Consider the following 47,971-nt stretch of genomic DNA (forward strand, 5'->3'; position numbering starts at 1 on the left):
CGTCCGACGTCTGGCCCGCCTCCTGCGCGACCGCGGGCGGCGCCAGCGCCAGGCCGGCCGGCACGATCAGAAGCGCGCGGCGCCATTGTATGCTCATCGTCGAAAATTCCCTCCTGCAACGCTAGCGCGGGGAGGCCGAACGGGTCGCGGCGGCAAGCCGCCATGCGATGAGCCGCGCCGCGAGGGCGACCAGATGAACGTCCGCATCGCGAACTGCTGGCCTTCAGATCACGCGGACGTGCGCGAAGCTCCCCGCCGCCATCGGCCGGCCCCAGTAGAAGCCCTGCGCACAGCGAGCGCCCAGGTCGCGTGCGATCGCGAGATGCTCTTCGGTCTCGACCCCCTCGACGACCGTGCTCAGCCCCCGCGCGTGGCAGGACCGGACGACCTCGCGCAGGATGCCGAGTTCGTGCACGTGCCGTGCGCAATGGCCGAAAAAGTCTTTGTCGATCTTCAGCTCGGCGATCGGCAGCGTGAAGACGCGATCGAAATTCGTCGCCCCCTTGCCGAAATCGTCGAGCGAGAACACCACGCCCAGATCGCGCAACCCGTTCATGTCGCGGACCAGCCGCTGGGTATCGACCGGCCGGGCATCCTCGGTGATCTCGATGATCAGGACGCCCCGTCCCGGCCCGTTCGACGCGACGCCCCGCCGCCGCAGTTCATCGCCCAGCGCCGCCTGGAACAGCGGATCGGCCAGCACCGCCTGGCTGCAGTTGATCGCGACCGGCGCGGACCGTTGCTCGACGCTCAGCGCAAGCCAGAGGTCGAGCGCGGCGGTGACCGCCTTCATCGTCGCTGCCGCCTCGATCCCCGCGTCGGTCATCGCGGCGAACAGCCATTCGGGGTTCACACCCGGGATGTTGCGCAGCCGGGCGAGCGCTTCATAGCCGGCAACCTGGTCGGTGGTCAGGTCGATCTTGGGCAGGAACTCGTAATGCAGGTTAGGCAGCAGCCGCGATCCTGCAAGCAGCGCCGAGATCATGCGCCGATCGCCCGCAGCGTCATCCGAACGGCCCGTCCCGGTCGCGAGCGACGCGAGGATCGCGGTGAGGGCGCCGATCTTGTAGGTCCGTTCGAGCGACCCGACGAGCGGATGCTCGCCGATCATCGCCTCGCCGAGGACGGCGGACGGATATTCGCCCGGCGGCCGCAACTCGATCACCGGGCAGATCCGGCCCTCGTGCCCGATCTGATCGAGCACGGTGATCAGATCGTCGCCACGCGATTGCGCGTCGGCAATCACGACGTCAGGCGCGAACGCCGTTCCCGCCGCGATCTCCGCCGCATGACCGATCCAGGCGACGGCATAGCCACGGGACCGCAGTTCCGCGTGCGCCTGGCACGATGCCGCGTCGGCGGCATGGACGAACAGCAGTCGCGGCAGAACCGCGCTCCCGTCCCCCGCCACAGGCAGACAAGCGGAGGCCGGGCTTGCCAGCCCCGGGCCGAAACCTGCTGCCGCACCCGGTGGGGGCGCCAGACTGGGATCGGCGCTCACGCGGACGGGTCCGACCGGGCGGCTATCGACATGGGCGTGAACTCGGCAATAGGGTGGACGCTGACGAATGACGGCTGAACGCCACCGGCAAGGCCCGCCGTGCGGCGGATTCAATCCCGGTAGCCAATTGGTATCTACTAATCCTGATCAGCACTGTCATCCCCGCGAACAGCGCCGCACCCGCACCAGGTCGCTCGTCGCCCAATAAGCCGTTGCGTGGCATTGTGATTTTATTACAAATATTTTTCCACGGGCCGTTGCGCCGCGCTCGCCTGGCCGCGAGGGCATCCCGTCTTCGACATTTACCACGCGCGACCGGACCGCTTTGACAAGCGCCGGCCACCGTCCTATATGAGCCTCTCACCACAGCATCCGGGAAATGACAGGCCGTCGCGCAGCATGTCGATCGTATTGGATGCCGGGGTTTCATTCGCCGAAAGCCGCCGCAGGTGATTGCGCGCGGCCTTTTTGCGTTACTGCACGCCCCGTCCGGGGGTTCCCGGGCACGAAATTACGGCTGACCCGTCAGTTTATTGAGGGCAAATAACCTATGGCTTCCAAGGCGATCAACGAGGGCGCTGCCAAGCAGCGTCGCGACGGCGGCACCGCAAAGCGTCGCATCCGCAAGGTCTTCGGCAACATCCACGAAGTCGTGCAGATGCCGAACCTGATCGAGGTCCAACGCGAGAGCTACGAGCAGTTCCTGCGCTCCGATAAGTCGATCGGCCATGTCTCGGGCCTCGAGAAGACGCTGCGTAGCGTGTTCCCGATCCAGGATTTCGCTGGCACCGCCTATCTTGATTTCGACGACTACGTCCTTGAACCGCCAAAGTTCGACGTCGAGGAATGCCGCCAGCGCGGGATCACCTATGCCGCGCCGATGCGCGTCACGCTGCGCCTGACCGCGTTCGAGGTCGATCCCGATACCGAGGCCAAGTCGGTCATCGATATCAAGGAGCAGGACGTGTACATGGGCGACATGCCGCTCATGACCGAGAACGGCACCTTTTTCATCAACGGCACCGAGCGCGTCATCGTCAGCCAGATGCACCGTTCGCCGGGCGTCCTGTTCGACCACGATCGCGGCAAGACGCACGCATCGGGCAAGTATCTGTTCGCGGCCCGCGTGATCCCGTATCGCGGCTCGTGGCTCGATTTCGAGTTCGACGCGAAGGACATCGTCAACGTCCGCATCGATCGCAAGCGCAAGCTGCCGGTCACGGCGCTGCTCTACGCGCTCGGCATGACGTCGGAAGAGATCCTCAACTACTTCTACAACCGCGTGACGTTCGTCCGCGGCCAGGGTGGCTGGATCGTTCCGTTCCAGGTCGAGAACTGGCGTGGCCAGAAGCCGATGTTCGACATCGTCGATGCGAAGACCGGCGAAGTCGTGTTCCCGAACGGCCAGAAGATTTCCCCACGCGCCGCAAACAAGGCGTTCAAGGACGGTCTGACCGACCTGCTGATCCCGACCGAGGAAATCTTCGGCCGCTATTCGGCCTACGATCTGATCGACGAGTCGACCGGCCGCATCTACATCGAAGCCGGTGACGAAGTGACCGCCGAGAACCTCGAATTGCTCGACCAGGCAGGCATCGAGCGTCTCGACCTGCTCGACATCGATCACGTCGCGACCGGCCCGTGGATCCGCAACACGCTCAAGGTCGACAAGGCCGAGGAGCGCGAGCAGGCGCTGTCCGACATCTACCGCGTGATGCGCCCCGGCGAGCCGCCGACGCTGGAGACCGCCGAGGCGCTGTTTTCGGGTCTGTTCTTCGATCCGGATCGCTACGACCTGTCGGCCGTGGGCCGCGTGAAGCTCAACATGCGTCTCGACCTCGACGTCGAGGACACCGTCACGACGCTGCGTACCGAGGACATTCTCGAGGTCATCAAGACGCTCGTGAACCTCAAGGACGGCAAGGGCGAGATCGACGATATCGACAACCTCGGTAACCGTCGTGTCCGTTCGGTCGGCGAGCTGCTCGAGAACCAGTATCGCGTCGGCCTGCTCCGCATGGAGCGCGCCGTGAAGGAGCGCATGTCGTCGGTCGACGTCTCGACCGTCATGCCGAACGACCTGATCAACGCGAAGCCGGCGGTTGCCGCGGTCCGCGAATTCTTCGGCTCGTCGCAGCTGTCGCAGTTCATGGATCAGACCAACCCGCTGTCGGAAGTCACCCACAAGCGTCGCGTGTCGGCACTTGGACCAGGTGGTCTGACGCGTGAGCGCGCCGGCTTCGAAGTTCGCGACGTTCACCCGACGCACTATGGCCGCATCTGCCCGATTGAGACGCCGGAAGGCCCGAACATCGGTCTGATCAACAGCCTTGCGTCGTTCAGCCGCGTCAACAAGTACGGCTTCATCGAGACCCCGTACCGCAAGGTCGTCGACCACAAGGTGACCGACGACGTCGTGTACCTGTCGGCGATGGAAGAGGCCAAGCACACGATCGCGCAGGCCAACGCCGATCTGACCGGTGACGGCGGCTTCACCGAGGAACTCGTCTCGTCGCGTCAGGCGGGAGAATTCCTGATGGCGCTGCCCGACAACATCACGCTGATGGACGTCAGCCCCAAGCAGCTCGTCTCGGTCGCCGCATCGCTCATTCCGTTCCTGGAAAACGATGACGCCAACCGCGCGCTGATGGGCTCGAACATGCAGCGTCAGGCCGTGCCGCTCGTCCAGGCCGAGGCGCCGTTCGTCGGCACCGGCATGGAAGAGACGGTCGCACGTGACTCGGGCGCCGCCATCTCGGCCAAGCGTGCGGGCATCGTCGACCAGGTCGACGCGGCGCGTATCGTGATCCGTGCAACCGGCGAAATCGATGCCGGCAAGTCGGGCGTCGACATCTACACGCTGATGAAGTTCCAGCGCTCGAACCAGTCGACCTGCATCAACCAGCGTCCGCTGGTGAAGGTGGGCGATGTGGTCCGTGCCGGCGACGTGCTCGCCGACGGTCCGTCGACCGAATTCGGCGAGCTGGCGCTGGGTCGCAACAGCCTCGTCGCGTTCATGCCGTGGAACGGCTACAACTACGAGGATTCGATCCTGATCTCCGAGCGGATCGTGAAGGACGACGTGTTCACGTCGATTCATATCGACGAGTTCGAGGTGATGGCCCGCGACACGAAGCTCGGGCCTGAGGACATCACGCGCGACATCCCGAACGTCGGCGAGGAAGCGCTTCGCAACCTCGACGAAGCGGGCATCGTTTACATCGGCGCAGAGGTCGAGCCGGGCGATATTCTCGCGGGCAAGATAACGCCCAAGGGTGAATCGCCGATGACGCCGGAGGAGAAGCTTCTCCGCGCGATCTTCGGCGAGAAGGCTAGCGACGTGCGCGACACCTCGCTTCGCTTGCCGCCGGGTGTGTCGGGTACGGTCGTCGATGTTCGCGTCTTCAACCGCCACGGCATCGACAAGGACGAGCGCGCGATGGCGATCGAGCGCGAGGAGATCGAGCGCCTGAAGAAGGATTCGGACGACGAGCGTTCGATCCTGAACCGTGCGACCTGGTCGCGTCTTCGCGAGATGCTGCTCGACCAGACGGCCACTTCGGCGCCCAAGGGCGTCAAGAAGGGCGTCGTGATCGACATGGATCTGCTCGACAGCGTCGACCGCCACGAGTGGTGGAAGTTCGCGGTCGCCGACGACAAGATCCAGAGCGATCTGGAAGCGGTCAAGATCCAGTATGACGATGCCGCCAAGCTGATCACGGACAAGTTCCACGATCGTCGCGAGAAGCTGGAGCGTGGTGACGAGCTGTCGCCGGGCGTGCTGAAGATGGTCAAGGTGTTCGTCGCGGTGAAGCGCAAGCTGCAGCCGGGCGACAAGATGGCCGGCCGTCACGGGAACAAGGGCGTCATCAGCCGCATCCTGCCGGCGGAGGACATGCCGTTCCTCGCCGACGGGACGCCGGTCGATATCGTGCTCAACCCGCTGGGCGTGCCGTCGCGCATGAATGTCGGGCAGATCTTCGAGACGCATCTGGGCTGGGCCGCACGCGGTCTGGGTCAGCAGATCACCCACGCGCTCGAAACCTGGCGCGAGGAGAATCCGGAGGCCAAGGCCGGCGCGATGCCGGAGGCGGTCCGCGATCGTCTCAAGACGGTCTATGGCGAGCAGTATCACGAAGAGATCGACGCCCGTTCGGGTGACGAGATCATCGAGCTGGCCAAGAACCTGAAGGGCGGCGTGCCGATGGCGACGCCGGTGTTCGATGGTGCGCGCGAGGCGGATGTGTCGGCGATGCTGGAACTGGCGGGTCTCGACCCGTCGGGCCAGTCGGACCTGTTCGACGGACGTACCGGCGACAAGTTCGATCGCAAGGTGACGGTCGGGTACATCTACATGCTCAAGCTCCACCATCTGGTCGATGACAAGATCCACGCACGGTCGATCGGGCCGTATTCGCTCGTCACGCAGCAGCCGCTGGGTGGTAAGGCGCAGTTCGGTGGTCAGCGCTTCGGCGAGATGGAAGTCTGGGCTCTCCAGGCCTACGGCGCGGCGTACACCTTGCAGGAAATGCTCACGGTGAAGTCGGATGACGTGGTCGGCCGCACCAAGGTCTACGAGGCGATCGTCAAGGGTGACGACACGTTCGAGGCGGGCATTCCGGAGAGCTTCAACGTGCTCGTCAAGGAAATGCGCTCGCTGGGCCTGAATGTGGACCTGAAGCAGTCGGAGCCCGGCTTCGACAGCGACGGCATCCAGATCGCGGCGGAGTAACGCGGTTGAACTAGCTCCCCTCCCGCGACGGGTTCCCATCAAAGTAATACTTTGATGGGCCTTCCGGGGGGGGCGGGGGGGGGCTCCCGGCCGGTGATGGAGCGCCAAGATCGAACCGGGTGCCCACCCCTTCCCAAGCAAGAGCTTGGGCCCCTTCCCCTCCCGCTCGCGGGAGGGGAGTTGGAAGGATCAATATATGAACGAAATGACCCCCTTCGCCAATCCGGTCGCCAAGGCCGAGACGTTCGACCAGATCCAGATCGGCATCGCATCGCCGGACAAGATCCGCAGCTGGTCGTTCGGCGAGATCAAGAAGCCCGAGACCATCAACTATCGCACGTTCAAGCCCGAGCGTGACGGCCTGTTCTGCGCGCGCATCTTCGGTCCGATCAAGGATTACGAGTGCCTGTGCGGCAAGTACAAGCGCATGAAGTATAAGGGCATCGTCTGCGAGAAGTGCGGCGTCGAGGTCACCGTCTCGAAGGTCCGCCGCGAGCGCATGGGCCATATCGAGCTGGCCGCCCCGGTCGCGCATATCTGGTTCCTGAAGTCGCTGCCGTCGCGCATCGGCCTGCTGCTCGACATGCAGCTGAAGCAGCTCGAGCGCGTGCTGTACTTCGAGGCGTACATCGTCATCGAGCCGGGCCTGACCCCGCTCGAGAAGTATCAGCTGATGACCGAGGACGAGCTCCTCGACGCGCAGGACCAGTATGGCGAGGACGCGTTCTCGGCCGGCATCGGTGCCGAGGCGGTCCGCATCATGCTGGAGTCGCTCGATCTCGAGGGTGAGCGTACCACGCTGCTCGAAGAGCTCGCGGTCACCAAGTCCGAGCTGAAGCCCAAGAAGATCATCAAGCGGCTGAAGGTCGTCGAGAGCTTCATCGATTCGGGCAACCGCCCCGAATGGATGATCCTCGAGGTCGTGCCGGTCATCCCGCCCGAGCTGCGCCCGCTGGTGCCGCTGGACGGTGGTCGTTTTGCGACGTCGGATCTGAACGATCTGTATCGCCGCGTGATCAACCGCAATAACCGCCTGAAGCGCCTGATGGAGCTTCGCGCGCCGGACATCATCGTCCGCAACGAGAAGCGCATGCTGCAGGAGGCCGTCGACGCACTGTTCGACAATGGTCGCCGCGGTCGCACGATCACGGGCGCCAACAAGCGTCCGCTCAAGTCGCTGTCCGACATGCTCAAGGGCAAGCAGGGCCGCTTCCGCCAGAACCTTCTCGGCAAGCGCGTCGATTACTCGGGTCGTTCGGTCATCGTGACCGGGCCTGAGCTCAAGCTTCACCAGTGCGGCCTGCCGAAGAAGATGGCGCTCGAGCTGTTCAAGCCGTTCATCTACGCGCGTCTCGATGCGAAGGGTCTGTCGATGACCCTGAAGCAGGCGAAGAAGTGGGTCGAGAAGGAGCGCAAGGAAGTCTGGGACATCCTGGACGAGGTGATCCGCGAGCATCCGGTCATGCTGAACCGTGCGCCGACGCTTCACCGTCTCGGCATCCAGGCGTTCGAGCCGGTGCTGATCGAGGGTAAGGCGATCCAGCTTCACCCGCTGGTCTGCTCCGCGTTCAACGCCGATTTCGACGGCGATCAGATGGCCGTCCACGTCCCGCTGTCGCTCGAAGCGCAGCTGGAAGCGCGCGTCCTGATGATGTCGACGAACAACATCCTGTCGCCCGCCAACGGCAAGCCGATCATCGTGCCGTCGCAGGACATGGTGCTGGGTCTCTATTATCTGTCGATGATGAAGGAGAACGAGCCGGGCCAGGGCATGCTGCTCGGCGACATGGCCGAAGTGCATCAGGCGCTGAACGCACAGGCCGTGACGCTGCACAGCAAGATCATCAGCCGCGTTCCGCAGACCGATGAGAACGGCAAGCAGTATCTCAAGCGTTACGAGACGACGCCGGGCCGCATGCTGCTCGGCGAGTGCCTGCCGCACAGCCACAAGGTGCCGTTCGACACCGTCAACCGCCTGCTCACCAAGAAGGACGTGGGCGACGTGATCGACGAGGTCTATCGTCACACCGGCCAGAAGGAGACCGTGCTGTTCGCCGATGCGATCATGACGCTCGGCTTCCGTCACGCCTTCCGCGCCGGCATCTCGTTCGGCAAGGACGACATGATCATTCCGGACGCCAAGGTCGGTCTGGTCGACGATACCAAGGCGCTCGTGAAGGACTTCGAGCAGCAGTATCAGGACGGTCTGATCACGCAGCAGGAGAAGTACAACAAGGTGATCGACGCCTGGAGCCGTTGCGGTGACCAGGTCGCGAACGCCATGATGGACGAGATCCGTGCGGTGAAGGTCGATACGGAGACCGGCCGTGAAAAGCCGATCAACTCGATCTACATGATGGCCCATTCGGGTGCTCGTGGTTCGCAGGCGCAGATCAAGCAGCTTGCCGGTATGCGTGGCCTGATGGCCAAGCCGTCGGGCGAGATCATCGAGACGCCGATCATCTCGAACTTCAAGGAAGGTTTGACCGTCCTTGAATACTTCAACTCGACCCACGGCGCTCGTAAGGGCCTCGCGGATACGGCATTGAAGACGGCGAACTCGGGGTACCTCACGCGTCGTCTGGTCGACGTGTCGCAGGATTGCGTCATCATCGAACCCGATTGCGGCACCACGCGCGCACTCGAAATGAAGGCGATCCTTCAGGGTGGTTCGACGATCGCAAGCCTCGGCGAGCGCATCCTCGGCCGTACGACCGCGGAGGACATCACCGATCCGAAGACCGGCAAGGTCATCATCCCGTCGGGAACGCTGCTCGACGAGCCGATGATCACGACGATCGAGGGCCTCGGCACGCAGTCGTGCAAGATCCGCAGCCCGCTGGTCTGCGAATCCAAGATCGGCGTCTGCGGCAAGTGCTACGGGCGCGATCTCGCCCGCGGTACGCCGGTGAACATCGGTGAAGCTGTCGGCGTCATCGCCGCGCAGTCGATCGGTGAGCCGGGCACGCAGCTGACGATGCGTACGTTCCACATCGGTGGTGCAGCGCAGCTCAACGAGACGTCGAACCTCGAGGCGCATGCCGACGGTACGGTGCAGTTCCGCGATTTGCGTATCATCGTCGACCAGCGTGGCCGTCGCGTGGTGCTCAGCCGCTCGGGTGAAATCGCGATCGTCGACATGGACGGCCGCGAGCTCTCGGTCGATCGTATCCCTTACGGTGCGTACGTGCTGTTCGACGATGGCCACATCGTGTCGCGCGGCGACCGGATGGCCGAGTGGGATCCGTTCACCATGCCGGTGATCACGGAGAACCCGGGCACGATCAAGTATGTCGACCTGATCGAGGGCAAGACGCTCACCGAGCAGACCGACGAAGCCACGGGCATCGCCCAGCGCGTCGTGATCGAATATCGTGCGGCGACCAAGTCGAAGGAGGATCTGCGTCCGCGCATGACCCTGCTCGACGAGACCTCGGGCGAGACCGGCCGCTACATGCTGGCGATTGGTGCGACCTTGTCGGTCGAGGATGGTGCACAGGTGTTCGGCGGCGACGTCGTGGCCCGCGTCAGCCGCGAGAGCGCCAAGACGCGCGACATCACCGGTGGTCTGCCGCGCGTTGCCGAGCTGTTCGAGGCGCGTATCCCCAAGGACTCGGCGATCATCGCCAAGATCTCGGGCCGCGTCGTGTTCGGCAAGGATTACAAGGCGAAGCGCAAGATCGGCATCCAGCCCGAGGATGGCGGCGACGTCGTCGAGTATCTGGTGCCGAAGTCGAAGGTCATCGACGTGCAGGAAGGCGATTACGTCAAGCGCGGCGACAACCTGATCGGCGGCTCGCCGGATCCGCATGACATCCTCGAGACGATGGGTATCGAGCCCCTCGCCGAGTATCTCGTGTCGGAAATCCAGGAGGTCTATCGACTCCAGGGCGTGAAGATCAACGACAAGCACATCGAGACGATCGTTCGTCAGATGCTGCAGAAGGTCGAGATCACCGATGGCGGCGACACCACGCTGCTGAAGGGCGAACAGGTCGATCGCGAGGAGATGGACGCGACGAACGAGAAGCTCGACAAGAAGCAGACCCGTGCACAGGGCAAGCCCATCCTGCTCGGTATCACCAAGGCGTCGCTGCAGACCCGCAGCTTTATCTCGGCGGCATCGTTCCAGGAGACCACCCGCGTTCTCACCGAGGCCGCGGTCCAGGGTAAGCAGGACATGCTGATGGGTCTGAAGGAGAACGTGATCGTCGGCCGGCTCATCCCGGCAGGCACCGGCGCAGGGCTCAACCGCCTGCGGGTCGTGGCGAACAGCGCGATGCGTCGATGCGCGTCGCCCAGCGCAAGATGGCCGAAGCTCGATCATCGCGCCGAAGTCGGCGAAGGAAGAGCATGATGCCGAACTCGCCCGCTCGCCGCGCGATTCCGGCGGCACGGGGGACGACGCGCTTGGCGAAGTCGTGACCTCGGGCACCGGCACCGATGCGGATGCCGGCGAGTATCTGAACAAGCCCGAGTAATCGGGCCCATCAGACGCCAATAAAAAAGGCCGCCCGTCCGGATATCCGGGCGGCGGCCTTTGTCGTTTCAGGCGACTGGCGGGGCGGTCGGGTCAAACCAGGCCCCGTGGCGGGTTCAGCCGGTGTCGTCACCCATGGTTCGCGGGATCGTCCGGAGCTGCTGGCCGGTGACGCGCAGCTCGTTGAATGCGGGCGGACTGCCGCGCGTCCGCTTGGACAGGGTGCCGGCACCGATCATGCGGATCTCCCGGCCGCTGCGTTCGACGGGAATGTCGAAGGGGTCGTGGACATGACCTGACAGCACGGCATGCGCTCCCGCATCGGCCAGTGCGGTCAATGCGCTGTCGCCATGGCGGGTCTTTGCTGTCCCGGTCGTACCGCCTTCGATCAGCGGATGATGCGCCGCGACGAAGACCAGATGATCCTTCGGTACATCCTCGATCATCGCCAGCGCGCGCGACAGCGACCCCGGGCTGACACGCCCCTTCGACCAGTTCCAGCGCCACTGCGCGCGTGCCGTCGTCTTGAGCGGGACGATCGTGATCCCGGGCAGTTCCAGGGGCTTCTCGATCATCGATTCGACCGCGGCATAACGCTGATAGGGCGAGAAGAACCGGCGGAACGGGTCCCAGTAATACGGGATGTCGTGATTGCCGACCTCGAGCGTGACGGGCACGCCAAGGCTGCGCAACCAGTCGCCACCACGCTGGAACTCCTCCTTCGTGGCGCGCATCGTCAGATCGCCGGTCATGATCACCGCGTCGGGCCGCTCCGCCGCGACACAGGCGGAGAACCAGGCGAGCGCTGCCGGATCCTCCGCCCCGAAATGAACGTCGCTGACGTGAAACAGCGTGTGCGAGCGTCCTGAAACATCTGCCATGTCAGGCAAGTTCGGCCAGCGTCTTGGGCTGGTGCATCGGACACCCGTTGAACGTCCCGCGGAATCCCGCCGAGAGCTCATAGGTTTCCTTGCGGACGCGATTGACGCCGCCCAGCGGCTGATGGTCGACCACCCCCGTGCCACACGCTGTAGGACAGCGCATCGTCGGTATGATCGGTCACGCCATGCTCCCAGGAGATTTGCGGCGCCACCTCGAGCGTGGCGACCGTGACGAACGGGCTCGCCTGCTGATCCCATTCGACGGTTGCGTCTTCGATCGGCATCGCGTCGAGATCGGTGTTCAACTGGACGCGCAGTTCCCAGACACCGCCATGCTCGATCAGCTCCTCGCGCACGACCTCACGCAGCGCATCGGGGCGTGCGGTGATGTCGACCGTGTCGCCGGTCAGGCGCGTCAGTTCGGGCGAGACCGGGAACAGCGCGACCTTGGCGATATAATCCCCGTAGCGCAGCGGCGTCTGCGAGAAATAGGTCTCGCCGAGCGGGTGAACTGGCTTCGCGCCGCCGAGCGTCTTGAGCGTCGCGGACTCCGCCCCGACCGCTTCCAGTGCGGATTCCACGACGCGGAACGTCGCCGACATCGCCTTCTTCACACCGTCGAACCGGTCGGTCGTCTTGGCGAGCAGCTTGAGGTTCTTCGAAAAGGCCTTGGGATCGGGTGCCGCAAAGACCGGCGCGTTGACCATGATGAAGTCCTGCGTCGTCTCGCCTTCCGAGCCCGGCAGGCGATCACCTTGGACGCCGAGGATCTTCAGCGCGACGCCCCGCGGCAGGCTGACACTGTCATCCAGAATATCGCCCGCGTTCGTCGATATGCGCAGCACCGCCTCATGACGCCCCGGCTGCGCAAAAATGCCTTGCGCCAGCGTTTCGGGCAGGCCGTCAGCGATCGTCAGCGTGCCGCGTGCGATGCCATGTGCCTTGGCATGAACCGCGCGCACGGCATGCGCATAGTCCTGCGACGTGGTCTCTAGGATCTCGCGAAAGCTGTCCTTAAGCGATGCCAGCGTCTCGGCCTCGTCGTCGGCGATGGTCTCGACCGAGGGGGCGAATCGTACGGGCTGGGTGGACATGCGGATCTCCTGTCGTTTCCGATCCAAACCCGCCGAACTCCGCGACGTTCCCGCTGCACGGGCGATCGGTACGATCCCGCACGCTGTTGCAAAGCGCCGCGCCCCGGTCCACGCGGTCGGCGCCCATCGAAGGAGAAACCGATGCAGATTCCCGTCGTCACCGCCCCCACGATCGCGATCGTCGGATCCGCGGCGCGGTTTCCGGTCCGCAGGATCTTCTGCGTCGGGCAGAATTACGCCGACCACGCGCGCGAAATGGGGTCGGATCCGGATCGGCAGCAGCCCTTCTTCTTCACCAAGCCCGCGGATGCCGTCGTGCCCGGTGGCGGCACCCTGCCCTATCCGAGCATGACGCAGGATCTGCATCACGAGGTCGAACTCGTCGTCGCGCTGGGCGCAGGCGGACGGGACATCGATGCGACGGAGGCGACGGCGAAGATCTTCGGTCATGCGGTGGGGATCGACCTGACGCGGCGCGACCTGCAGGCGGCGGCCAAGGCGGCCGGGCGGCCATGGGACATGGCCAAGGGGTTCGACCGGTCCGCCCCGATCGGCGCGCTCACGCCCGGCGCGCCGCCCGAAACGGGTGCGGTTGGGCTGACGATCGACGGCGAACCCCGTCAGTCGGGCGACCTGTCGATGATGATCTGGTCGGTTGCCGAAGTGATCGCCGCGCTGTCGCGTCAGGTCGAACTCGCACCCGGCGATCTGATCTTCACCGGCACCCCCGCGGGCGTCGGGCCGATCCTGCCCGGGGCACAGGTCCGCGCGACGATCACCGATCTCGAGCCGCTCGAGATCCTGTTCGACGCCTGATCGCCCCCTGATCGACGTGGCGGGGGCGATGTTTTTGTATAAATATAGTCGTCCCCGACCTTAGTCGGCTTTCCTTTGTCGCCGCCCGCCCGCATGCATCCCCTTCATAAAAAGGGGATGATGATGGCGGATGGATCAACCGGCGGGCTGCTCGACCGGGCACGGACGGTAGCAGGGCCGGGCTTTGATCGCTGGCTGGTGCCGCCCTGCGCGCTCGCCATCCATCTGTGCATCGGCATGGCCTATGGCTTCAGCGTGTTCTGGCTGCCGCTGTCGCGCGCGATCGGGATCACCGATCCGGTGGTCTGCGAAAGCATGACGCTGGCCCAGGCGCTGACGACCACGACCTGCGACTGGCGGGTCAGCGACCTCGTCTGGACCTACACGCTCTTCTTCGTTGTGCTCGGCGCCGCGGCCGCGATCTGGGGCGGCTGGCTCGAACGCGCCGGTCCGCGCAAGGCCGGCGTCGTCGCCGCCTTCTGCTGGTGCGGCGGGATGGGGATCGGCGCGATCGGCGTGTCGATGCACCAGCTGTGGCTTATCTGGCTCGGTTCGGGCGTGATCGGCGGCATCGGTCTGGGTCTCGGCTATATCTCGCCCGTCTCGACGCTCATCAAATGGTTTCCCGACCGGCGCGGCATGGCGACGGGCATGGCGATCATGGGCTTTGGCGGCGGCGCGATGATCGGCAGCCCGCTCGCCAACTCTTTGATGAAGCACTTCTCCGGCCCCACCGGCGTCGGCGTCTGGCAGACGTTCCTCGTCCTTGCGGTCATCTATTTCGTGTTCATGATGGCTGGCGCACTCGGCTACCGCGTCCCCGCCGAGGGCTGGAAGCCCGCCGGCTGGACCCCGCCGACCGATGCCAAGGCAACGATCAGCCGGTTCAACGTCGATCTGAAGGATGCGCACAAGACGCCGCAATTCTGGCTCATCTGGATCGTCCTGCTGCTCAACGTGTCCGCGTCGATCGGCATCATCGGTGTCGCCTCGCCGATGCTCCAGGAGATTTTCGGCGGTCGCCTGATCGACGCGCCGGGCGTGCTCTTCACCGCGTTCAGCGACAGCCAGAAGGTCGCTGCGGCCGCGGTCGGCGCCGGGTTCGTCGGCGCGATCAGCCTGTTCAACATCGGTGGCCGCTTCTTCTGGGCGTGGTTCTCCGACCGGCTGGGTCGCAAGCCGCTCTACGCGGTAATCCTGGCGATCAGCGCTGTGCTCTACGGTATCGCCGCCCCCGCGCTTGCCGGCAGCAGCCTCGGTCTCTTCATCCTCGTCTTCTGCATCCTCGCCTCGACCTATGGCGGCGGCTTCGCGACCGTGCCCGCCTATCTGGCGGACATATTCGGGACGAAGTTCGTCGGTGCGATCCACGGCCGGCTGCTGACCGCCTGGTCGACCGCGGGCGTCGTGGGGCCGCTGCTCGTCGCCAACATGCGCGACGGGCGGATCGCCGCGGGGATCCCGCGCGATCAGGTCTATCAGCCGATCTTCCTGATGCTCGCGGCGATGCTCGTGGTCGGCTTCGTCGCGAACCTGTTCGTCAAGCCGGTGGCAAGTCGCTTCCACATGCCGGTTACCGAGGGCGTGGCTTCGACGACTGCCATCGACGCCACGACGGCCACCACCACCGCACAGCATGGCGGCGGATCGCGGTCGACCGTCATCCTCGCCTGGCTGGCGGTCGGCGTGCCGATCCTCTGGGGGATCTACATGACGCTGTCGAAGGCGGTCATCCTGATCAAGTGACCGAACGCGACACCGCGGTCGCATCGCCGGACAGGCGATCGCGACCCGGTGGTCGGCGTGGAATGGGATTTGCGCTGGCACCGACTGTCTCGGCGTGGAGCGGGTGAAGGGAATCGAACCCTCGTCACTTGCTTGGGAAGCAAAAGCTCTACCATTGAGCTACACCCGCATATCGACTGTGCGTCCGTGCGGCGGATGGGCGCCGGCGGTCGCGATGCGATGGCGAGCGTCTATCGGCTCGGCGAGAGCGACGCAAGATGCTTCTCGACGTGGAATGGCGCGCTGTCTTTGGAGATGCGCGGCCTGACGTAATGAAACTGTCACCGCCGTGTCACCACGCTGCCATTGGTCTGCAATAGGCACCCCGGCAAGCCAGCCCATAGCTGGACCAATCGGGGAACCATCATGATCATCGGCCTGTCACACCGCGCACGCGGCCCTGCTGTCTTGCGCGCGCTTCTTATCGGCAGCGCGATGATCCCGCTCGCGATCGGGATCGCCCGCGCCGAACCGGTCGATGGCCCCGCCGCAGCCGCAGCCCCCGCCCCGCGTGGCAATGCCAGCATCACCGGGACGATCTCGCAGGCGGGCAGTGGCGATTATCTCGACGGCGCGTCGGTTTCGATTCCGGCGCTGGGGCTGGCGACCGCGGCGGATCGCGCGGGCCGGTTCACGCTGGCCGGGATCCCCGCCGGGACGCATGACGTCGTCGTCCGCTATGTCGGCTTTCCCGATGCCCGGCGCAGCGTCACGGTCACCGACGCGGCGGTCGTGCTCGATGTCGCGATGACGATAGAGACCAGTGCCGACGGCGACGAGATCGTCGTTTCGGGGTCGCGCCCGATCGCCGAGTCCGAAGCCGCCGCGCTGCAGATCCAGCGGACCAGCCCCTCGCTCGTCTCGGTGATCGCGTCGGATTCGATCGGGCGCCTGCCCGACCAGAATGTCGCGCAGGCGGTCAGCCGCCTGCCCGGCGTCGGCGTCCAGCGCGACCAGGGCCAAGCGCGCTACATCACGCTGCGCGGCAGCCCGATCAACTGGACGACGCTGTCGTTCGACGGGATCAACGTGGTCAGCCCGGAGGGTCGTGACGCACGGTTCGATTCGATCCCCTCGGCGATCGCGTCGCAGATCATCGTGCGGAAAGCGGTGACCCCCGACATGACCGGCGAGACGATCGCGGGCAATGTCGACATCATCACCCGCTCGGCGTTCGACTATCCGGGGCTGAAGGTTCAGGCCAAGGGCGGCCTCGGCCATGTCGAGCTCGGCAAGAAGACCGAATATGAGGCTCGCTCGTCGTGTCCGACCGGTTCGACACGGGGATCGGCGAATTCGGCATCGTCTCCTCCGCCAGCCTCTATCGCCGCGGCATGGTCACCGACAATTTCGAGACCGATTTCGAAGCGGTCGACCGCGACCTGCGCCCCGGGTATGAGACGCGCAACTGGGCGCGCGAGACCGAGAACAAGCTCTACCGGCTGACGCGGAAGAACTATTCGCTGTCGAGCCGGCTCGACTGGCGCCCCGCCCCCCGGCCACAAGCTGTTCGCCGAGACGATCTACTCGGCGTTCGAGGATGACGAGCAGCGCAACAATTACATCTTCGATCTGGACGACCAGCAGTCGCGCACGGCTTTGTTGCACAAAGATAATTAAGCACAAATATGGTTTTACTGACGAGATCTATGCAACGCGGATGGTGGTCGGTGTTCCTATTTGTGAAAATCGATTGAGAACTGCGGCACGGAGTTTGAGCTCGGTAATCTGACGATCAAAGGTGCGCGATGCGACGCGCTCGCCGAGCAGCTTGAAGCAGTGCATCTTCGTCTCGACCAGGCTGCGGCGATGGTAGCCGCTCCACTTCTTCCAGATTGTTCGACCGAGCCTTTTCATCGCGCGTAGCGTTTCGTTGCGAGCATCGGCGCCGGCCTGCCGGGGCTTTCTTTCCCATGGGCTGGGCCCGCCCCCCGGGCGTACGGGGAAATGACCCGCGTCTGCGCCCCCCGGGGCTGCGATCGCGGCCCCGACACTTTCTGGTGTCGTAGGCGCCATCACCCCCGACGATCGTAATCCGTTCGTCCGTCGGGATTTGCGCCAGCAGATCCGGCAGTGTCGCGGCGTCGCCAATCGCATTGGTTGTGACCTCGATGGCCCGGATCTCCAGGGTTTCGGCGTCGATCCCAAGGTGAACCTTACGCCACTGGCGACGGTAGGAAGCGCCGTGCTTGCGCGTCTTCCATTCGCCTTCGCCCATCATCTTGATCCCGGTACTGTCGACCAGCAAATGCAGACCACCCGTACTGGCGCGACCATCAAGTGACACCGCCAATGTCTTCTGCCGACGGCATAGCGTCGTGTAATCCGGCACCGGCCAATCCAGCTTTGCCAGCTTCAGCAGGCTGGCAACCAGTCCCGTCACCTGCCGTAGCGGCAGTCCGAACACTATCTTCAGCGTCAGGCAAACCCTGATCGCGCTGTCCGAAAACCGCATCGGCCGACCTCGACGACCAATCGGGGGCTGCCAGCCAATCCATGCCCGGGTCAAACCAGACCTCCAGCGACCCGCGGCGCTTCAGCGCTGCGTTATACTCGCTCCAGTTCGTCGTGCGGTACTTCGGCATGGTCGGTTTTGGCATCCATCCCACCTACGCTTCCTGACCCTCACAGGGAATCCCAACGCCCTTTGTGCAACAAAGCCCCTCCCAGATGTCATGATTCGGCCCGGATTTCTGCGGCTTGCGGAGCCGCTCCGGCTTCGGCGGAAGCACCTGGTTTGAGGGTGTCGATGATCATGCTGGGCGGCCTTGCGACGATGATCTCGCAATGCCCGCCGCAGCGCACGCCGCGGTGCAAGTCGCGGCGAACCGCGAGTGACGAACCGCTTTAGATCGGCGGCGTTACGCCCTATCATCGTAGAGAGGCTAGCGAGGCTCCTGCCTTGCTCTTTGCCGAGCTCGGCAGTCGAACTCGCGGCGTTTGCATTCTCATTGGGCGCATCCAAACAACGGATCAGGGTAGCGCCCGAGCTATACTGCTCCTTTTTTGTTCGCAACCTGCCAGCCATCGCCGGGCGGAACGAGGCACGGGATAGTTCGGAAAGGCTTTGTTGCACAAAGGGCGTTGGGATTCCCTGTGAGGGTCAGGAAGCGTAGGTGGGATGGATGCCAAAACCGACCATGCCGAAGTACCGCACGACGAACTGGAGCGAGTATAACGCAGCGCTGAAGCGCCGCGGGTCGCTGGAGGTCTGGTTTGACCCGGGCATGGATTGGCTGGCAGCCCCGATTGGTCGTCGAGGTCGGCCGATGCGGTTTTCGGACAGCGCGATCAGGGTTTGCCTGACGCTGAAGATAGTGTTCGGACTGCCGCTACGGCAGGTGACGGGACTGGTTGCCAGCCTGCTGAAGCTGGCAAAGCTGGATTGGCCGGTGCCGGATTACACGACGCTATGCCGTCGGCAGAAGACATTGGCGGTGTCACTTGATGGTCGCGCCAGTACGGGTGGTCTGCATTTGCTGGTCGACAGTACCGGGATCAAGATGATGGGCGAAGGCGAATGGAAGACGCGCAAGCACGGCGCTTCCTACCGTCGCCAGTGGCGTAAGGTTCACCTTGGGATCGACGCCGAAACCCTGGAGATCCGGGCCATCGAGGTCACAACCAATGCGATTGGCGACGCCGCGACACTGCCGGATCTGCTGGCGCAAATCCCGACGGACGAACGGATTACGATCGTCGGGGGTGATGGCGCCTACGACACCAGAAAGTGTCGGGCCGCGATCGCAGCCCGGGGCGCAGACGCGGTCATTCCCGTACGCCGGGGCGGCCAGCCATGGAAGAAGCCGGCGGCCGCGCCGATGCTCGCAACGAAACGCTACGCGCGATGAAAAGGCTCGGTCGAACAATCTGGAAGAAGTGGAGCGGCTACCATCGCCGCAGCCTGGTCGAGACGAAGATGCACTGCTTCAAGCTGCTCGGCGAGCGCGTCGCATCGCGCACCTTTGATCGTCAGATTACCGAGCTCAAACTCCGTGCCGCAGTTCTCAATCGATTTTCACAAATAGGAACACCGACCACCATCCGCGTTGCATAGATCTCGTCAGTAAAACCATATTTGTGCTTAATTATCTTTGTGCAACAAAGCCCCACTAAAGTGCTATTCGGAAGCGGGCATCCATTCAGCTGCCATCGCAGAGCAGTGTTACGCTCCGTAGTATCGTTCGATCTCATCCAATCGGAGCGTGAGCGCTCTGCTGGGCAAATAGATAGTTAGTCTCTGCCGTTCGTCTTCGTTGAAACGAGCGGTCTTATTTAACAGGTCACGGATGGCTCCGCGACCGACGACCCTGTCGCCGCCAAGCCAACCACTGCCAAGCGCAATCTCAGGTGCGAGAATAAGGAGGCCATAAGCGTCAGGCGCGAGATGCTCGATTATGACGATGGTGGCCTTTTTGCCGTGATCGCGGCTTGCCTTTAAAGCGAGGATCTTTGCTTGGCGACCGGCGGGCCATTGGGGCCCACTTGCAGACGTTCAGGCGCACCTTGCAGCCTCCCAACTGCTGACGCTCGTTCACCTCAGTGGTACGACCGCTCTCGGCGCTGAAACGAGCACACCGAACGCAGCTTACGCTGTATGAATGAGAAAAAACCTAGCAATATCAGTGCCCGTCCCTTCTGATGGCCTTGGGAGTCCGGGGTACGTCGATGGCCATCTGCTCCCTGGAAATCCGCAGAATTCTGGGCTTTACGAAGCCAGTTCCGGGGCAGATGATGGCCTTATGGTCCCCAACCGGCAAAAGCCCGGACGCCGGGCATTCCTCGACGGTAACTACGCCCGCCGGAAGCATCCGGTTCGGGCTAGGGAGTACACAATCTGGGATACTGAGTTGGTCGGTTTCGGCCTTCGGGTCCGTCCAAGCGGCAGCTGTTTCTGGACAGTCCGTATTCGGCATCGGGGTAAGCAGCGGCGTGTCACCTTGGGGCGTCCGGAAGATGTCGAGGCAGTGCTGGCGCGGGCGCAGGCACGGCGTCTGCTAGCCGAAGTCGCATTGGACGGATTGCCCAAGCGCACCGTCGTCAAGGCAACGCCTTCTATGAACGACTATGTTGATATCTACTGGACCGACATCGCCCGCTATTGGAAGCCATCGACCGCGAAGCGCAATGCAGCGGCATGGCGTCGCGACCTCGCACCGGTCTTCGGACAAGCTCTCGTCGCCGATGTCTCGAAGGCTGATGTCATCCGCTGGCGCGATGACTGCGCCGGGACCGCTGAGGCAATGTACAATCGGGCAATCCCGGTGCTCGCCAGTTTGTTCAAATACGCTGAGGCGTTGCACCTGCGGCGTAAGGGTTCGAATCCCTGCCGGGGAATGCCTCGCTACAAGCGTGAGGCAAAGGAACGCTATCTTACGCCGCTGGAGTATCGCCGACTGGGCGCAGCCCTACGTGCCGCCGAGGCACGATCCCCGGCACACGTCGCGATCATTCGGCTGCTGCTCTACTCCGGCGCTCGCATCGCCGAAATACGCGATCTTCAGTGGGAATGGGTGCGACCGCCGCATCTGGCACTGCCCGATAGCAAGACCGGTCCCAAGACGATCTGGCTGAACAGTCAGGCCCTTACGATCCTCACCGACGTTCCCCGGCGTAAAGATTGTCCCTTCGTTTTTCCTGATAAATCCGGGGCTGCTCCCCTTTCCATGCAATTTTGGTGGGAGACGTTCCGCCGAACCTGCTCAATGCCCGACCTGCGCATTCACGATCTGCGACACAGCTTCGCGTCGACCGCGATCATGGACAATGTGCCGCTCGCAACAATCGGGAAGCTGCTCGGGCACCTGTTGCCTGAGACAACGGGCAAATACGCGCATTTATCCGACGATGTCATAGCGGACGCCGCTCAGCGTATCTCCGGCACGTTGGCCAACGCGATCGGATTACGCGCATGACCTCGTTATCCCTCCGCATGGTTGTCGCTGAGGCTTTGGCCGAAGTCGGCGCAGATCTGCGCTACCTCAAATTGCCTAAAGGCAAGGCCCGAACGACCTCATGGCTCGGGATCGAGCACGGCTTTGGCATTCGCCACTATGCCACCGGGCGTAACGTCTACATCGTCCAGACCCGTATGGCAGGTCGTCTGCGGACGGTGACGATTGGGCCGGCATCGGTCATCACCCAACATCAGGCGATGATGGTTGCCCGCCGGGTCATTGCCTATGCGCAAGTAGGACATGACCCTGCGACCGATCGCAAGCGAACCCGATCGGCTCCACGTTTCGACGATTTCCTCGATGAATATTGGAAGCGCTGGTCGCCACACTGGAAGGAATCGACCCGTGACACGCATGAGACGTATCGCCGCCTCTACCTCGACAAGGCGTTTCCAGGCGTCTTTCTCGACGAGATGAACGAGGCTCATGTCACGACATGGTTCGCGGAATTGAATAACGAAACCGGACCCGGCGCTGCCAACCGGGCAATGTCCATCCTCAACAATATGCTGAACAAGGCGGAGAGCTGGGGTTACCGACTGGAAAACACCAATCCGTGTCGGGCAGTGCGCCTCAACCGGAAGCGTAAGTGCGAGCGCTTCCTGAGCCTCGCGGAGATGGAGCGACTGGGGCGGGTGTTAGCGGAGGACAGGGAAAGCGCGGAGAAGGTCCAGCCCATCGCCGCTGCAGCGGTTGCGCTCCTTTTGCTGACGGGGTGTCGCGTGAGCGAGGTGCTCGGACTGCAATGGCAGGACGTGAAGGGCAATCGCCTGAAGCTGCGGGACAGCAAGACCGGACCACGCACGGTATGGCTTGGCGACGATGCCCGTGCGATCATCGATGGACTTCCCCGCCTGCGGAATATTCCCTGGCTGTTTTGGAACGTCAAATTCCGAAGGCCTATCAAGGGTATCGACCATTATTGGCATGACATGCGCGACCGGGCCGGGCTCTCGCAACTACGCTTGCATGACCTCCGGCATACCTTCGCCAGCCATGCCGCGATGAGCAAGGAGACGTTGCCCATGATCGGACGACTTTTGGGACATCGGAATCCGCAATCGACCTCGCGCTACGCTCATCTTGATGACGAGCATGTGCTGGACGCGGCCGAACAGATCGGGGCCGCGATCGAGCGTATGATGGTTTAAGGGCGGCCTCTTGTTTCATGACCAATTGAGGCGCAAATGTGCATCAACTGAAACGGAGTACCCTGTGGCAACGCAACCCGCATCGATCGAGACGCTCTTGGGCGTCAACGCTGGCCGGCAGGCTTCGCGGCTCGCGCTCGCCTATTCGATCGAGAGCGGCCTGCCCGTCGCTGCGCTTGATCGACTGGCTGATGTCGTCGCCCCCGACGACGCTCGATTCAAATTTCGGCTGATTTCGAAAGCCACGTTGGAGCGTCGCCGTAAATCCCCCTCCAAGCGCCTCACCAGTGAGGAGGGCGATCGGCTTGCCCGTCTCGCCAAGGTTTTCAGCTTTGCGCTTGATATCTACAAGGCACCGGAAAAGGCGCGCGAGTTCCTGAGCCGCCCCCATGCCATGCTCGACGGCAAGCCACCCCTTGATGTTGCCCTTGCCACTGGTCCCGGCGCTGACCTCGTGATCAATCTGCTCGGGCGGGCGGCCTACGGTGGTGGTGCGTGAAGGGCGGCAAGACTGATCGTGTTCTCACGGCCTTCCGAATAGGTGATCCAGACGGCGCCCACCCGATCTACGACAGCGAGGGTGCCCGCTTGTATCCGGGGCGCTGGAACACCTCTGCCAGCCCCGTGATCTACACATCCGAGCACTACTCGACGGCAATGCTGGAAAAGCTGGTTCACTCGAACAGCGTGCTGCCACCCAATCAGCACTATACCCGCATTACCATACCCAATGGTACCAGCTACGAAGTCTTTCAGCCCGCGTCACATCCCGGGTGGGACGGTAAGGATGAGAGCATCTGTAAGGCCTTCGGCAACCAATGGTACGATGAGCAGCGCACTGCCTTGCTGCTGGTGCCTTCGATCCCGGCTCGGCTAGAACGAAACATCATCATCCATCCCGCCCATGCCGATGCAAAAGGGATAACGTATGATCTGGCTGAGCCAATATGGTGGGACGAACGGCTTTACGGCTAACGGAAAAGAGATATTCGGGTTTGTCGAGCGACAGCTGTCAGCAATCGCGTGGAAAATATTCGTCATGACGTAAGAACCGCTCGCTTATGACGCGGCCGAATGACCCAGTAGTAGACATTCAGCCTCCAACATCACTTCCAGGAACCAGCCATTCGTTCAGGAATCGGATATGACGCATCCAGACTTATAACCGTAGGAGAAACACGCAAGGTTCTATTGACGCATTCTGTATTGGCCATAATCGGGACGTCAGACGAAGATCGACGCATAGAATTGATCGGCTAGGCGGTTGCAGGATTGACGGGAGGGCAAGGATGGCTGCGAAGGCATATGGGCGAATCCCGTCCCTGTCCCCATATTCGCGATACCTGATGGTCGCGTTCCTGACACTCATAGTTTTTGGAGTGCCCGCTCGTGCGGAGGCGACGTCGCCTTGCTCGGGGATCGCTGTTGAGCACAGCCTCACGCCGGTCGGAAACGACCATAAGGCTGTCTCTGTTTACCGCCCGACGAAAGCGGCTGGTGCTCTTCCGCTGATTGTCCTGCTGCACGGCAGCCACGGCTCCGGCGGTGCGTTTCTCGCGGAAACGAGTCTCGCGACCGTCGCAGAGCGGCACGCATTTATGATCGCGGCACCCGATGGCGGCATCGCGGTCGATAAGGGCTTTGCCTGGAACATCCCAGGCGTGCCGACGGTCGCAGGATCTCTGCCGAAAGCGAACGATCGGGACGACGTGGCCTTCATCGGAGCCGTGATCGACCAGCTGGTGGCCGCCGGTTGCGTCGACCCCGAGCGTGTATATGCCACCGGCGTGTCAGGTGGTGGTCGGATGGCGTCCTGGCTGGGATGCGTCGCGGCATCGCGGTTCGCAGCGATAGCACCCGTGGTGGGCTTGCGTGCCGGCAACCCGTCTTCCACAACGCCCGCGGAGCCGGACCCGGCGAGTTGCAAGCCGTCGAGACCGGTTCCTATCCTAGCCTTTGCCGGTGATCGGGACACGACCAATCCGATCGCCGGTGGTGGCGCGCGCTATTGGGGCTACGGCATGCACGCGGCCGAACGACGGTGGGCGACGCTCAACGGCTGCCTGGCAGTTCCCACGACCGTGCGCCTGTCTGTCGAGGTCTACGAACAGCGCTATTCGGATTGCCGCGACGATGCCGACGTTCGCGGCCGGATCACCATTGGCGGCGGCCATAACTGGTCGGTCGTCGATGACGAGGCGCTGTGGAGCTTCTTCGCCGCGCATCGGCGGGTGCGCGATCCGCACGCACCATGACCATCTCATCTGCCGCGGCGATGCCCCCAGGCGAGGCCGAACGCATTGCCGCGCGGCTGTTCCGCCTGTCGATCGGTGTGTTCTTCATCGGCGGGTGCCTGTCGGCATGCGTCAGCCTGTTGGTTCCGCGACTCCGTTTTCTCACGGGACTAAATTACGCCGCAGCGACCTCGGTTCAGTTGGCCTTCCACGCAAGCTACCTCCTATTCGCGCTGCCGATCGCGGCGTTCATCTCGGCGTACGGCTATATGCGCGGGCATGCCGCAGGGTTGTTGCTTATGTCCTTGGGTGCGATCGCCATCATCGCCGGCTTCGCATCGGCATCCTTCGTACTTCTTCTAGCGGCATTGCTCACGCTTTCGGCCGGAACCAGCTTCCTGCAGATCGCCAGCAATACCGCAGTCACCGTGACGAACGATCCGGCGCGCGCTGCAGTCCGGTTGAACATTCTCCAGGGATTCAACTCGATCGGAACGGTGGCAGGCCCGTTGCTCGGCGCGCCATTCATCCTCGCCTCGCGAACGACGCCGCTCAGAATTCCGGGGCTGGCGGTGCCGTTCGGCGGTGCGACGGTCGTCACGGCGCTACTCGCAGCAGCGTTCTGGCATCACCGAGATCTGCTGCGCGGCGCGCGCGGATCGTCCAACAGGGCAAGCGCGAACGTCTGGGCGGGATTGTGGCGCGACGCCCGACTACGCGGCGGCGCGGCGGCGATCTTCGCCTATGTCGGTGCCGAGGTGACGATTGGCGCGCTGCTCACCGACTATCTGATGCTACCAGGCGTGCTCGGAGTTGACGCGATCATGGCGGCGCGGCTTGTGAGCCTGTATTGGGGTGGTGCGATGGTCGGGCGGTTCGCCGGCGCCTGGTTGCTATACCGGGTCGGGCCATCGCGGATCCTTGCAGCGGCCGCGACGATCGCCGCCGGATTGGCGAGCATCGCAGCACTCGGCCATGGTCTGATCGCCGCGATCGCGCTGATCGGGGTCGGCCTGTTCAACTCGGTCATGTATCCAACGATATACGTGCTGGCGCTACCGACCGAACCGGGTCACGCGACGCCGGGCGCGACTATTTTGTGCATGGCCGTCGTTGGTGGCGCCGTCATTCCGCCGCTGACGGGCATTCTCGCTGACGCCAACGGGTTGGCGCCGGCACTGTTGCTGCCCGCAGCCTGCTATGTCGCGATCCTGCTATTCGCCCAGTCGTGCACGCCGCCCCGCCCATAAAGGCGATTGCGTCGGATAAAATTGAGCTTACGATTGGAAGCGCTTCCAATTTGCCGTCGAAGGCGGCATGGGTAGGCGCAATGGATGTTACCGGTCAGCGCCGGAACAATGGGGGGAGGATCGATGATCACTGGCAAGACTCGCGCACGGCGTTCGACGACCGGCATATTGTATCTGGCATCGACCGCGCTTGGATTGTCGCTCGCGCTTCCCGCGACCGCGATCGCGCAGGAGGCTGCGGCCCCCGTTCCCGGCAGCCCGCAGACGGGCGCGGACAAGGAAACTCCGCCCGGTGACGTGCCTGCGGTGCTGCCGGTCGAGAAACGCGATCCCGGTCAGGGCGAAAGCGGTGACGAGATCGTCGTCACCGGCATCCGCCGCGGGATCGCCGATTCGATCAGCCTGAAGCGCAACAACACCTCGATCGTCGAGGCGGTCTCGGCCGAGGATATCGGCAAGCTGCCCGACGTCTCGATCGCCGAATCGATCGCCCGCCTGCCCGGTCTCGCCGCGCAGCGCGTCGCGGGGCGCGCTCAGGTGATCTCGATCCGCGGTCTCGCCCCTGACTTCACGACCACGCTGCTCAATGGTCGCCAGCAGGCCAGCTCGGGCGACAACCGCGCGGTCGAATTCGATCAGTATCCCTCCGAGCTTCTTTCCAGCGTCGTGATCTTCAAGACCCCCGACGCGCAGATTGCGGGCATGGGCCTGTCGGGCACTGCGGACCTTCGCACCGTGCGCCCGCTCGAATTCGGCAAGCGCGCGATCGCACTCAACCTGCGCGGCGAAAAGACCGAGGGCGGCAAGCTCAACAAGGATTTGCGCAACTACGGCTACCGCGCCAGCGTCAGCTATATCGACCAGTTCGCCGACGGGAAGCTGGGTATCGCGCTTGGCTACGCGCGGCTCGACTCGCCATCGGGTAACCGACATTACAAAGCCTATGGCTACGAAGCGTTCGGCGACCAGACCGACGCCGCCGGCAACCCGATCAACGTGGTCCAGCCGAACGCGGCGGACGGCGCGCTGCTGCTCAACGGGCAGGAGGTGTTCGTCACCTCGCGCTCGAACCAGCGCGACGCGTTCATCGGCATCCTCGAATGGCGGCCGAGCGACAAGGTGCACTCCACGCTCGACACCTATTATTCAAGGTTCTCGCAGAAGGAGCTGACCCGCGGCGCGCAGTGGTTCTCCAATCCGTTCGCCGATGGGCTGACCTTCACCAATGTCGGAACCGAGGATCGCGGCGGTTCCGCGGTGGCGAATTCGGGGACGCAGGTTCGGGCGGTGCCGATCATCCGCAACGACAACAATACGCGCCACGACGAACTGTTTTCGGCCGGGCTGAACAACGAGTTCACGCTCGACGACCGCACGCAGTTCTTCGCCGACCTGTCGTATTCGATGAACAAGCGCCGCGAGCAGATCCTGGAGACCTATGCGGGCTATGGCCTCGGAACCGGCGGCGTCACGCCCGCTACGCCGGACGTCGGGCGCACCTACGACAATATTGGCTTCACCACGCCGACGGACGGCTTTCCGAGCTATGACGAGGGCTTGAACTATGCCGACTCGTCGCGCGTGTCGCTCGGCGACCGCGCGCCTTGGGGTGGCTGGGGCCATGACGGCGCCATCCGTTTTCCCAAGGTCCAGGAGAAGGTCTACGCACTTGACCTGCGTCTCCATCACGACGTGGAGGGCTTCTTCAGCGGCTTCGACGCGGGTGTGAACTGGACGCACCGCGACAAGGGCAAGACCGTCGACGACAACGACCTGTTCCTCAAGAACGGCCGCCAGCAGGTGCTCGTCGACCCGCAGTATCTGACCGCATCGCCAGATCTGGGCTTCGCGGGCTTCGGCAGCGTGCTGAGCTACAACGCTGCGGCGCTGCTTGGTCAGTATTACGACATCACGCCGATCCGCGATGCGAATTACTACGACAAGAATTGGACTATCGTCGAAGACGTCATCACCTGGCACGCCAAGGCGGACATCGATTGGGGACGTCTGCGCGGCAATATCGGCGTGCAGGTCGTCAACCAGACGCAGCGTTCGCAGGGCGTCGTCATCAATGGGCTCGAACCCGGTCAGCCGATCGTCCCCCAGTCGATCCGCGACGGCGCAGACTATACCGACGTGCTGCCCAGCCTGAACCTAATCTACGATCTGGGAGGCGGCCACCGGCTACGCTTCGCCGCATCGAAGACGATGGCACGGCCGCGGATGGACGATCTGCGCGCCAACGTCTCGCCAGGCTTCAACTCGCTCGTATGCAGCGGTCAGACATGTTCGCCCGGCACCATCGTCAATCCCTGGTCAGCGAGCGGCGGCAACGCGAAGCTGAAACCATGGCGCGCAACGCGTGGACGCGACGTACGAATGGTACGTCAACCCGACGACCTACTTCTCGATCGCGGGCTTCTACAAGGACATCAAGACCTACATCTACCAGCAGAGCGGGACGTTCGACTTCAGCGGCATACCGTTGCCGACGACCGCTTCGGCGATCCCGCCAGGCGTGATCATCAGCAACATCGGCCAGATCACGCTGCCCGCCAACGGCAAGGGCGGCAATGTGAAGGGTCTGGAATTCAGCGGCGCGTTCAACTTCGGGATCGTCACGTCGGTCCTCGACGGGCTTGGCGTGCAGGGGAGCCTGTCGCTCACCAAGTCCAACCTCAACCCAACCTCGAACCCGGATCCGACGCAGGCGGTGCGCATCCCAGGGCTGTCGGGCCGGGTTTACAACCTCACCGCCTATTACGATAAGGACGGGTTCCAGGCGCGCATCAGCCAGCGATATCGCTCCGGCTTCAAGGGCGAGGTCGTGCAGCTGTTCGCCACGCGCGGGTTCACCGAGATCCTCGCCGACAAGCAGGTCGATGCGCAGATCGGCTACACGCTGCAGGGCGGCCCGCTCGAAGGGGTGGGTGCGCTCTTCCAGGTCAACAACCTGACCAACTCGCCCTATCGCACCCGCATCGGCCTCGACGGCGGCGGCACGGAGACCTCGGATGGCGGATCGCTGCTCGAAACCTACGAGAAATACGGGCGGCAGTTCCTGTTCGGGATAAACTATCGCTTCTGACCTCCCCCACCTGGAGGGAGGCGGCTCACGTCGCCTCCCTCGCCTTGTCAGGACGCGAGCGCAAGAAAGCGAACGATGACACAGCTTAGGCGTATCCTGATCGCGGGCGGTGGCTCCGCCGGCTGGATGACAGCGGCGATGTTCTCGCGCCTGTTCAAGGGTTTGTACGAGATCGTCCTCGTCGAATCCGACGCGATCGGCACCGTCGGCGTCGGCGAAGCGACGATCCCCGCGATCAAGAAGTTCAACGAGCTGCTCGGCATCGACGAGGACGACTTCCTGCGCCGCACGCAAGGCAACTTCAAGCTCGGCATCCAGTTTCAGGACTGGCTTCGTCCGGGCAGCAGCTACGTCCACGGATTCGGCGTTATCGGCCAGGATCTCGAATGGCTGCGCTGCCATCATTACTGGCTGAAGATGCACGGCGAAGGTCGCGCTCGCGAATTCGACCGCTATTCGATCAACACCTGGGCGGCACTCCAGAACAGGTTCATGCGCCCGCGCGCCGACATGCCCGACAGCCCGATCGGTCAGATCGCCTATGCGTTCCATTTCGACGCCGGGCTCTACGCCGCCTATCTCGCCGACTATGCGCGCGACCGCGGCGTGACGCGGCGCGAGGGGCGGATCGCCGACGTGACGCTCGATCCGGGGAGCGGCTTCATCCGGTCAGTGACGATGGACGACGGCGAGGTGATCGAGGCCGAGCTCTTCATCGACTGCTCGGGCTTTCGCGGGCTGCTGATCGAACAGGCGCTTGGCAGCGGATACGAGGACTGGAGCCACTGGCTGCCGTGCGACCGCGCGGTCGCAGTGCCGAGCGAGCGGTCGGCGAACTTCACGCCCTATACCCGGTCAACCGCGCGGCCGGCGGGCTGGCAGTGGCGCATCCCGCTGCAGCACCGCACGGGCAACGGCCATGTCTATGCCAGCCGCTGGATGGACGACGACGCCGCGCAGGCGATGCTGCTCGACAATCTCGACATGCCCGCGGTCGGCGAACCGCGCCGGCTGCGCTTCGTGCCGGGCAAACGCCGCAGCGGATGGATCAAGAACTGCGTCGCAATCGGGCTCGCCGGCGGATTCCTCGAGCCACTAGAGTCTACCGGGCTTCACCTGATCCAGTCGGCGATCCTGCGGCTGGTTCGGCTGCTGCCCGACACCGGATTCGATCCCGCTAACATTGCCGAATACAACCGCCAGACCGATTTCGAGTACGAGCGCATCCGCGACTTCATCATTCTGCACTACAAGGCGACCGAGCGCGGCGACACGCCGTTCTGGCGGCATGTCCGCGACATGGACGTACCCGAGACGCTTGCGCGGAAGATCGCGCTGTTCCGCGCGAACGGTCGCATCTTCCGCGAGGACGACGAGTTGTTCGCCGAGGAAAGCTGGATCCAGGTGCTGATCGGCCAGGGCATCATCCCCACCGCGCCCGATCCGCTGGTCGACGTCACGCCCGCAGACGAGATCGAACGCTTCCTCAGCAATATCGAGGGCGTGATCGCCAAATGCACCGCGCTGATGCCGAGTCACGCCGATTTCATCGCACGGACCTGTCAGGCACCGCCGCTCATCGTTCCCCGGTCGCGCGTTGCAGCGTCGCGATAAGCCCGCGGCGCATCTGCGCGACGTCGGTCGCGTCGTCGCCGCCAGCACGCCGCGCGCATGTGCTGGCAGGTGCGCGCCTGGATCGCCGCCTTCGAGAAACACGTAATGCGCGAACATCGCGGCCCAGGCACGGCGCTGATCGGGCGGCAGGTTCCTGAGCGTCATCATGCCGTGCATCAGTGCGTCCCAGGGCGATCCGACATCGGGCCGTGCCGGGTCCCACCAATAATTGACCAGCATGTTCACCGGCGCCAGCGCCTCGACATGATGATACCAGCCATAGGGAATATAGAGCGCATCACCCGGCTCCAACTCCGCGCTGGATCCCGCAGCAAGCGCCTCGGCGAAGCGCGGAAACCGCGCGAAATCCGGATCGGTCAGATGCACCATGCTGACCGGCGTGCCCGCCGGCGTGATATGGAACGGCCCCATATAGAGATTGGCAATCTGCTCGGGCGGGAACAGCGTGAAGCGACGACGACCCGCCACGACGCAGGCGATGTTTTCCGACGGATCATTGTGCGTCGCGACCTTGGCCGCGCTGCCGATCCACACCCGCGGCGGGATGCCGGGCGGCAGCAGCGGCATCGCGTTCGCGGCGGCGAAGCCCGGCATGACGTGCTCGGTCGCGAGCCCCTGCACCGCGAGTGTATCGGGCCGCACCGCACCCGCCTCCGTGTCAAGCGCGGCGAGGAACGCGCGCAGCGTCGCCGGGGCCTGCGTGAAATTGGGGCCTCGCAGCGTAGCTTCGTAATGGAGCCGCCCGTCCTCCTCGGGCGCCGCGCGCACCATCGGCACGAGACTGTCGGTCGCGAGTCCGCCGAGATAATCGGTCAACGCCCCCGCCCGCGCCGCGCGCACGACCGGCCAGTCGGCGACCAGGCCGCGCATCACCACGGGATCGGCCGCGGCACGGATAGCCGCGAACTCGGTCGGCGGAACGGCGCGTTCGGGCAACGGCTGCATCGCGACTGGCTCGCCCCTCGCCGCGCGCCTGTCAAGCGGGCGACGCGGTGATCCGGCCGTCGGTCGATGTGATCCGCGTCGGCGCGGAGGGCGAAAGCCTCGTCGTGATCGACGGCTTCGCGCCCGATCCTGAACGGCTGGTCAACGAGGCGGAAGCCGCGACGCTGACGACACTCGGCGCCTACTATCCGGGCGTCCGCGCGCCCGTCGGCGAACGCTATTGCGCCGAGATCGGCCCGCTGGTGGCAGGTGCCGCGCGCAGGATCTTCGGCTTCACGCGGACGCTGGCGTTCGACCGGGCGCTGTTCTCGCTCTCCGTGACGCCGCCCGCGGATCTCGCTTTGGCGCAGCGGATTCCGCACATCGACGACGTGGCGCCGGGCAAGCTTGCGATCGTTCACTACCTGTCGCACGCCGACTGGGGTGGCACGCGCTTCTTTCGCCACCGCAGCACAGCGTTCGAGACGATCACCCCGACGCGGCACCGCGACTATCTTGATGCGCTCGCCGACGATCTGCGCATGCACGGCGAACCCGCGCCCGGCTATATCGAAGGCGACACCGCGATCTTCGCGGACATCGGCCACGTCGCGCCGGCCTACAACCGCGCGGTGATCTATCGCAGCAGCCTGCTGCACTGCGCCGCGATTTCCAACGATCGCATGCTGCCGCCCGTCCCGCGCGATGGCCGCCTGACGATCGCCAGCTTCCTGAGCGCGGCCTGATGCCGGCATTGCCACGGCGCGGCGCATACGGCACGGAATCCGTGGAGGACCTTCGCTGACCGACCGCAAACCTACGATCGACGATGTCGCCGCACGCTCCGGCGTGGCGAGGGCAACTGTGTCGCGCGTGCTCAACGACGGACCTAACGTCAGCGCCAAGATGCGAACGCGTGTACTCGCCGCGGTCGACGCGCTGGACTACCAGGTCAACGTGCAGGCGCGTTTCCTTGCGGGCGGCGCCAACCGCACCGTGCTGCTGATCTGCAGTTCCAACGTCGAGAGCGAGCCCAACTCCTACTATCAATCCGCGCTCGAGATCGGCGCGCTGCGCGCCGCCGTGCCGTTCGGCTTCGACATCGTCACGCATGCGATCGTCGACACCGCTTCAGACTGCGAAGCCCGAATCCTTGAGCTCGTCGAGGACAGCCGCTGCACGGGAATCATTCTTACGCCCCCGTTCTCAGATCGGACCACGCTGACCGCCGCGTTGGCCAAACGCGCCTGCGCGTTGGTCTGCATCTCGCCAGCCCTCGACGTGGCGACAGGCGCGCCTTCCGTGCGGATGGACGACGAAGCCGCCGGTTTCGCGCTGGCCCGCCATCTGCTCGCTCTGGGCCATCGTCGGTTCGGGTTCATCAAGGGACTGGCCGGTCACCTGTCGGCCGAGGAACGCCATGACGGGGCGCTGCGCGCGCTCGTTGCCGAGGGATTGGGACCCGAGGCTATGATCAGCTGCCGCGGCGATTTTACCTTCAAGGCGGGGGTTGACCTGCTGCCGACACTCATCGCCGCCGATCCGCGGCCGACCGCGATCATCTGCGCCAACGACGACACCGCAGTCGGCGCGCTGTTCGCTGCTCACCGCGACGGCCTTTCGGTACCCGGCGACCTGTCGATCGGAAGCTTCGACGACACGCCCGTCTCTGCGCTGGTATGGCCGCCGCTGACGACGATCCACCAGCCGATCCAGGCGATGAGCGGCCGCGCGATACAGATCATCGCGGCGATCCAGAAAGGTGCGACGGCTGTTACCACCGGACCGGAGATGCTGCCGTTCCATCTCGTCGAACGAGCCTCCACCGCTCTGCCGCCGGACCGTTGACAACGCGGCGTGCGGCCTTAGACGGACGGAATTGGAAGCGCTTCCAATTCAAGCGAAGCGGAAAAAACGGGAGGATGGATGAAAACGCTGTTGAGCGCGCTGGCGCTGTCTGCGGCCATGACCGCGCTGATTGCGTCCGCGCACGCACAGCGGGCTGAGCCCACAATACAGGCTGATCCCGACCAGCGCGCTGCGGCGCTCGCCGACGCGATGACGGCCGAGGAGAAGCTGCGTTACGTCCATGGCTATTTCCCGCCCATGAGCAAGGATAAGCCGGCAGACATGATCCCGTCCGCCGGTTATGTCCCCGGCGTCCCCCGCCTCCGCATCCCGACGCTGCGCGAGAGCGATGCGAGTCTCGGCGTCGCCAACCAGATCGAACAGCGCAAGGGCGACACCGCGACCGCGCTTCCCGCCAGCCTTGCGCTGGCGGCGAGCTTCGACCCCGACCTCGCCTATCGCGGCGGCGCGATGATCGGGGCCGAGGCTCGTGCGAAGACGTTCAACGTGCTGCTCGCAGGCGGCGCCAACCTGACGCGCGATCCGTGGGGCGGGCGGACATTCGAATATCTTGGGGAGGATCCGCTGCTCGCAGGGATAATGGCGGGCGAGTCGATCCGCGGCGTGCAGTCCAACCATATCGTCTCGACGCTGAAGCATTTCGCGCTCAATCCGCAGGAGACCCTGAGAACCACGGTCAATTCGCAGATGGGCGAGGCGGCGTTGCGCGAAAGCGACCTGCTCGCCTTCGAGATCGCGATCGAACGCGGTGCGCCGGGATCGGTCATGTGCGCATACAACAAGGTCGAGAGCGATTGGGCCTGCGAGAACGACCATCTGCTCAACCAGGTCCTCAAGGGCGACTGGGGGTACAAGGGCTGGGTCATGAGCGACTGGGGCGCGGTGCATTCGACCGCCAAAGCCATCAACGCCGGGCTCGACCAGCAATCCGGCCGGGAACTCGACAAGGCGATGTATTTCGGCGCGCCGCTCGCCGCTGCGCTGAAGGACGGCAGCGTCAGTTCCGCCCGCCTCACCGACATGAACCGCCGCATCCTGTGGGGCGTCACGACCACCGGTCTCATCGATCATCCGGTGCCGACGACCCCGCAACCGATCGACTATGCCGCCCACGCGAAGGTCGCGCAGGAGGTCGCCGAAAAGGGCAGCGTGCTGCTGAAGAACGAGGGCGACCTGCTCCCGCTTGCACGCAGCGCGAAACGGATCGTGCTGATCGGCGCGCATGCCGATGTCGGCGTGCTGTCAGGCGGCGGATCGAGCCAGGTGCGCTCGGTCGGCGGCGCGCCGGTCGAGATCCCGTTGAAGGAGGGGGCCGCAGCGTCGTTCGCGCGCGTGACGTGGCACGCCTCCTCACCCCTACAGGCAATCCGTGCCATGGCACTGGGCGCGAACGTCATCTTTGTCGACGGCACCGATCCTGCCGCCGCGGCCAAGGCCGCGCGCAGCGCCGATCTCGCGATCATCTTCGCCTGGCAATGGCGCACCGAGGCGCAGGACGTCGAGACGCTGGCGCTCCCCGATAACCAGGACGCGCTGATCAACGCGGTAGCCGCCGCCAATCCGCGCACCGCCGTCGTGCTCGAGACCGGTGGGCCGGTGCTGATGCCATGGCTGTCGCGCGTGCCCACCGTGCTGCAGGCCTGGTATCCGGGGCAGAAGGGTGGCGAGGCGATCGCCAACATCCTGTTCGGCGCGGTCAATCCATCGGGCCGGCTGCCGATGACGTTTCCTGCCAGCGAAGCGCAGGCGATACGTCCGACGATCCCCGGACTCGCCGAGATGAAGGCCGCGGATGCCAAGGTAAAGGCGGGGGGCACCTATGGCATGGTCGAGCGCTCGCTCTCGGTCGACGTGCCGTACCGCGAGGGCGCCGATGTCGGCTATCGCGGCTATCCGAAGACGGGTGCGAAGCCGCTGTTTCCGTTCGGGTATGGGCTGTCCTACACCCGGTTCCGCTATGGCGGTCTGAAAATCGAGCCGGGTGCGGCGCTGCGTGTCAGCTTCGACGTCACCAATACGGGCAAGGTCGCTGGTGCGGATTCGCCGCAAGTGTATGCGAGCGCGGGCCGGCGGAACGGCGCGACGCAGCGGCTCGTCGGGTTCGAACGCGTCACGCTCCGCCCGGGCGAGACGAAGCGGGTCAGTGTCACCGTCGACCCACGCCTGCTCGCCGATTTCGATGTCGCCGCGCGTGGCTGGCATGTCGCGGCCGGACGCTATCCGGTCATCGTCGGCCGGTTCGCGGGCGACACGGCGCTGACCGGTACGGCAACGCTCGCAGATGCGCGGATCAAGCCATGAGCGCGCGACGGGCGCTCGTCCTCGCGTCGTTGCTGACATTGGGTGCGGCGCCCTCACCCGCACCCGTTCGCGCCTGGTTGACGTCGGCCGACGGCGCACAGCGGCTCGCACCGGTCGTCGTTTCCAGGCCGCAGCGCGGGGCGACGACGATTACCGTCGACGCCGCCAAGCGCTACCAGTCGATGGTCGGGTTCGGCGCCGCGATCACCGATGCGTCGGCGATCCTCATCCAGGGCCTGCCCCCTGCCCGTCGTGCGGCATTGCTGCAGGACTTGTTCGGTCGCGGCGACGGCGAGCTCGGCCTGAACTTCACCCGGCTGACGATCGGCGCATCCGATTTCTCGCCCGAGCATTACAGCTTCGACGACATGCCCACAGGCCAGCGCGACCCCGATCTCGCGCGCTTCTCGATCGCACCCAATGCGAAGACCGTACTTCCAACCGTCCGTCAGGCGCTCGCGATCGATCCCGGGCTGGTGGTCATGGCCAGTCCCTGGAGCCCGCCGGGTTGGATGAAGACCGGCGATTCGATGGTCGGCGGCGTCCTCAACCCCGCCGATTACGGCATCTATGCGCGGTATTTCGTGCGCTATCTAAAGGCCTATGCGGCCGCCGGCGTGCCGATGCGCTACGTCACCGTGCAGAACGAGCCGGATTTCTCGCCGAAGGACTATCCCGGCATGAGGTGGCCCGCGATCGATCGGGCGCGCTTCATCGGTCGCGATCTGGGGCCGGCGCTCGCGCAGGCGAAACTCGGCACGGAAGTCCTCGAATGGGACCATAATTGGGACCAGCCCGAACAACCCGAAACCGTGCTCACTGATCCCGCCGCCGCGCGCCACGTCGCGGGAGTCGCCTGGCATTGCTATGCCGGCGATGTCGCCGCGCAGACCCGCGTTCAGGTCAAGCATCCCGACAAGGACGTGTTCTTCACCGAATGCTCGGGTGGCGGCTGGCGGCCGGGGTGGAAGACGGGCTTCGGCGATACGATCCAGCGGCTCATGATCGGCTCCACCCGGCGGTGGGCGCGCGGTGTATTGCTATGGAACCTGGCGCTCAACCCCAAAGGCGGCCCGCACAAGGGCGGTTGCAACAATTGCCGCGGCGTCGTGACGATCGACCCCGCGACCGGCACGGTCACGCGCGAGCTCGAATATTACGCGCTCGGTCATCTCAGCCGCTTTGTGGCACCGGGGGCGCGACGGATCGCGACGACGAGCACGACGCAACTGCCGACCGTCGCGTTCCGCAACCCCGATGGCGGTCTCGTCCTGCTCGCCTATAATGCCACCGATACAGCAGCGTCGCTGCGGGTTGCGAGCGGGCGACACCCGTTCGGCTACAGTTTTCCGCCCGGCGCTGCCGTCACCTTCGCATGGCGACCATGAGCGCGGGCGCTATGGGCGAACGGTCGGCTTGGAATGGAGTCTATTGATGCGAACGCCCCTGATCCTCTCCACCATGTCGTTGGCATGCCTCCCCTGCACGACCACCGCGCAAGCCGCGACGCAACCGTGCGCGAAACCGCAGCCGTTGCCGATCCGTGCGGGGCGATCGCGACCGCTACGGCCAGCAAAACCGAGGCGGAGGCGAACGGACTCCGCCGTGACAAAGATTGGGCAGACCTGTGCCGCTATGCTGCCGACGATATGGCGGTGACGGGGTCCGTGAAATTGGTCCTCATCGGCGACTCGCTGACCGAAGGTCGGCAGAAGGCGTAGCCGTCGCTATTCACGGACGGCATCGTCGGACGCGGGATCAGCGGGCAATCCACGCCGCAGATCCTTCTGCGGTTTGAACAGGACGTCATCGCCCTGAACCCCGCCGCGGTCCACATCCTGGCGGGCGGCAACGACATCGCGGGCAATACCGGTCCGACCTCGGATCGGTTCATACGCAACAATGTTCGCGCCATGGCCGAAATGGCCAAAGCCCACGGCATCCGCGTATATCTTGTATCGATGCTGCCGGCGAAAGAGTTCTGGTGGGCCAGGCAATACAAGCCGGCCGCCAAGCTGGTGGAGCACAATGCCTGGCTGAAGCGATATGCGGCTTACAACGGCTTCACGTACATCGATTACTACAGTGCCATGGCTAATGACGATGGCGGAATGCGGAGCGGCCTAACCGACGATGGCGTCCACCCAAACCTCGCCGGTTATGCGGTAATGGCGCCCGTTCTGAGTAGGTCTCTCGTTGCAACGGACGGCACGACGAACCGTCCCAAGAAACCAAAGCGCTAGCGAGCATGCCTCGATGCTGCGAGAGAGCCATTATATGGCGGGTATGGGCCGCGTTGCGGGCGCAAGCTGACCAGCAGCGTCGCGGCGGTAAGGACCCAAAGCACGAAGCCGCTGCGCGGCAGTGGTAATGGTGACGAGGTAGTGCGCCTGCGCTGAGGTTTGGCTCAGCGGTGGGGGTGGCAGACGATGGAGTTCCTTCAACGAGAGGAACTCCCCATGGCGACTATACCCACCGAACGGTCCGTTACGCCGCTGCGTCAGCGCATGCTCGACGACATGGCGATGCGTGCGATGCGGGCGCGGACGCAACATGACTATGTCCGCCATGTTCGCGCCTTCGCGGCTTTCTTGCGACGCTCGCCGGAGACCGCGACCGCCGAGGACGTACGACGCTTCCAGCTTCACCAGCGCGAGCACGGTGTCGGAGAGTCCGTCATCGGCACCACAGTGTCGGCGCTGCGCTTCCTGTTCGGCGTGACGCTCGACCGGCCCGACCTGTCGCGTAAGCTGGTCCTGGCGCCTCGTCCCCGCAAGCTGCCCGACGTACTGAGCGTCGAGGAAGTGGCGCGGCTGCTCGAGGCGGCGCCGGGCATCAAGTACCGAGCAGCGCTGGGCGTCGCGTACGGCGCCGGATTGCGGGTGTCGGAGGTCGCGCATCTCAAGGCCGACGACATCGACAGCAAGCGCATGCTGATCCGCATCGAGGAGGGCAAGGGCCGCAAGGACCGTAACGCGATGCTGTCGCCGCAACTGCTTGAACTGCTCCGGCTCTGGTGGCGCGAGGGCAAGCGGCGCAGTGTCCTGTTGCCGCACGGCTGGCTGTTCCCAGGGCGTAGCTACACCGACCCGATCTCGACGCGCCAACTTCACCGTGCCGTCTGTGAGGCGGCTGACGCAGCCGGGATCCGCAAGCGCGTCAGTCCGCATACCCTACGGCACAGTTTCGCCACCCACCTGCTCGAGCAGGACGTCGACATCCGCGTCATCCAGGTGCTGCTCGGGCACAGCAAGCTCGAGACGACCGCGCTCTACACCAAGGTCGCCACGCGGACGATCCATGCGGTAACCGGTCCGCTGGACCGGTTGATGGCGCTGATGGAGGGCAAGACGCCCGCCGGGTGAGCGTGCGATGCGCACCTCGCTTGAGGTCGCCGACATCTTTCGCGCTGCCCGCCCTGCGTATCGGACCGCGCATGCCGGGCATCTGAGCCTCGACCAGCTCAAGGTCATGTCGGCTGTCGAACATTGCCGCACCGCTGCGCTTGGCGGCCACACCGAGGAATGCACCGACTGCGGGCACTGGCGGGTGGCCTATAACTCCTGTCGCAACCGGCACTGCCAAGGTGCGGCCGCGCGCGCATGGCTTGCCGAGCGCGAGGCCGACCTGCTGCCGGTCACCTATTTCCACGTCGTCTTCACCCTGCCGGCCGAGGTCGCCGACATCGCGTACCAGAACAAAACTGCGTTCTACGGCCTGCTGTTCCAGGCGGCGTCCGAGACGATGACGACCATCGCCGCGGACCCGAAGCATCTTGGCGCGCGGATCGGTATCACTGCGGTGCTTCATACATGGGGCTCGGCGATGACCCACCACCCGCACATCCACATGATCGTACCCGGCGGCGGGCTGTCCCCGGACGGCAACCGCTGGGTGTCGTCACGCCCCGCGTTCCTGCTGCCGGTGCGTGTGCTCGGCAAGCTGTTCCGCCGCCTGTTCCTGACCCGGCTGATGGCGCTGTACGAGGCGGGACGGCTCGGCTTCTTCGGCAGTCTCGCAGCACTCGCCGACCGCCGCGCCTTCCTGCGACACCTGTCCCCGGTCCGGAAGAAGAACTGGGTCGTCTACGCCAAACCCCCGTTTCGCCGGCCCTCAGGCGGTGCTCGCCTATCTGTCGCGCTACACCCACCGGGTCGCCATCTCGAACAGCCGCCTCGTCCGCTTCGACGAGACCGGGGTGACGTTACGCTACAAGAATTACCGGAACGATGTCGCCGACCGGCAGCAGCTGATGACGCTGGCCGCTGACGAGTTCATCCGCCGCTTCCTGATCCACGTTCTCCCGAAGGCTTCCACCGCATCCGTCATTACGGCCTGCTCGCTGGCGCCACCCGCAAGGCTCACCTCGAACACGCCCGCCAACTGCTCGGGGTCGCCCCGCCCGTGGCCGCAGCCGCACCGGTCGAACCCGACGATGCCCGACCCCCATGCCCATGCTGCGGCGGACGCATGGTCGTCATCGAAACCTTCGAACGCTGGCGCCAGCCCCGCGCACCCCCCGCATGCCACCAACCCTACCGGGACCACCGCGCCATGACCCGCCATGGCTCACCTGCATTCCGCCGCGCGGCCTGTGCGCTTCCGGCCATGATGACGCTCGCGTTGACGATGCCGCTCCGCGTGGCGACCCACATCTCACGCCTTCGTCGAAGCCAAAATCCAAGCCAAACCCAGCGCCAGACGACCTCCTTCCAGCCCACAGATGCCCGCCCGGGCGGCTGTTGCCCGCGCCTCAAACCAGGGCGAAAACCGAAAACCCCATAGGCCAGCATCCGCGGCCCACGGCTTCCTGCCTTGGAGGAAATCGTACACCTGCCGGTGCCCGATTTCCTTCACAATAGCAGAAGTCGAATGTCAGAACAGGAGCGTTGGCTCGTGTGACCCAATCTCGGTTCTGCGAGGCATCGGCGAGCTCGAAAACCTAGGTCAGAAGGCAAGTGAGCTGTGTAAAATCGGCGGGCGCTTGAACGAGTAGGCGAGGGCATAGACGATGAGACTTCAGGTTGATTTTTGATTCAGTGAACGGTGCTCGCGGCTCGCTGAAATCCGAGGGGGTATTTGACGTTACGAGGTAAGTCGCGGCATATCGGGGACCTCTTCTGCATCATGAACGGAGCGATGTATCTCTTCTTGAATGATGCGGTCTGTGACGGCGCTCAAATGCGCCATCAAGGCTCCGCTGAGTTCCTCAAATTCAGGCCACAGTACCCCGTTTATGAAGCTGGCCGGCCCCTTGATGACGATCGATTGACGATGCATTCGCGGATAGCGAAACGGCCGCAGCCCATATCGCCGACACAGTGCGACAAAGAGCTGCCGCGACCACGGATCAGGCAACGAGAATCGGAACTCTTGCACTCGCTCCGCAGAGCGACTTTCCTCATATCGACGGCGCAATCTCTCAGCCGCAGCGCCGGCTGCATTCTTCTCCCCCTCGGTACCCGCCGCTGCATACAACGCTTCTATTTTCCGCAGGGTTGCTCGTAGCCGTTCCTCGTCTGAAATAGCCATCAATGGACCTTTGATCTGGATGTCGTAATGCTCGCGATCATCGAGCGACGCGCCTTCGAACAAGCTATTACGGTTTCGTAGATTTCACCCTCCATAATCTTATTCAATTCACGCAGATGGCGAAACGTCGTTTCGAGCTCGCTACGGTTGTCCGCGAGTGGGTCGCGTTCGATCAGATCAATGATACCGAGCATCATGGCGCGCAGCTCCGCTAATGCCCCTACGCCAGCATGAGCCCGTTCTGGAAGGTCGACCTCAGCATGACTGAAGCGTCCCGGATTTCCCGGAGGCAGTTTGGTTTGAGTCATGCCGCGATAGCGGTTTCCAATTGCGCGGCATAGTATTCAGCTTCGGCCTCGCTGGGCGTGACGTAGCCGATCGGGCCGAAGAGGCGTTGGTTGTTGAACCAGTCCACCCACCGCAACGTCGCCATTTCGACAGCGGCGAGGCTTGGCCAGGAGCGCTGGCGCCAGATGACCTCAGCCTTGAACAGGCCGTTGATCGTCTCGGCGAGGGCATTGTCGTACGAATCTCCGACGCTGCCGACCGACGGCACCAGCTTTGCCTCCGCCAGGCGCTGGGTGTAGCTCATGGCGAGGTATTGCGAGCCTCTGTCCGAGTGGTGGATGAGACGATCGTCGGCGGTAGGACGACGGGCATGGATGGCCTGCTCGAGCGCATCCAGCACGAAGCCGGCGGTAGCACTGCTGCTGACTTTCCAGCCGACGATCCGGCGGGCGAAAGCATCGATGACGAACGCCACGTAGACGAACCCCGCCCAGGTGTGGACGTAGGTAAAGTCCACGACCCACAAGGCATTCGGACGCTGGACCTTGAATTCCCGATTGACCTTGTCGAGCGGGCATACGACCTTGCGATCCGAAACCGTGGTGACGCAGGATTTGCCACGCCGGACACCGGCCAGCCCCATCACCTTCATCAGCCGCTCGACCGTGCATTTTGCGATGGTGACGCCATCGCGCAGCAGCTGCCGCCATACCTTGCGCGAACCGTACAGGCCAAAGCTGTCCTCGTGGACACGCCGGATATGCTCTTTCAGCTCGTCGTCATGCCGGGCGCGAGCGGAACGTTTGCCCGGATCTGCCCGCCGGGCCGCATGTTGATGATACGAGGAGGGGGCGACCGCCAGTTCCTGGCAGATCGGCTCGATTCCCAACTCCTCCCGATGCGCGTCGATGAACGCCATCTTCATCGCCCGGGGCGGTCGAGCTCCGCCATCGCAAAATATGCCGACGCCTTCCTGAGGATCTCGTTGGCCCGGCGGAGCTCCTTCACTTCTCGCTCGAGCAGCTTCAATCTGGCACGGTCATCATCTGCCAGCGCTGCTGGCCCCGCACGCCGGCCAGCATCGTCGCGGCACCAACGCCGCAGCGTCTCCGCCGTGCAGCCGATCTTGCCCGCGATCGACACCAGCGCATCCCATTCCGAACGGTGATCCGCCCGGTGCTCGCTCACCATCCGAACAGCCCGCTCGCGGACCTCAGGCGAAAACTTGTTTGTCGTCTTGCTCATTCTCGATGCTCCTACTCACAAGTGGGAGCCTCCAGGAAATCCGGGACGCTTCAAGGAGCTATTTGGAATGCTGAGAGTTAGCGGTCGCAGCGAGACTTTGCGCGACTCCCGGTCGTTGTTATGCTCGAACCTTCGCGACATAAAGGTCAAGCGGAATGGCTATTAATCGACGGCCCGTCGAAAACGGCGGGCTTGTTCTATTTCTTTGTCTGATCACGATCGGCCTCGCTCTGGTCGTTTCGAGCTTTGCTGGCGCTCTTTTGTGGGCGGTCTTGGCCGCGCTGCTCTTTCAGCCGCTTTTCCAAAAGTTGCTCACGCGCTGGCCAGAGCGCCGCAACAGGGCAGCGACGGTGACGATGCTCATCATCACCGTCGCCGTCGTAATTCCGGCGTTGATCGTGACGAGCCTCGTCGTCGAGCATGCGGCCGGGGTGCGCCTGCAGCGCCTTTGCGGATAAACCATAACTGCCCAAGTGACCTTATATTGGGAGGGGTCGGCAACGAACACCTTCTCGCTCTGCAGTGGGCCGCATTCATCAAGCTGGCCGGGTGCAACTTGTGAGCCGAGGCTGTGGGCAGTCCTACGTGACAGGAGGACGCTTACCCGCGAAGAAGGATCAGGCGTTCGATGAGCCGGGCGCCTGTACGAGAGATCAAATAGCTCATCGGACCTCCTTTGCCGCTGCGCGGAGTGAGTGAGCGCGCGTCTTCTCGGCAGCCGACGGCGTCCTAGTTTGTCTCCGGGCTGGAGCAGCCCGTCGAGCCGGCCAGCCGCGTGAGGTATGCCAGCCGCTGAGCGCGAAGGCAGCCATATCTAAGCGTTTTAGCCTCAAGGGCTCACGGGATAAGGATACTGGCGGAGATATTATAGGTGCACAAACGGAACATTGGGGAGCTTTATTCGTCTAGGATCAGACAATAAGGTATCCCGGCGGGTGTCTCTATCTCAATTTGAGGTTATAGGTCGGTCGAGGCAGAAATCTCGAGGTGAAGCTTATGACGATCCCCCAGTCAGCGAGGGAGCTTGCGCCGTACCCGCCGACGCTCGATCACGGGCAGTTCAACCGTGTCTTCCGCGAAGTCCTGCCTGGCCTATCGCGGTACGCCCGTTCCCTAGCGCGCAATAACGATCTGGCGGAGGATCTCGTTCAAGATGCTGCGATCCGCGCGTGGCGGAATCGCGACAGGTTCGTGGTCGGCACAAGTTTCAAGGCTTGGGTTTATCGCATTCTTCGTAACTGCTTCCTGAGCCATGTTCGCCACAAACGAGTCGCCAAGACGGACACCTATGGAGACGAATTTCCGGATGTGGCCGTTGCGTCGGGACAGGAGGCCGCAATTTTTTCTGCAGGATGTCGGGCGCTATTGGACTGGCCTGACAGCGACACAGCAGCGCGCTATTCATCTCGTTGGCATTGAAGGTCGCAGCTATGAAGAAGCAGCAGCAATTGAGGACGTGTCGCTGGGCACGTTGAAAAGTCGTATTTCGCGCGGCCGACACACCCTGCTCGAACTGCTCGAGGGCGATAGTCCGCCTGCGCTTGCCAAATCGGCCGATTGCATCGGCTCGAGCGAACCGCCTTCGGCAGAATCGAGCCTCTCTGTAAGGGAGATGTCCCCAAGCGATAATAACCAGATCGGAATATTGCGTGCGTGGCGACAGCAGCAAACAGAGAGTCGCGCCGAGGCAGCCTGGTGAAGCTCACCTGCGTATACCTCACGGTCCCCGCTAGTTCCCAGCGCTGCGTCAAGGGCTACTATTGAAAGGTGTTCGCATCATGGACGGCGGTCTAGCTGACCTTATCGAACGGTGTACGCAAGGTCGGGGGCAGATGCTATGACGGCAGTCGCCGGTAAAGCGCCAGCGGCGTTCAGCATATCTGGCGCGTTTGGCAATTTGACGGCGCCGCGTCCGATCCCCGGCATTATACCGCTGCCTCGCCAGCAGCTGCTCGGCGAGGATATCGCGCGCCTTAGAATCGGGCACGAGGTCGGCGACGCCGCAATGTTGCGTGACACTGCGGCGCCTTTGATCGCGCGAAAATGAGGCCATGCATTTGGATTGCCGTAGCCAGGGAGTTTCGGACGTGATGCAGGAGGCATGAAGATGGATAAGGAACACAGGCTCGTGGTCGTCGGCGGCGGGGTGGCTGGACTGGACATTGCCACGTGCCTTTCTGGCAAACGGTCGGGCACGCAGACGTTGGCCGTTACGCTTGTTGACCGGGAAACTGCCTATGTGTGGAAGCCGATGTTGCACACCATCGCGGCGGGTACGTCGGATGCTGGGGCGCAGGAGACGGTCTATGCCGCGCAAGCACGGACGCGCGGCTTCCGCTATGAGTTTGGCGAAGTGATCGGCATCGATCGGGATCGTCGGAAGTTGCAGATAGCTCCCCTGCAGGTCGGGGGGCGAGGACATCGTGCCTGGACGAACGATTCCCTATGACACGCTGGTGCTCGCGGTCGGCAGCCGGGCAAATGACTTCAATACGCCCGGTGTTGCGGAATATTGCCAGCGGATAGACACCCGATCGGACGCGATCACATTCAACGATCTCCTGCGCGTGCATCTCGTGAAGAGTCTTGCGACTGGAAACGCCCTGACGGTAGGCATCGTTGGCGGCGGCGCGACGGGCGTAGAGCTGGCAGCAGAACTCATCCAGATCGCCAGCGTGGTCGAGCGATATGGGATCGCCAATGCGTCGAGCTATCTGAACGTGGTGCTGATCGAAGCCGGGGCTCGACTGCTTGGGCCTTTCCCGGAAAAGGTGGGGAACGCCGCTCGAGACAAGCTGGAGCAACTTGGCGTTACCGTGCGCACGGGGACTCGTGTGACAGCCGTAGGTAAAACGGCGTTCGCACTGGAGGGCGGCACCACGGTCCCCGCGGACCTGAAAGTTTGGGCTGCAGGCGTTAAGGCACCGCCGCTAATCGATACGCTGACGGATCTGGAGCGCTCTTTGAGCGGCCAGCTTGTTGTCGGCCCTACGCTGGCGACTGCGGGGGACCCGCGCATCTATGCTCTGGGCGATTGCGCAAGCGCGAAGCTCCCCGGCAGTGATACACCGGTTCCCACGACCGCACAGGCGGCCAGCCAGCACGCCAAGTACCTGTGCCGGTATCTGCCTGGCTGATAGCAGGTAAACACGCCCCGTCGGCGAGTTATAAGGACTTCGGCGGACTTGTTTCGCTGGGCGGCTACGATGCCTACGGATCGCTCGGCCGCTTCGGCTTTTTCGATGGCGGCTTTATCCGTGGACGCGTTGCTCAGTTGGGCCATGCAATGCTTTACCGGAGCTACCAGGCACGCTTGCATGGCATCTGGAAGGGAAGCCTTTTGTGGCTGGTCGACATACTCGGACGCAGGGTCAAGCCAGAGGCAAGACTATCCTAACTTGGGGTAGGCGTGCTTCCTTCGGTGTGACGGACACCAATGATGGCTGCGCGGAGCCAGGAGATTTAAAATGGCGAGTACGACGAAGGTTATCGATGAGTTCAAGCGCGAAATCCTCGAATCGTCTAGACGAGCGGTCGCATGCGGATCGAGGCGGCAGCAGGGCTGAGGATCATGCCCACAATGCTGCGTCGTTGGCAGCGCATATTCGGAGATAGCAGCGCCCCCCGGTAAGCCCGGCGCGAGCCGCCAGTGTCGGCGATCACGTCGCCAGTGGATCAAGCTTTTCGAGATTGCGCGACTACGCAGGAGCTGGACCTCGCGCGCGTGGAGCGCAACGTCTTAAAAACGCCGTAGTGGGTTCAACCGGTCGCCGCTGGCATTGTGCGGAGGCCGTTGGCGAGGCGCGTCAGGGTGTCTGCGAGCCACGCCTGTGGGTCAACGCGGGTCGGTGCAGCATGACGATGCCGCGCATGGATATATTCGCGCCCCAAAGCGCTCAAGCGTCGTCGCTCGCAGCTAGGCCGGGGCGCATATAGGAAGGCTCGACGTCGATGGACGCGGCGGACGTATTTACCAAGCTCGAGATCGAGCTAAAGCCTGATCCATCGAGGACCGTCATCCGGCCATTCGACTTCGGCTATCCCGCGGCGTTCGCGGCCAATCGGCCGTCGCGTCGCGAGGCGGTTGCCGAGCGGATCCACGCGCTAGAGCCAGCATTTCGGTCACGGATGCTCAAATTGCTCTCAAAACCAATGAACGAGCGCCACCGCAACGCCGATCAGATATTTCTGCGGCGTTTCGCCGAGATAAGCGACGAGTTCGGCGTGGTGGATCCTGACGGAGCGGAACAGCTGCTGATAGGGGCGTATTTCAGTCAGGAATATGCCTTCGAATCGGCCGCACTATTCAATCCTAGCATTGTGTGTGAAGGGCGGTGACAAATCAGGCCACAGGACCGCCGGCGCATTGCCGGTGGGGGCGGAGTAAAATCCGGCCATTTGGTAAGCTGCTCCCTTTGCGGAGCGGCGGGGATGTTTGTCGTGGAAAGCTACGCAGCGGTCAGACGGTTTGTGTTCGTCGAAGGCCATAGTCGCCGGGAAGCGGCGGAGGTGTTCGGGCTGAACCGGGATACGGTCCGCAAGATGTGCCTGTATTCGGCACCGCCCGGATACCGCCGGACGAAGCCTCCGACCAAGCCGAAGCTCGGGGCGCTCCTACCGGCTATCGACGCAATCCTGGCGGCCGACCGTGAGGCACCGCGCAAGCAGCAACACACGGCAAAGCGGATCTTCGAGCGTCTGCGCGACGAGCATGGGTATACGGGCGGCTACACGATGGTGAAAGACCATGTGCGGCTGTGCAGGGCGCGCGGGCGCGAGACCTTCGTGCCGTTGGCGCACCCACCGGGGCATGCGCAGGTCGACTTCGGGGAGGCGGTCGCGATCGTCGGCGGGGAGCGGATGAAGATCCACTATTTCTGCATGTCGCTGCCGCAGTCGGATGCCTGTTTCTTCAAGGCATATCCGCGTGAGACGACCGAGGCGTTTCTCGACGGGCACGTGTCGGCATTCGCGTTCTTCGGGGGCGTGCCGCTGTCCATCCTCTACGACAACACAACCATCGCCGTGGCCAAAAATCTGCGGCGACGGAACGCGTGAGCGCACGCGTGCCTTCACAGAGTTGGTCAGCCACTACCTGTTTCAGGACCGTTTTGCGCGTCCAGCGCGGGGCAACGACAAAGGCAAGGTCGAGGGGCTGGTGAAGTTTGCGCGCAACAACTTCATGGTGCCCGTGCCGGTCGCCGCCCA

The 47,971-nt window shown here is 63.9% G+C and carries 31 protein-coding genes, 1 tRNA gene, 6 pseudogenes and 1 other annotated feature; of the genes and pseudogenes, 30 read left to right on the forward strand and 8 right to left on the reverse strand.

Going from position 1 to position 47,971, the window contains the following annotated elements; genetic code table 11:
* Nucleotides 1-223: 223 nt before the first annotated feature.
* Nucleotides 224-1,501 (reverse strand): EAL domain-containing protein, encoded by a 1,278-nt coding sequence (locus tag NI18_RS14605; protein WP_128082232.1) that lies wholly within the window; start codon nucleotides 1,499-1,501, stop codon nucleotides 224-226.
* A 550-nt stretch (nucleotides 1,502-2,051) separates the two neighbouring features.
* On the opposite strand from NI18_RS14605, the gene rpoB reads away from it, so the two are divergent.
* Nucleotides 2,052-6,233: a DNA-directed RNA polymerase subunit beta gene (rpoB, locus tag NI18_RS14610; RefSeq protein WP_031393738.1), complete on the forward strand. Its 4,182-nt coding sequence runs from the start codon at nucleotides 2,052-2,054 to the stop codon at nucleotides 6,231-6,233.
* A gap of 196 nt (nucleotides 6,234-6,429) precedes the next feature.
* Nucleotides 6,430-10,714 (forward strand): annotated as a pseudogene (gene rpoC, locus NI18_RS14615) (DNA-directed RNA polymerase subunit beta').
* Between the two features lie 115 nt (nucleotides 10,715-10,829).
* On the opposite strand, the gene NI18_RS14620 reads toward rpoC, so the two are convergent.
* Nucleotides 10,830-11,594: a metallophosphoesterase gene (locus tag NI18_RS14620; RefSeq protein WP_037530885.1), complete on the reverse strand. Its 765-nt coding sequence runs from the start codon at nucleotides 11,592-11,594 to the stop codon at nucleotides 10,830-10,832.
* Nucleotide 11,595: 1 nt separating this feature from the next.
* Nucleotides 11,596-12,688 (reverse strand): annotated as a pseudogene (locus NI18_RS14625) (catalase family protein).
* A 141-nt stretch (nucleotides 12,689-12,829) separates the two neighbouring features.
* Here NI18_RS14625 and NI18_RS14630 point away from each other — a divergent pair.
* Together NI18_RS14630 and NI18_RS14635 are read left to right on the forward strand one after the other, a co-directional pair.
* Complete coding sequence (locus NI18_RS14630) at nucleotides 12,830-13,504, forward strand: fumarylacetoacetate hydrolase family protein (protein ID WP_031441758.1); 675 nt, start codon at nucleotides 12,830-12,832, stop codon at nucleotides 13,502-13,504.
* A 123-nt stretch (nucleotides 13,505-13,627) separates the two neighbouring features.
* The gene (locus NI18_RS14635; RefSeq protein WP_198527021.1) at nucleotides 13,628-15,250 is read left to right on the forward strand and encodes an OFA family MFS transporter; all 1,623 of its coding nucleotides are present in this window, start codon (nucleotides 13,628-13,630) and stop codon (nucleotides 15,248-15,250) included.
* Between the two features lie 95 nt (nucleotides 15,251-15,345).
* Here NI18_RS14635 and NI18_RS14640 read toward each other — a convergent pair.
* A tRNA-Gly gene (locus NI18_RS14640) sits at nucleotides 15,346-15,419 on the reverse strand.
* 278 nt (nucleotides 15,420-15,697) lie between these two features.
* Here NI18_RS14640 and NI18_RS14645 point away from each other — a divergent pair.
* Nucleotides 15,698-16,735 (forward strand): carboxypeptidase-like regulatory domain-containing protein, encoded by a 1,038-nt coding sequence (locus tag NI18_RS14645; protein WP_037530891.1) that lies wholly within the window; start codon nucleotides 15,698-15,700, stop codon nucleotides 16,733-16,735.
* Nucleotides 16,736-16,936: 201 nt separating this feature from the next.
* Here NI18_RS14645 and NI18_RS14650 read toward each other — a convergent pair.
* Nucleotides 16,937-17,889: pseudogene (locus NI18_RS14650) on the reverse strand (IS5 family transposase).
* A gap of 525 nt (nucleotides 17,890-18,414) precedes the next feature.
* On the opposite strand from NI18_RS14650, the pseudogene NI18_RS14655 reads away from it, so the two are divergent.
* From NI18_RS14655 to NI18_RS14735, 19 genes and pseudogenes are all read left to right on the forward strand, one after another.
* Nucleotides 18,415-19,346, forward strand: a pseudogene (locus tag NI18_RS14655) (IS5 family transposase).
* A 685-nt stretch (nucleotides 19,347-20,031) separates the two neighbouring features.
* Nucleotides 20,032-21,204, forward strand: a complete 1,173-nt coding sequence (locus tag NI18_RS14660; protein WP_037530894.1) for a site-specific integrase — start codon at nucleotides 20,032-20,034, stop codon at nucleotides 21,202-21,204.
* The gene (locus NI18_RS14665; RefSeq protein WP_037530897.1) at nucleotides 21,201-22,397 is read left to right on the forward strand and encodes a site-specific integrase; all 1,197 of its coding nucleotides are present in this window, start codon (nucleotides 21,201-21,203) and stop codon (nucleotides 22,395-22,397) included. Before NI18_RS14660 ends, NI18_RS14665 begins: the two co-directional genes overlap by 4 nt.
* A gap of 97 nt (nucleotides 22,398-22,494) precedes the next feature.
* A complete protein-coding gene (locus tag NI18_RS14670; RefSeq protein ID WP_306286433.1) occupies nucleotides 22,495-22,896 on the forward strand; it encodes an antitoxin Xre-like helix-turn-helix domain-containing protein in 402 nt (133 codons plus the stop codon).
* On the forward strand, nucleotides 22,893-23,372 hold the full coding sequence (locus NI18_RS14675) for an RES domain-containing protein (RefSeq protein ID WP_037530902.1): 480 nt from the start codon (nucleotides 22,893-22,895) through the stop codon (nucleotides 23,370-23,372). The genes NI18_RS14670 and NI18_RS14675 overlap by 4 nt, the downstream gene beginning before the upstream one ends.
* Before the next feature lie 371 nt (nucleotides 23,373-23,743).
* Nucleotides 23,744-24,652, forward strand: coding sequence for a PHB depolymerase family esterase (locus NI18_RS14680; protein WP_128082236.1), 909 nt, complete (start codon nucleotides 23,744-23,746; stop codon nucleotides 24,650-24,652).
* Nucleotides 24,649-25,881, forward strand: a complete 1,233-nt coding sequence (locus NI18_RS14685) for an MFS transporter (protein WP_037530903.1) — start codon at nucleotides 24,649-24,651, stop codon at nucleotides 25,879-25,881. The genes NI18_RS14680 and NI18_RS14685 overlap by 4 nt, the downstream gene beginning before the upstream one ends.
* A gap of 123 nt (nucleotides 25,882-26,004) precedes the next feature.
* Nucleotides 26,005-28,650: a TonB-dependent receptor gene (locus tag NI18_RS14690; protein ID WP_198527022.1), complete on the forward strand. Its 2,646-nt coding sequence runs from the start codon at nucleotides 26,005-26,007 to the stop codon at nucleotides 28,648-28,650.
* On the forward strand, nucleotides 28,595-28,969 hold the full coding sequence (locus NI18_RS25745) for a hypothetical protein (protein ID WP_198527023.1): 375 nt from the start codon (nucleotides 28,595-28,597) through the stop codon (nucleotides 28,967-28,969). The genes NI18_RS14690 and NI18_RS25745 overlap by 56 nt, the downstream gene beginning before the upstream one ends.
* Before the next feature lie 75 nt (nucleotides 28,970-29,044).
* On the forward strand, nucleotides 29,045-30,583 hold the full coding sequence (locus tag NI18_RS14695; RefSeq protein ID WP_037530904.1) for a tryptophan halogenase family protein: 1,539 nt from the start codon (nucleotides 29,045-29,047) through the stop codon (nucleotides 30,581-30,583).
* A 57-nt stretch (nucleotides 30,584-30,640) separates the two neighbouring features.
* Complete coding sequence (locus tag NI18_RS25750; protein ID WP_198527025.1) at nucleotides 30,641-31,600, forward strand: hypothetical protein; 960 nt, start codon at nucleotides 30,641-30,643, stop codon at nucleotides 31,598-31,600.
* Nucleotides 31,597-32,274: a DUF6445 family protein gene (locus NI18_RS14705; RefSeq protein ID WP_037530908.1), complete on the forward strand. Its 678-nt coding sequence runs from the start codon at nucleotides 31,597-31,599 to the stop codon at nucleotides 32,272-32,274. Before NI18_RS25750 ends, NI18_RS14705 begins: the two co-directional genes overlap by 4 nt.
* Before the next feature lie 76 nt (nucleotides 32,275-32,350).
* On the forward strand, nucleotides 32,351-33,376 hold the full coding sequence (locus NI18_RS14710) for a LacI family DNA-binding transcriptional regulator (RefSeq protein ID WP_306286438.1): 1,026 nt from the start codon (nucleotides 32,351-32,353) through the stop codon (nucleotides 33,374-33,376).
* A 78-nt stretch (nucleotides 33,377-33,454) separates the two neighbouring features.
* Nucleotides 33,455-35,698 carry a glycoside hydrolase family 3 protein gene (locus NI18_RS14715; protein WP_037530912.1) on the forward strand — a complete coding sequence of 748 codons (2,244 nt, stop codon included), beginning with the start codon at nucleotides 33,455-33,457 and terminating at the stop codon, nucleotides 35,696-35,698.
* Nucleotides 35,695-37,086, forward strand: a complete 1,392-nt coding sequence (locus tag NI18_RS14720) for a glycoside hydrolase family 30 beta sandwich domain-containing protein (RefSeq protein WP_037530917.1) — start codon at nucleotides 35,695-35,697, stop codon at nucleotides 37,084-37,086. The genes NI18_RS14715 and NI18_RS14720 overlap by 4 nt, the downstream gene beginning before the upstream one ends.
* Before the next feature lie 126 nt (nucleotides 37,087-37,212).
* On the forward strand, nucleotides 37,213-37,419 hold the full coding sequence (locus tag NI18_RS22450; RefSeq protein ID WP_128082237.1) for a hypothetical protein: 207 nt from the start codon (nucleotides 37,213-37,215) through the stop codon (nucleotides 37,417-37,419).
* Between the two features lie 66 nt (nucleotides 37,420-37,485).
* Nucleotides 37,486-37,941 (forward strand): GDSL-type esterase/lipase family protein, encoded by a 456-nt coding sequence (locus NI18_RS23465; protein ID WP_306286439.1) that lies wholly within the window; start codon nucleotides 37,486-37,488, stop codon nucleotides 37,939-37,941.
* Nucleotides 37,942-38,157: 216 nt separating this feature from the next.
* Nucleotides 38,158-39,063: a tyrosine-type recombinase/integrase gene (locus NI18_RS14730; protein ID WP_037530919.1), complete on the forward strand. Its 906-nt coding sequence runs from the start codon at nucleotides 38,158-38,160 to the stop codon at nucleotides 39,061-39,063.
* A 7-nt stretch (nucleotides 39,064-39,070) separates the two neighbouring features.
* Nucleotides 39,071-40,195 (forward strand): annotated as a pseudogene (locus NI18_RS14735) (IS91 family transposase); the annotation flags it as partial.
* Between the two features lie 588 nt (nucleotides 40,196-40,783).
* On the opposite strand, the gene NI18_RS14740 reads toward NI18_RS14735, so the two are convergent.
* The 3 genes from NI18_RS14740 to NI18_RS14745 form a co-directional block, all read right to left on the reverse strand.
* The gene (locus NI18_RS14740; RefSeq protein WP_306286434.1) at nucleotides 40,784-41,293 is read right to left on the reverse strand and encodes a hypothetical protein; all 510 of its coding nucleotides are present in this window, start codon (nucleotides 41,291-41,293) and stop codon (nucleotides 40,784-40,786) included.
* On the reverse strand, nucleotides 41,230-41,538 hold the full coding sequence (locus NI18_RS25755; protein WP_128082238.1) for a hypothetical protein: 309 nt from the start codon (nucleotides 41,536-41,538) through the stop codon (nucleotides 41,230-41,232). Before NI18_RS25755 ends, NI18_RS14740 begins: the two co-directional genes overlap by 64 nt.
* Nucleotides 41,535-42,763, reverse strand: a protein-coding gene (locus NI18_RS14745; RefSeq protein ID WP_128082025.1) for an IS3 family transposase whose coding sequence is annotated in 2 segments (ribosomal slippage) — nucleotides 41,535-42,475 and nucleotides 42,475-42,763 — 1,230 coding nt in all. Because the reading frame shifts where the segments join, the coding sequence is not laid out codon by codon here. The genes NI18_RS25755 and NI18_RS14745 overlap by 4 nt, the downstream gene beginning before the upstream one ends.
* Nucleotides 42,366-42,482, reverse strand: a sequence feature (AL1L pseudoknot). Its footprint overlaps the gene before it by 117 nt.
* A 155-nt stretch (nucleotides 42,764-42,918) precedes the next feature.
* On the opposite strand from NI18_RS14745, the gene NI18_RS14755 reads away from it, so the two are divergent.
* The 6 genes and pseudogenes from NI18_RS14755 to istA all read left to right on the forward strand — a co-directional run.
* Nucleotides 42,919-43,221 (forward strand): hypothetical protein, encoded by a 303-nt coding sequence (locus NI18_RS14755; protein WP_037530920.1) that lies wholly within the window; start codon nucleotides 42,919-42,921, stop codon nucleotides 43,219-43,221.
* Between the two features lie 830 nt (nucleotides 43,222-44,051).
* Nucleotides 44,052-44,462, forward strand: coding sequence for a sigma factor-like helix-turn-helix DNA-binding protein (locus NI18_RS23475; protein ID WP_306286435.1), 411 nt, complete (start codon nucleotides 44,052-44,054; stop codon nucleotides 44,460-44,462).
* A 408-nt stretch (nucleotides 44,463-44,870) separates the two neighbouring features.
* Entirely contained in the window at nucleotides 44,871-45,212 is a 342-nt protein-coding gene (locus NI18_RS27170) for an FAD-dependent oxidoreductase (protein ID WP_306286436.1), read from the forward strand.
* A gap of 7 nt (nucleotides 45,213-45,219) precedes the next feature.
* Entirely contained in the window at nucleotides 45,220-45,900 is a 681-nt protein-coding gene (locus NI18_RS27175; RefSeq protein ID WP_306286437.1) for an FAD-dependent oxidoreductase, read from the forward strand.
* Between the two features lie 814 nt (nucleotides 45,901-46,714).
* The gene (locus tag NI18_RS14770) at nucleotides 46,715-47,101 is read left to right on the forward strand and encodes a hypothetical protein (protein WP_037530923.1); all 387 of its coding nucleotides are present in this window, start codon (nucleotides 46,715-46,717) and stop codon (nucleotides 47,099-47,101) included.
* Between the two features lie 93 nt (nucleotides 47,102-47,194).
* Nucleotides 47,195-47,971 (forward strand): annotated as a pseudogene (istA, locus tag NI18_RS14775) (IS21 family transposase); the annotation flags it as partial.

The organism is Sphingomonas sp. Ant20 (assembly GCF_000783375.1).
Taxonomy (GTDB): Bacteria; Pseudomonadota; Alphaproteobacteria; order Sphingomonadales; family Sphingomonadaceae; genus Sphingomonas; species Sphingomonas aerolata.

Excerpts from the sequence above, each read along its gene's own strand:
- NI18_RS14770 (WP_037530923.1), top strand. The coding sequence starts at position 46,715 with ATGGACGCGGCGGACGTATTTACCAAGCTCGAGATCGAGCTAAAGCCT.
- NI18_RS14680 (WP_128082236.1), top strand. The coding sequence starts at position 23,744 with ATGGTCGCGTTCCTGACACTCATAGTTTTTGGAGTGCCCGCTCGTGCG.
- NI18_RS23475 (WP_306286435.1), top strand. The coding sequence starts at position 44,052 with ATGGAGACGAATTTCCGGATGTGGCCGTTGCGTCGGGACAGGAGGCCG.
- NI18_RS27170 (WP_306286436.1), top strand. The coding sequence starts at position 44,871 with ATGGATAAGGAACACAGGCTCGTGGTCGTCGGCGGCGGGGTGGCTGGA.
- NI18_RS14730 (WP_037530919.1), top strand. The coding sequence starts at position 38,158 with ATGGCGACTATACCCACCGAACGGTCCGTTACGCCGCTGCGTCAGCGC.
- NI18_RS14685 (WP_037530903.1), top strand. The coding sequence starts at position 24,649 with ATGACCATCTCATCTGCCGCGGCGATGCCCCCAGGCGAGGCCGAACGC.
- NI18_RS14665 (WP_037530897.1), top strand. The coding sequence starts at position 21,201 with ATGACCTCGTTATCCCTCCGCATGGTTGTCGCTGAGGCTTTGGCCGAA.
- NI18_RS14620 (WP_037530885.1), bottom strand. The coding sequence starts at position 11,594 with ATGGCAGATGTTTCAGGACGCTCGCACACGCTGTTTCACGTCAGCGAC.
- NI18_RS14630 (WP_031441758.1), top strand. The coding sequence starts at position 12,830 with ATGCAGATTCCCGTCGTCACCGCCCCCACGATCGCGATCGTCGGATCC.
- NI18_RS14720 (WP_037530917.1), top strand. The coding sequence starts at position 35,695 with ATGAGCGCGCGACGGGCGCTCGTCCTCGCGTCGTTGCTGACATTGGGT.
- NI18_RS25755 (WP_128082238.1), bottom strand. The coding sequence starts at position 41,538 with ATGACTCAAACCAAACTGCCTCCGGGAAATCCGGGACGCTTCAGTCAT.
- NI18_RS14690 (WP_198527022.1), top strand. The coding sequence starts at position 26,005 with ATGATCACTGGCAAGACTCGCGCACGGCGTTCGACGACCGGCATATTG.
- NI18_RS25750 (WP_198527025.1), top strand. The coding sequence starts at position 30,641 with ATGTGCTGGCAGGTGCGCGCCTGGATCGCCGCCTTCGAGAAACACGTA.
- NI18_RS14635 (WP_198527021.1), top strand. The coding sequence starts at position 13,628 with ATGGCGGATGGATCAACCGGCGGGCTGCTCGACCGGGCACGGACGGTA.
- NI18_RS14755 (WP_037530920.1), top strand. The coding sequence starts at position 42,919 with ATGGCTATTAATCGACGGCCCGTCGAAAACGGCGGGCTTGTTCTATTT.
- NI18_RS14660 (WP_037530894.1), top strand. The coding sequence starts at position 20,032 with ATGGTCCCCAACCGGCAAAAGCCCGGACGCCGGGCATTCCTCGACGGT.
- NI18_RS14695 (WP_037530904.1), top strand. The coding sequence starts at position 29,045 with ATGACACAGCTTAGGCGTATCCTGATCGCGGGCGGTGGCTCCGCCGGC.
- NI18_RS14715 (WP_037530912.1), top strand. The coding sequence starts at position 33,455 with ATGAAAACGCTGTTGAGCGCGCTGGCGCTGTCTGCGGCCATGACCGCG.
- rpoB (WP_031393738.1), top strand. The coding sequence starts at position 2,052 with ATGGCTTCCAAGGCGATCAACGAGGGCGCTGCCAAGCAGCGTCGCGAC.